Raw genomic sequence first — 56679 nt, 5'->3', positions numbered from 1 at the left:
CGCTGCGCGCCGTCGGCATGCACCTGATGAGTGGCATCGGTCCGCTGCGGCGGCTCGCGATGCGCGAGGGCCTGGCGCCGTCATGGAGAGCCACGCGCAGGGCCGGTTGAGCACCGTCAGGGAAACACCAGCCGGCCAGTCTGGATCAGCCACATCACGCTGGTCAGGGTGATCACCGAGGCGAAGGTGCCGATCAGCACCGCCGATGAGGCCGGCTCGATCCAGCTGTCATTCTGGCGCGCGATCACGAACACATTGAGCGCCGGCGGCAGCGCCGCCATCAGCACCGCAGTCGCCGCCCAAGGCTGTGCGAACGGCCCGAACAGCAGCATCAGCCCGAACGACAGCAGCGGGTGGACGACGAGCTTCACCACGGTCAGGATCGGCACCTCCCAGGGCAGCCGCTCGAACGGGCGCAGCGCCACGGTCACGCCGAGCGCGAACAGCGCCGTCGGCGCAGCGGCGTTCTGCAGGAACTGCAGGGTGCGGTCGAGCACGGTCGGCGGATGCAGCTGAAACGCCGCCGCCAGGATGCCGGCTGCCGTCGCCATGATCAGCGGGTTCTGCAGGATCTGGCGCAGCACCGTGCGCAGCGCATGCACCACCGAGGCGTGGTCGCGCTCGGTCAGCTCGACGAGCAGCGGCACGATCGAGAACAGGAAGATGCTGTCGCAGCAGAAGATCAGCGCGGTCGGCGCCGCCGCCTTGGTCCCGAGCACGGCCAGCGCCAGCCCAGGCCCCATATAGCCGATGTTGCCGTAGCCGCCGGCGAGCCCGGCCATGGTCGCCTCGCGTAGCGACAGCCGCCCGATGGCCTTGCCGAGCACGAGCGCCAGGGCGAAGGTGAGCATGGTGGCGAGCGTCGTTGCAACCAGGAAGGGAGGGTTGCTCAGCTCCGTGAACGGCGTGCGCGCGATGAGGTTGAACATCAAAGCGGGCAGCGAGACGTAGAGCAGGAAGAAGTTCATCCAGGCGAGCCCGGCTTCGGGCAGCCTCCTCCACTTACCGCAGGCGAAGCCTATGAAAACGACGCCGAAATAAGGCAGGGCCAGATTGAGAATGTCGAACATGGGCTCGGAAGATGACCCCCTGAGGGGGCCTGGGAAGGGCCTGGAATGCGGGGGCGTCGCGGCTTGACGCGAATCGGATTGGTCTAGATCAAATCCGCCAGCGGGGCACTAGCATCGCTCCCCATCCTGGTCTATTCGACTGGGATGATCAAAGCGCGAACTGCCAAGTTTCAGATCGGCCAGATCGTCCGGCATCGGGTGTTCTCGTTCCGGGGCGTGATTTTTGACATCGATCCGGAGTTCAACAACACCGAGGAATGGTGGTTGTCGATTCCCGAGGAGGTCCGTCCGCACAAGGACCAGCCATTCTATCACCTGCTGGCCGAGAACGCGGAATCCGAATACGTCGCCTATGTCTCCGAGCAGAACCTGGTTCCCGACGAGTCCGGCGAGCCGATCCGCCATTCCCAGGTTGCGGAGATCTTCATCAAGGACAAGTCGGGCGGCTATCGTCCGCGCAATCCGCTGATGAACTGACCTGTCGACCGGAGGGTTTCAACCCAGCGCCGTCGGCGCAGGCTTGATCTTTGGTTCCGGCGCGCAAGTTCCCCTCACATCATCAGTTCGCAGAACGAAAAAGGCGCTCCGAATGGAGCGCCCTTGATTTTGCGGTATGGACCCGACCGGCGTTACTGCTTCGCCTGCGGCTGGCCTGGCTGGGTCTGCTCGAGCTTCTTGCGCTGCTCCTCGGCGCGCTTCTGCAGCTCTTCCTGCAGCTTCTTCTGGGTCTCCTCGAACTGCTTCGGGTCGGTCGGCGGGCCATCATAGGCCTTGGCGAAGCTGCTGTTGCCTTCCTGCAGCGGCAGCGGCAGCGTCAGCGCGGTGCCGTTCGAGTTGATCGCCTGGACAAACAGGGTCTGGCCCTTCTTCAGGTTGTTCACGAACTCAGGCGTGGCTTCGTAGTCCGACATGCAGCCGTTCTGGAAGCAGATGACGTATTTGCCTTCCATGAACTGGTTGTTGTCGATGACGATGCGGGTTCCGGGCTGCAGCTGCATGCCGAGCGGCAGCGTCACGCGCAGGATCTTCTTCGGCTCTCCTTCAGGCTCGATGATGACGGCTGCAACCACAGGCTGACCGGATTCGATGCGGCCGTCCTTGCCGATGAAGCAGACCTGCTTGGCGTTGGCATCCTGCCCCTTCAGGCAGAACTTGGTCCACGGCGCGTAGATCAGCTGCGGCATCTCCTGCTGAGCCTGGGCCTGAGGCTGGCCGCCGGCGGGAGGAGTTGCAGGGGCCTGGGCGGCCGGAGCGGGAGCCTTGGGAGCGGCAGCCGGAGCCTTCGCCTTCGGCGCTTGAGTCTGCGCAACCGAAGGAGCGAAGGAAACGGCCAGCGCGGTGACCGCGAGCAGCGCGACAAGCCGCCCACGCGGCCCAACCGACGAGGCCAAGTCACGGAAATTCATTGCGGAAAACCCTTTCTGAACGGCAGCGCCCGAGACCGCCAAAGGCGCCACACCAAGCCGTTGAAGCGGCTGTCTCCTCAGGAAATGAGGCGGTTAAGTGACAGGCGTTGCCGCCTTCACTCAATCGCCCGCCTTCTTAACGCGGTGCGCGGAAGAATCAATGCCGCGAGACCATGTCGAAGCCGCGGTCTAGCGCTGGCGAGCCTGTGGTAAAAGCCCCTTGTGACCTGTTCCGAATCAAATGCTTGCGCCCCGATCCTGATGCTGCAACGCATGTTCAGCGCGGCCGTGCGATGTGTCGCCGTCATCCTGGCATTGTTGCCCGAGGTCTACACTCCCATGGCGAAAGCGGCAGAAACTGCGGCGATCGCCATGCATGGTCACCCGGCCTTGCCCGCCGACTTCGACCACATGGCGTACGCGAATCCCGACGCGCCCAAGGGCGGTCGTCTGGTCTGGGGACTGCTCGGCACCTTCGATAGCCTGAACCCGTTCATCGTCCGCGGCATCGCAGTGCAGCAAATCCGCAGCTATGTGGTCGAGAGCCTGCTCACCCGCGGCAATGACGAGCCGTTCACGCTGTATGGCCTGCTGGCGAAAACCGTCGAGACCGACGAGAACAGGACCTATGTCACCTTCCGGATCGACCCGCGCGCCCGCTTCTCCGACGGCAGCCGGGTGCGCGCCGAGGACGTGGCGTTCTCCTTTGCGCTGCTGCGTGATCACGGCCGCCCCAACCACCGGCAATACTACGGCAAGGTCGCCAGGGTCGACGTGCTTGATCCGCTGACCATCCGGTTCGATTTCGGCGGCGCCGAGGACCGCGAGTTGCCGCTGATCCTCGGCCTGATGCCGATTTTGGCGAAGCACGCGACCGACCTGGCGAGCTTCGAGGACACGACGATGACCGCGCCGCTCGGGTCGGGCCCGTATCGTGTCACCGCGGTGCAGCCGGGATCCAGTGTCACCCTCACCCGCAATCCGGACTATTGGGGACGCGACCTGCCGGTCAACCGCGGATTGTGGAACTTCGACGAGGTCCGGCTCGATTACTACCGCGAGTCCAATGGACAGTTCGAAGCCTTCAAGCGCGGGCTGTACGACTTCCGCGTCGAGACCGAACCGCTGCGCTGGCACGACGGCTACGACTTCCCGGCCGCGCGCAATGGCGAGGTCATCCGCGACAACTTCACCTCGGGGATGCCGCAGCCCTCGCAGTTCCTGGTGTTCAACACGCGGCGGCCGGTGTTCGCCGACGTGAAGGTGCGCCGTGCGCTGACGCTGCTGTTCGATTTCGAATGGATCAACCGCAACTACTTCTTCGGGCTGTACCGCCGCAGCGGCGGCTATTTCGCCGGATCCGAGCTTTCGGCCTATGGACGTCCAGCCGATGCGGCCGAGCTCGAGCTGTTGAAGCCGTACGCCGCGCAGATCCCCCCCGATATCATGGACGGCAGCTACCGCCTGCCGATCACCGACGGGTCCGGCCGCGACCGCGCAACGCTGAAGGCGGCGCTCGATCTGCTTGGCGAGGCCGGCTACGGCTTCGACGGGACGGTCTTGCGGTATCGGACGACGCGGGCCCCCCTCGCCTTCGAGATCCTGGTCACGACGCGCGATCAGGAGCGTATTGCGCTGGCTTACGCCGGCAGTCTCAAGCGGGCCGGCATCAATGCGTCCGTCAGGGTCGTCGATCCCGTGCAGTTCGACCAGCGCCGCCTGAGCTTCGAGTTCGACATGATCCAGAACCGCTGGGACCAGTCGCTGTCTCCCGGCAACGAGCAGGCGTTCTATTGGGGCAGCGAGGCCGCCGATCGGACCGGAACCCGCAACTACATGGGCGCCAAGGATCCGGCGATCGACGCCATGATCGCGGCGCTGTTGCGCGCCCGCGACAGGCCGGAATTTATCTCGACGGTTCGCGCATTGGACCGTACCCTGATGGCGGGGTTCTACGCTATTCCAGTGCTCAATGCCGCCGAGGAATGGATCGCGCGGTGGAATCGTATAGAACGGCCAGAGAGGACGGCTTTGACGGGAGCGCTCCCGGAGAGCTGGTGGCAGCGGCCGGAGCCGGCACGGAAGTGACCAATCGGGGCAATTGGTCGTGGCCGGGTCCGTGAAAGTACGGGGCAACAGGTGAATCAGGCCAATACGTCGCCGACGCTCGACGCGTTGTTTCAACGCATCCTGGCGCGCAAGCCGGATACGGTTGCGCTGGTCGATCCGATCAACAAGCAGCGCGTCACCGGGCGACCGCCGATGCGCCTGACCTATGCCGAAGCCGATCGCGTGATCTCGGCGCTGGCCGCGCACTTCATCGACGCCGGCCTGCCGGCTCATTCGGTGATCGCGGTGCAACTGCCCAACACGATCGAGTTCGTGCTGACAGTGCTGGCCGCGCATCGCGCCGGCCTCGTGGTCGCCGTGTTCCCGCTGCTGTGGCGTCAGTCGGAGCTCGTGGCGGCGCTGAACCGCACCAGCGCGCGCGCCATCGTCACGATGTCGAAGATCGACGGCGTGATTCACTCCGATCTCGCGATGAATGCGGCGGCGGAGGCGTTCTCGATCCGCCACGTCTGCGGCTTCGGCTCCGACCTGCCCGAGGGGATGTATTCGCTGGACCAGTCGATCGCAAAACCCTCGCGCTCGACGCGCGGGCTCATGCCGGACGGCCGCAAGGCCGCGATCGTCTCCTTCGACGTGACCGCCGACGGCTTCCGCGCCGTGCCGCGCACCCATTTGAGCCTGATCGCCGGTGGGCTCGCCGTCTCGCTCGAGAGCGATCTGCCGCAGGGCGTGAACATGATGTCGGCCTTCCTGCCGTCGTCATTCGCCGGCCTCGCCGCCTCGGTCGTGACATGGCTGTTGTCCGGCGGCACCCTTGCGCTGCACCACCCGTTCGACGCCGACGCGCTGGAACAGCAGCTCGCGGAGCTGGCCTGCGATACGCTGGTCGCCCCGGCTCAACTCGCCTTGCGTCTCGACGAGGGCAATCTGGCCGCGCGGCTGCCGAACCTGCGCTATGTGCTCGGCCTGTGGCGCGCGCCCGAGCAGGTGGCGTCGAGCGCATCGTGGAAGACGCGCGACATCGAGATGACCGACGTCTATCTGTTCGGCGAAGCCGGACTGTTCGCCGTGCGCCGCACCGCGGCCGATGGCAGTCCCGGTCCGGTCAAGCCGGGCCGCCAGGGCGCGCCGCGCGAACAGCCGGGCTCGTCGATCGCCGGCGAGATCCTGGTGACGCCGAAGGGCACGCTCGGGCTGCGTGGCCCCATGGTCGTGTTGGCCGCCTACGCGCCGCCGCAACCGCCGAGCGACTCGCTGATGCCGGCAGCGCCGCGCGACTACGTCGACACCGAATACGCCGTGCGCCTCGACCGCGCCCAGGACACGATCTCGATCACGGCGCCCCCGGCCGGCGTGATGGCCGTTGGCGGCTACCGCTTCCTCGCCCAGGATCTGCACGAATGGTCGAGGCGGCTGGGCCAGGGCGCGCTGCTGACCGCTCTGCCCGACCGTCTCAGCGGTCACCGCCTCGCGGGCCGCGCGATGGACAATGCGCGCGCGCGGGAAGCGCTCGCCGAGCTGGGACTCAATCCGCTGATGGTCGAGGCCTTCCGCGACCGCGCCGGCTCGGGCGGCTGATCCTGCCGTCCGGACAGCTACGGAACCGTCATGTTTGGAACAGTGTTGACGCTGCGTTAACGGGAGGGACCCTAGGATCGCGATGTAACGTCAGCGTATCCTGAGTTCCCTGGATGTCCCCACAAGGCCCGCTTCTCATCGTCTCCTCGTCCACGCGGCCTTCGCTGAGTGCGGCCCTCGCGGTGGCGCAAATTCTCCCCTCCGTCGAGACGCGCTGGGCTGATGCGATCAGCATGATGTCCAAGGTTCAGCCGGCGGCGGTCGTTGCCGTCGTCGAGGATGCTGATGCAACCGAGCTTGCGGCGTTCTCGCGTCATGTCGGCGCGCGCAAGCCGTACGTGCCGCTGATCGCCATCGCACCCGGTGGCGCTGTCCTGCCCGACCACGCCATTCCCTTGCATGGCAGCGACAATCACGAGCGGCTGCTGGCGCGGCTGCGCGCGGCGTTGCGCGTCCGCACGCTGCACACCACCGTGCTACGCCGTCTCGATGAGAAGAAAGCACCCGACGCCACATTGCCGGAAACAGATCCGCTCGATGACGCGACCGTGCTGCTGCTCGGCCGCGGCAGCTCCCTGCCCGGCCTGTCGGTCGCGCTCGGCGAACGCATGGCGGTCGTCGGCGCGCTGAGCATCGAAGCCGCCGCCAAACATCTGTCGAGCCGCGACATCGACGGCATCGTGCTCGGCGAAGGGTTTTCGCCGCGCGTGGTCGATGCGTTCCTCGCGGTGCTCGCCGAGGACACCCGCTTCCGCAACCTTGCCGTCGTCGTCACTGCCAACCAGCCGGCGCCGCTGCAGGAACTCGCCAATCTCGAGATCATCGCCGGCGCTCCCGCGCACATCGCGGCGAGCGCGCTGCCCTTGATCCGCCAGCACGCCTTCGAAGCCCGCCTCAACCGCACGCTGCGCGCCATCGAAGCCGGCGGCATGCTCGACCCGCAGACCGGCCTGCTCACCCGGAACGCCTTTGCGCGCGACTTTGCCACCGCCGTCAGCCAGACCCAGAAGAGCGGCGGCAGCCTGGCGGTGGCCCGCTTCGCCTTCGATCCGGTCAATCCGCGCGCCCAGTATGACGGCGCCCGCATCATCAGCCGCCTGATGCGGCGGATGGATTTCGGCACCCACGAGGACAACGGCTCCGTCGTCGTCGTGTTCGCCGAGACGGATCTGCGCTCGGCCCACGCCATCGCCCGCCGCCTCTCCAGCGTGATGCGCCACACCTCGCACGGCAAACGCGACACGCGCACGGAGCCTTCGGTCACCGTCGCCGCGCTGCAGCCGGGCGACACCGCGCGCACCTTGCTGGCCCGCGTCTACGGCGAGGCGCAACGCGCGGCTTCATAGAACGATGTTTCCTGCGTCACGGGCGTCATTGCGAGTGACCTGCCACCGAAGTTTCATCCAGTAGCATTTAGAGTCCTGTTGGGTTTTACGCCGAGTGGCGTGGGTGCAGCAACGGGCGATTGGCGGAGCTGGTGGGGGTTGCGCATCCGATCGCCCGTTGCGGTGAGATTGGCCGCATAGGCCGCAAACTCCTAGGGGCAGGTCACTACAACAAAGTATATAACGTCAGATCTGAGCCCTTCGTCTGGACCAAGAAAAAGGCCCGGCAACGCCGCTTCAAAGACCGCCGTATCACCGAGCTATGATTCCGGGTACCAGGTCCGCTTGCGCACGCCAGTTGAAACGGTCTCGTGTGCACGCACATGGGTGCAGATCGTGATAACGAGCGCAAGCCGGCTGCACTGCCAGTCAGCGCCGAGCGCGGCGCTAGTGGGTGACGTCACGTTGACCGACAATAATGCCGCTACGCTGGCAAACATCACGCACGCCGCGATCAGCACCGCTCCCTTGTGGGTCCTTGGGTGGGAAATCATGGCCTTGGCTCCTGTACGATGGCCGGAAGAAGAAAGGGCAGGCTCCACAGTCCTTGTGAACTAATTCACGACCTGACCCACAGTTTTCGCTGGTGGCCCGAAGGCGTGCGCGATTGCTGGCGCTGGATCAGCGCCGCAGCCGGACTCGCGCACCGGAGCAAACAGCATCTTTGTTCGGCCACCTCGTCGGCCCGAGGCGGGCGGCGTGGACGGAATGTCAACGCCGAGCGCCTTGGCTGTCTTGAGATTGACGACCAGCTCAAACCTGGTTGTCTGCTCGACGGGCTTCGCGTCCGGCTGCTGCCTCGGCTTGATCTTGATCAAGTTCAGCAGCGTCGCCGCCACGATCATCACCAGGACGCCGCCAACACTGAGCGCGATCTGCATCGTCAGCCCCTCCGAGATGCCGAGCAGCGCCAGGCGGCTGGCGAACGTCAGCAGAACGCCGAGGCAGTAGATTGGCAGCGAATTCTGCCCACAGAGAATGGCGCCGCGCATCACCGCCGTCGTCAGCCCTCGCCAATTGCGAGGCACTAACCATACCACCAAAACCGCAAGGGCCAAGAAATGCAGCAGTCGCAATGGATCGAGATTAGATTTGTCCATCGGGTAAAGCAGCGTCAGCAGCGTCTGCGGGACCAGCGCTTCCAGCGGTTTGATGCTCCAGCTCAATGCGATGATGAGGCTGAACACCAGATAGAGAGCGGCAGCCACAAGCGCGGTGCGTGAGGTCACCCATGGCCGGGCTCTCTTGTCTTCGATCATCCACCACACGCCAAGCACGACCAGCAGCTGCCAGGCCAGCGGATTGAAGGCCCAGTGGCCGTTCGGCCATGCCGGGATGGTCCATCCGAAGACGTGCACCAGTGCGTAAAGCAACAGCGACGCGCCGAGCGTTGCGTTCGGCGCTCGCAGCAGCAGCCACAGCAGCGGCGCGAACAAAAGGTGATAAAGCACGAAGAGCGGCAAGACGTCGGTGTTGACGGGGCAGTATTGCAGGATCGCCGCGTGCGCGAGCGTCACGCCCGGCTGTTCCAACAGAATGCGCGTATTGCTCTCGTCGGCAAGATGGCCGCCGCCTGCGAGGTGAACCATGATGGCGCAGGCGAGCGTGAGCAGCAGAAATGCCACATAAATATCCCAGCTTCGCCACAGCGTCCGGCCGATCACGCCGGTCCACCCCCCGCAGCGCCATGCCTTGCCGTAGGCCAACGTGCAGCTTACGCCCGACACGAACATGAACACTTCCGCGGCATCGCTGAAGCCGTAGTTCCGCAGTGTCAGCCAGCTCCCGATGTTGTTGGGGACATGATCAAGAAAGATGCACCAGAGCGCGATGCCGCGGCAGGCATCAATGCGCAAATCGCGGCCGTAGCCTTTCAGCTCCGGCAACGCGCCTACCGATGGCTTCAGGTCGGCAGTTCGATCATGCATCTGATTGCCCCGTCCGGCGTACGAGCACGCTTCAAGAGGGACCGAATTTGACAGAAAGTCACCGCCGCGCTGCCGGATCGTGACAACGCCGCAATCTAGATTTGCTTCACGCCGACCCCGGCCACGAAAGCTATTACGATAACGATCATATGGCGGCGCTTGGTAGAACCTGCTGGCGCGTGAGGCTGTCCGTTTGACGATCATCGTTCAAACGGCAGAGCGCGTAAATCAGCCGGAGGTCCACAGAGAGAGGTTCCTAGGTCCTATGATCAAGGTACCGTACAGATCTCGGCATCAATCACCTTTGCCTACAGGCGAAGGAGACTCTGAGTCCCACGACTTTCGTGGTCCGTACTCGCGCTCCGACCGTGCGGTGACTACAATTACACCACACAACGGCATTCGGCTCCTACCTTGAGTGCCCGGCGGCGAACCGCTGGTTGGGTCAAGGATGATGGCGGAAGACGGTATCGAGAGCCCGTCTTCCGCCAGCTTCTTCCTCGCCAAAGACCCGAAGGTGGGTGTATGTTTTTTTGAGTTGGATCTCCGTGCAATGGGATGACGGAGAGCTTTTATGAAAGTTCTTATTGTCGACGACCATGCATTAATCCGCGAGGCGTTGCACGCTGTCGTGAAACAACTGAAGCGAGACTCCGTCATTTTTGAAGCTTCGAACGGCCGTGAGGCAGTGCACATAGTCGAGGAACATCCTGACATCAGCCTCATTTTGCTTGATATCAATTTGCCTGATCGAGATGGCTTCTCTGTCCTCCGCGAACTGCGTGACCGCTATGCGACCATTGCTATCGTCATTCTCTCGTCCTCGGATGATCAAGATACAGTCAGGCGCGCTTTCAAACTTGGCGCTCTGGGTTTCATCCCGAAAACTACCGAACGTGAGGTCATGCTCAACGCCATCAAGTTAGTGTTCTCTGGCGGCATTTACATTCCCTCGGAGATACTTGAGGAACCAACGTCTCCGCGGCCTGCAAATAAGCTAGCGACGCGCGACTCTCCCAAGGGTCTCGGGTTGACCGATCGGCAGATTGAAGTGCTTGCGCTCCTGATGAAGGGAAAAAGCAACAAGATCATTGCCAAGACCCTCGATATGGCCGTGCCGACAGTGAAGAACCACATCACGGTCGTTCTCAAGGCACTCAATGTAACGAGTCGCACCGAGGCAGTAATAGAAGTAGGAAAAATGGGCTGGGAATTGTCGCCGAAATCTGATTCATAACGCCGCCCCGGTGTCTCTCCTATCGTCTTGATCCCTCAAGAACTCGTGCATGACAGCGCGGAGCCGCATTGGGTCGACAGGTTTGTGCAGCAAAATGTACCCTCTGTCCTTAGCGTCACGTAATGGTTCGGGTGCGGTATCGCCGCTGGTGAGGATAGCTGGAATTGACGAGCCAAACGCCGCACTAATTTGTTCAATTGCTCGGATCCCGGTCTTTCCGCTGGCAAGATGATAATCCGAGATTATAAGATCGAGGCGTTGTTGGCGCTCAGCCAGTCGGATGAGCGCAGCTTCGTCGGATCCGGCGGTAAGGACGGAGTATCCCCATTTGCCAAGCAATCCGCCCGTCTCCTCTCGCACAATTGGAGCATCGGCAATAACAAGAATTACCTTACCTTCGACCGCTGCGGGGCGAGGTGAGTCGACGGGCTCAGTGGACCTGACGCATTTATCGGCCATCGGAATCAGGATTGAGAATCGCGAACCTCGGCCCACAGTCGAAGCTAAGTCGACTTGATGGTTGAGAAGTACGCGAAGCCTGTCGACAATAGCCAGGCCGAGCCCCAGGCCGCCGTACCGGTTCCGTTCTGGGCCGGGTAGTTGAAAAAACTCGCCAAAGATATTCTGCTTCTGATCCTCAGGAATGCCGGGACCGCTATCCCATACTTCGATACGCAACATTTCACCGCGCCGACGACATCCGACGATGATCCCGCCCCGTGACGTATAGCGCACAGCATTGGATACCAGATTGAGCAGTATGCGTTCGAGCAGCATGGCGTCGCTCCGCACCCAGGCGTCACTTCGCCGAACGCGTAGACGCAAGCCTTTTTCTCGCGTTGCCTGATCAAACGTAGTCTCAATTGTTTGCAACAGGCGCGCGATCGGGAATTCGGTAATTTTGGGTGTAAGGATTCCAGCATCGAGCCTGGAAATATCCAGGAGCGAGTTGAACATTTCATCCATTTCTTTGCGCGTTGCATCGATCCGCTCGATCGTCTTTGTCCTTTCCCCCGATTTGAGCGGCGTGCGCAGCTGTGCAACGAACAGGCCTAGTGCATGTAATGGCTGCCGCAAATCATGGCTTGCCATGGCAAGAAAGCGCGATTTTGCTGCATTGGCGAGCTCCAGCTCTTGCGTACGCTCAGCGACCTTCCGTTCGAGTTCCATCTGCGCGTGGCGCAGACTTTCCTCCGCTTTCTTGCGCACCTCGACGTCGGCGCTCAGTAGCAAGCTTGGAACGGCAATACTGATCAAAAACATCAATACCAGCAGGAATGAAACGTTGAGATCCACGGTCGTGAAGGGGCCGCCGCCCGTGAGCGTCCCCCAAATCGTGATCCCCGCAAGCACCAGCGCAACCGTTGCGGTGTCACGTGGACCGCGGCGCAGCGCCGCCCACAACATTGGCAGGATCGCGAGAAAACCCAATGGATTTCGGCTCGGCGTTTGCTCGATCAGGGGGCTGAAAGCAATGAGTCCAACAGCCGCCGCTGTTGCGAGGACGCCGACCGTCTCCAAAAATTCCTTGCGGTTGAAAGCATGGTAGGGGCTTGATGCCCAAAGCACGATAACGGGGGCAATGACCAGCGCGCCGGTCACATCTCCCAGCCACCATGTGACCCAGGCGTTTGCGAAATTCGTCCGTTCGATGTACCCGGCGGTTGCCAGGCTGGACAGTCCAATGCTGGCGCTGATCGGTGTCGCGATCACGAGGCAAATCAAGGTAAACTTCGCGACAGAATATGGCGTCGAAAACGTATTACATCCGCTCGACCATCGATTGATTAGGTAAGCGCCAACAACCGCTTCAAGAGAGTTACCGGTCGCAATCGCAATCGCGGTGGCAACCGAGCCGGCGGTCGTCGCATTGGCGATCACCGCCGCCGTGAAAATTGCGGGCCAAGTCCGATATCCCCACAACAGCACCGCCGCCAGCGCGACACCTGTCGGTGGCCAAATTGGCGTTGCACTGGGATGAATAGAGGCGAGAGCAAGGCCACCTTTTGCCAGGGCGAAATAGATCAGTCCAATTGCGACCAGACCGCCGGCATAGCTAATGCCTCGGCGGAAATTTATCTCCGGCGATAGTGATCGTGGATCGGACATCGTCGATGCCTGAACTAGGCAGTTGGATCGCCCCCCACAACTGACCTTTGATCTTCTTGAAGATCTGCGAAACTGATCTCGTTGATAAAAATCTGTGAAACATTAATCCTCTTTAGGGACTCGTGCGACCATCTCAAGGTTGCACACGCGTTCGAGCCGGACTTAGCTAGCGCTCGCATGATGCCGATACCGGCGAGCATCGCAGGCCCGCCCTGTTCTGCAACTGACCTGCCACCGAAGTTTCATCCGGTAGGATTTAGAGTCCTGTTGGGTTTGACGCCGAGTGGCGCGGGTGCAGCAACGGGCGATTGGCGGAGCTGGTCGGGGTTGCGCAGCCGTTCGCCCGTTGCGGGGAGGTTGGCGGCTGAAGAATGGCGGCGGCCTTGCCGTCGCGCGCTTCGCCTTCGATCACGTCAACCCCCGCGCCCAATATGACGGCGCGCGCATCATCAGCCGGCTGATGCGCCGGATGGATTTCGGGACCCACGAGGACAACGGCTCGGTCGTGGTCGTGTTCGCCGAGACCGATCTGCGTTCGGCCATGCGATCGTGCGGCGGCTGTCGAGCCGTGATGCGCCATACCTCGCATGGCAAGCGCAACGCGCGCATGGAGACGGCGGTGACCGTCGCCGCGCTGTAGCAGGGCGACACCGCACGCACGCTGCTGGCCCGGGTCTATGGCGAGCCGCAGCGCGCGGCGTCGTGAAGCCCACTAGTAAGCCTGCCTCAGGCAAGCACTTCAATTCCGATGAGCCGCCCATCCGCATCGAGATCCAGGATTATGTCGGCGCCAACGTATGAAAGAAGGTCAGACAATGGTACTTGCCTGGCAGAGCACCCCTTTGTTCCTGACCCGGGATGCTCAGGCAACATCAGATACGCCACGTTCGGATCGTCTGCACTGATGCGAAGTGCGATGTTACGTTGCGTCATCGACATCTCCCAAGCAGGCGCATCAACGTCCGTAAGGTGGGTACACGCGCATGCACGATCTCGCCATATGTGAGCGCAAGACGGCGCCGTGCCCGCCATCGCAAGAAATTAGCCGAGCGTACCATAAATTGTAAGGGATCGCTTCCAGCAAGTCCAAGACACGGCGTGTGCGCGTGGCTCGCATATCCTGACTTCGGTCGTCAGATCTCATCGGCTTGGCCACGATCTCAACCGAACACTGGCATCTTCAGATCGCGCATTTGCCCCACTCGTCTGATGCTATCACCCTTAGTTCGGGGGCGTCTGACGAAGCGAAGGATGGCGCGATGCAAAACCGACAATCTCGCGATGAGACCGACTGGATCAGCGTGATCGCGATCGTCTCAGTCTTCACGATCGCCAGCCTTGCGTTGCATTTCGGCTGGATGCTTCGCTAACGCTCCATTGCGCTACGCCGCCTTCTTCTTCTCCGCGAGCTCCGCCAGGTCCTTCAGAATATCCGTGGTCCCGGCCAGCCGCTCTTCCAGCGTCTCCCAGACCTGCAGGAACACGACCTTCATGTCCGGGCGGACCTTGGCGGCCTGGCCGTGACGCTTGATGAAGGCGACGAGGCGGTCCGGATAGGCAAAACTGTTGTCGCGGAAGGCGATGACGGCGCCCTTCGGGCCGGCATCGACCTTCTCGACATTGGCGCGGCGGCAGTAGTTCTTGATCGCGGCGACCTTGAACAGATAGCGCGTCTCGTCCGGCAGCTTGCCGAAGCGATCGCGCAATTCGGCGGCGAAGTTCTCGATCTCGTCGTCGGTCTCGAGATCGGCGAGCCGGCGGTACAGCGACAGCCGCACGGAGAGGTCGGAGACGTAGTCCTCGGGGATCAGCACGGGCATGCCGATCGTGATCTGCGGCGACCAGCGGTCGACGGTCGGCTCGGTGATGCCCGCCTTGAGGTTCTCGATCGCCTCTTCCAGCATCGACTGATAGAGCTCGAAGCCGACCTCCCTGATGTGGCCGGACTGTTCGTCGCCCAGCAGATTGCCGGCGCCACGGATGTCGAGGTCGTGGCTGGCGAGCTGGAAGCCGGCCCCCAGCGTCTCCAGCGACTGCAGCACGCCCAGGCGCTTTTCGGCCAGTGGGCTGATCTTGTGCGTCGACGGCAGGGTGAACAGCGCATAAGCGCGCAGCTTGGAGCGGCCGACGCGGCCGCGCAGCTGATAGAGCTGGGCAAGGCCGAACATGTCGGCACGGTGCACGATCAGCGTGTTGGCGCGGGGAATGTCGAGGCCGGATTCGACGATCGTGGTCGACAGCAGGATGTCGAACTTGCCGTCGTAGAACGCCCCGATGATGTCCTCGATCACGGTCGGCGCCATCTGGCCGTGCGCGACGGCGACCTTCATCTCCGGCACGGTCTTGTCGAGGAACTCCTTGACCTCGGCGAGATCGTCGATACGCGGCACGACGTAGAACGCCTGACCGCCGCGATAGCGCTCACGCAGTAGGGCCTCGCGGATCATCACGGGGTCGTGCGGCGCGACGAAGGTGCGAACGGCGAGACGATCGACTGGCGGCGAGGCGATGATCGACAACTCGCGCACGCCGGTGAGAGCGAGCTGCAAGGTGCGCGGGATCGGCGTTGCCGACAGGGTCAGCACATGCACCTCGGCGCGCAGCTGCTTCAGCCGCTCCTTGTGGCTGACGCCGAAATGCTGCTCCTCGTCGACGATGACGAGGCCGAGATCGCGGAACTTGATCGCCTTGCCGAGCAGCGCGTGGGTGCCGACGACGATGTCGACCGAGCCATCGGCGAGGCCCTTCTTGACCTGATTGAGCTCCTTGGTCGAGACGAGGCGCGAGGCCTGCGCGACGTTGACCGGAAAGCCCTTGAAGCGCTCAGCAAAAGTCTTTGCATGCTGGCGCGCGAGCAGCGTGGTCGGCACGACGACGGCGACCTGCTTGCCGTCGAGCGCGACGGCAAAGGCGGCGCGTAGCGCCACCTCGGTCTTGCCGAAGCCGACGTCGCCGCAGACCAGCCGGTCCATCGGCCGGCCCGCTTCGAGATCGGCGAGCGTCGCCTGGATCGCAGCGAGCTGATCCTCGGTCTCGTCATAGGGGAAGCGCGCGCAGAACTCGTCATAGAGGCCGGCCTGCACCGGCAGCTTCGGCGCCTCATGCAGCATGCGTTCGGCGGCGATCTTGATCAGCTCGCCGGCCATCTCGCGGATTCGGTTCTTGAGCTTGGCCTTGCGTGTTTGCCAGCCGGAGCCGCCGAGCTTGTCGAGCTCGACATTGGTCTGGTCGGAGCCGTAGCGCGACAACAGCTCGATGTTCTCGACCGGCAGATATAGCTTCGTTTCGCCGGCGTAGCGCAGCTCGAGACAGTCATGCGGCGCGCCGGCAACTTCGAGCGTCTGCAGGCCGACGAAGCGGCCGATGCCGTGATCGACATGAACGACGATGTCGCCGATGGCGAGGCTCGTCACCTCCGAGATGAAATTATCGAGCTTGCGGCTCGCCCGGCGGGGCCGCACCAGGCGGTCGCCGAGAATATCCTGCTCCGAAATGACCGCGATCTGATCGGTCTCGAAGCCGGTCTCGAGACCAAGCACGGCGAGCATGGTCTCGTTGCGCGGCGTCGCCTGCACCACGCGCCAGGTGTTGACGCTGGTGACATGGATCAGCTTGTGATCCTTCAGCATGCTCGCCATGCGGTCGCGCGAGCCCTCGCTCCACAGCGCGATCACGACCTTCTTGCGCACCGATTGCAGCGCCTGCACATGCGCCACCACGGCCTCGAATACGTTGACGGCGGAATCGTTGCGCTCGGGCGCGAAGTTGCGGCCCTGTCGCGCGCCGATGTCGACGACGTCGGCGCTCTCCGGCACCGCGAACGGAGTGACACGCGCCAGCGGGACGGCGGCGAGCCGCTCGGCCCATTCGGAGGACGTCAGATAGAGGCGGTCGACCGTCAGCGGCTTGTAGATCGCCCCGCCGCCGGGATGCTCCATCGCCTCGCGGCGCGCGTCGTAATAATCGATGATCTGCTTGAAGCGCTCGCGCGCGGCATCCTCGCCCTGCGGCTCGATCACGATGGGCGTGTTCGGCAGATAGTCGAACAAGGTCTCCATCTTGTCGTGGAACAGCGGCAGCCAGTGCTCCATGCCCGGATAGCGGCGGCCTTCGCTGACGGCCTCGTACAGCGCATCGTCGCGCTCGGGCGCGCCGAACTCGGCGACATAGCCCATGCGGAAGCGGCGGATGGTGTCGGTGACGAGCTGGAATTCGGAAACGGGCACGAGGTCGAGCGAGCGCATGTCGAGCAGGGTGCGCTGGGTCTCGGCGTCGAAGGTGCGGATCGATTCCAGGCTATCGCCGAAAAAGTCGAAGCGCACGGGCTGGTCGAGGCCGGCCGGGAACAGGTCGAGGATGCCGCCACGCACGGCATATTCGCCGCTTTCGCGGACGGTCGACGAGCGGTGGTAGCCATTGTGCTCGAGCCAGGCGACGACCGAATCCATCGGCACGACATGCCCCGGCGCCACCGACAGCGCCTGCCCCGCCATGGTGTCGCGCGACGGCACGCGCTGGACGATGGCATTGACCGTGGTCAGCACGATCAGCGGCTTGTCGCTGCCCGCGAGGCGCGACAGCCGCGCCAGCGTCGTGACGCGCTGGGCCAGGATGCCGCCATGTGGCGAGACGCGGTCATAGGGCTGGCAGTCCCAGGCCGGGAACTGCATCACCGGCAGATCCGGCGCGAAGAAATCGAGCGCCCGCGCCAGCTGCTGCATCCGGTTGCCGTCGCGGCAGACCACGGCCAGGCTGACCGCCGGCGGCTTCGGCCGGGCGGCGATGGCGCGCGCCAGATCGGAGACGACGAGGCCTTCGGCGCCCTCGGCGACATTGGCGAGCGTCAGCGCGCGCCCCGGCGCGAGATGCTCGGCTGGCGACTTGACCGGGCTCTTCATCAATCGGCGCCCACCGCGCGGAACGCCTTGATGCGCTCGAACAATGCCGGGGTCTGCTCCGGCGGCAGCGGCCGGGCGCCGGTGACCGCGGCATAGAAGTCCGGGTCGGGGACTTCGAGCAGTTGCTCGAGCTCGGCCAGCTCGCTTTCGCTGAGGGCGCCGATCTCGGCGTCGGCAAAGCGGCCCAGGATCAGATCCATCTCGCGGGTGCCGCGATGCCAGCAGCGGAACAGGAGCCGCTTGCGGCGGTCGTCAAGGCCTTGGCTCGATCGGGTCGTTCCGGTCATCGCGACATCCTGCTGTTCAACGCCAAAAGCCCGGACGGTGCCGGGCGCGGTTGATATAGCGGTGCACAGCGCCCCTGTCAGCCCCTCTCGGGCTGCAGAACCGGCATGCCCGGCACCTCGAACCTGAGAAAAAGACGTGGATGTCTCGGCATTCGCGGCTATTCCGGCTCCCAAACGGCTTTAAGTGTTCGCTCCATGCGCCCCAGCATCCTCAATCCTCTGTTTGCGCCGGTCACGACCCTGTCGGGGGTCGGGCCGAAGCAGGACAAGCTGCTGCGCTACCTGCTCGGCTGCACCGAGACGCCGCGGCTGGTCGACCTGCTGCTGCATCTGCCGGCCAGCGTGATCGACCGCCGCAACCGGCCGAAGGTCCGCGACGTCGAGGCCGGAACCGTGGTGACGCTCGAAGTCACGGTCGACCGCCACCGTCCCTCGCGCAACGCGCGCGCGCCATACCTCGTTTACGCCAGCGACGAGACCGGCGACGTCGTGCTGACGTTCTTCCGGCCCAAGGGCGACTACATCGAGAAGATGCTTCCGGTCGGCGCCAAGCGCTACGTCTCCGGCACCGTACAGATGTATGACGGCGTGCCGCAGATCGTGCATCCCGACCGCATCCTGGACGAGGCCGGCTTCGCAAAGCTCTCGGGAATCGACCCGGTCTATCCGCTGACCGAGGGCCTCGCACTCGGCTCGCTGCGGCGGGCGATCGCTGCGGCGCTGACCAAGCTGCCTGAGCTGCCGGAATGGATCAGTCCGGAGGTGCTCCGACGCTGCAACTTCCCCTCGCTGAAGGAGGCGCTGACGCGGGTGCACGTCCCGCAGGAGCTGACCGACATCCTGCCGGAAAACCCGTTCTGGTCGCGGCTGGCCTTCGATGAGCTGCTCGCCGGCCAATTGGCACTGGCACTGGTGCGGGCGCAACTGCGCCGGCCCGCGGGCAACCGTCATGCCGGCGACGGCCATCTGCGCCGCAAGATCATCGACGCCCTGCCCTATGCGCTGACGAACTCGCAAGCCGAGGCGATGGCCGCGATTGCCGCCGATCTCGAAAAGCCGGTGCGGATGCTGCGGCTGCTGCAGGGCGACGTCGGCTCCGGCAAGACGGTGGTGGCGTTGCTGGCGGCGGCCGCCGTCGCCGAGGCCGGCAAGCAGGCCGCCCTGATGGCGCCGACCGAGATTCTGGCGCGCCAGCATGCCAAGACCATCGCGCCTCTCGCCGCGCGCGCCGGCATGAACGTGGTCATCCTGACCGGACGCGAGAAGGGCAAGGAACGCCGCGACATCCTCGCCCGGCTCGAAGCCGGTGAGATCGACATCCTCATCGGCACCCACGCGCTGATCCAGGACGACGTGGTCTTCAAGTCGCTGGCGCTCGCCATCGTCGACGAGCAGCATCGCTTCGGAGTGCGCGAGCGGCTGGCGCTGACCTCGAAGGGCGAGGCCGTCGACGTGCTGGTGCTGTCGGCGACGCCGATCCCGCGCACCCTGGTGCTGACCTATTTCGGCGACATGGACATTTCCGAGCTGCGCGAGAAGCCAGCCGGCCGGCAGCCGATCGACACCCGCGCGGTGGCCGACACCAGACTCGGCGAGGTCGTCGACGCCGTCGGCCGCGCGCTCGATGCCGGCAAGCTGGTCTACTGGATCTGCCCGCTGGTCGAGGAATCCGAGGCCGAGGGCATCGATCATCTCACCAACGCGACCGACCGCTACGAGAGCCTGCGCGAGCGCTTCGGCGACAAGGTCGGCCTCGTCCACGGCAAGATGAAGGGCAGCGAGAAGGACGAGGTCATGGGGCGGTTCGCGGCCCATGAGCTGCGCCTGCTGGTTGCGACCACCGTGGTCGAGGTCGGCGTCGACGTGCCGGCCGCCAGCATCATGGTGATCGAGAACGCCGAGCGCTTCGGCCTGGCGCAGTTGCACCAGCTGCGCGGCCGGATCGGCCGCGGCTCGGAAGCCTCGACCTGCATCCTGCTCTATCACGAACCGCTCGGGCCGATGTCGAAGGCCCGCCTCGCCGTGATCCGAGAGACCACAGACGGGTTTCGCATCGCCGAGGAGGATCTCAAGCTGCGTGGCGAAGGCGACGTGCTCGGCATCCGCCAGAGCGGCCTGCCCGGCTACCGCATCGCGCGGCCCGAGGTGCATGCCCAACTGATCACCCAGGCCCGCGACGAGGCGCTGCGGATACTCAAGGAAGACCCGAAGCTGAAGGGCCCGCGCAGCGATGCGCTGCGCTGCCTGCTGTATCTCTACGAGCGCGACGAGGCGATCCCGCTGCTGACGGCGGGTTGATCAGCAGAAGGTGCATCAACAAACTCACCTGTCGTCCCGGCCTTGAGCCTGGACCCATAACCCCAGGGAGCAGTTTGAGGCAGGGTGGCGATTGGCTTTTTCGCACCTCACAACCGCCGCGGAGTATGGGTCCGGGTCTGCGCCACGATGGGCTATCGCGCGTCGTGGCTCGCACGGGACGACGAGCTGAAATCGTCTACTTCGTTTTGCAACTCTCGGCGAACGCCACCAGCTGCGCCGCGTCGGTGCCCTCGCCCTGCACGTCCGCCGCAATGTGCTCGAACAACCGCGCAAAGCCCTCGTAGATCAGAGCAGCCGGATGATCCTCGCCGAGGAACCCCGCGATCTCGCGCATTTCGGCGACCCAGCGATAGGCCTTCGGCAGCATGTCCGGCAGTGCGTTGGCGAGACGGGCCTGGACGTGCGGCAGGCTCAGCGCCAGCTCGTCGCGCAGCGCGTCGGCGGCGCCGGCGCGGGTGGAGGCCAGCACCATCGCGGCGCCGAGCCCTGTCAGTCCCTTGTTGATGCCGGCATAGGCCATCTTCAGCGCCGAAGCCGCGCCGATCGGCCCTTCGATCCGGCGCAGATCGAGCCCGAGTTCGCCCAACGCGGCGACATCGGCTGCCGCCTCGCCGCTCACATAGAAGGCCGGTCCCTTCGTGCCGGGCTTCGGCGGCAGACCGATGATGGCGGCGTCGACCAGGCGCGCACCCGACGACAGCACGATGTCCTCGATTGTCCGGATGGTCTCGACGTTGACGGCATTGCAGTCGACGATGATGGGCTTCTTCGAATTCCGGTTGATGACCGTCGCGAGTTGCTCCGCCAGCGCCACGGCCTCGCCTGGCGGCACGATCGACAGGATGATGTCCGCATTGGCGATCTCGGCATCGCTGGCGCCGATCATGCCGGATGCGGCCGCTCTCGTCCGCGTCGCCGCGCTGCGCTCCTCGAGCGACGTCAGGACCTTGCAGCCGTGCTCCACGAGACGGGCGGCGATGGTGCTGCCCATGGCGCCGGGCGCGATGACGGCAATGCTGGGAGGCATGATGACGCTCCGATTCCAACGATTGTCTCGAAGACTATGCGCACCCCATGACAAAATTGAAGGCACGAAAACGAAGGGCAGCCCTTCCGGGCTGCCCTCGCCTTGGCCGCAACGTCAACGCTCCCCTCAGAGCCCCCGAGAACGCTGACCGCCGCGGCAGACCTCAGAACGCAATCTTCAAGCCTCCGCTGCCGAAGAAATCGTCGCCACCCGTGCGTCCGATCGTGCGCGACACGTTCACCGTCAGCGCCACATTGCTCCAGAACGGCGCCACGACGCCGGCGCTCACCCGGCCGTAGACGTTGTGCGAGGTGCCGTTCGGAACCGTCCAGTTATTGACGATGACGGGCGCCGAGGTCGCGTTGTACTGAATCAGGCGGCCGTTGCCGATGATGTCGTCATCGAGCGTCAGGTTCAGGTACGGATTGATGACGTTGCCCTGCACCTGGAACGGGGTGCGCAGCTGCACGCCGACGCTGCCGATCAGGGTCTCGGCGGTCTGCGAGCCGACCGCGAGCGTGAGCGCAGGATCGCCGGTCTCAGTGAAGCCGTCGACGCGGGCGCGGGCATAGGTCAGCCCGCCGATCGGGCCGAGCTTCGCCCCGCCTGCATCGAACAGGTAACCGGCTTTGCCGGCCGCGACGAAGGTGGTGCCGCCGGGATTGGAGGTGATGGTGTCGACCACGCCCGGCCGCGTGTTGCGATAGTCCTGATGGCCGATCGTCGCCAGGCCCTCGGCAAACAGGCTGCTGCTGGCCCAGGCCCCGTAGAGGCCGAACTGATAGGAGTTGGCATCCGTGGTGCCGGCGCTGTTGAACAGCCTCGCCTTTGGATTGGAATAGTCGAAGGCGGTACCGATCATGGTGTTCGCCGACAGCCGGTACTCGACGCCGATGGTGCCGCCGATGCTGTCGAGATTGAAGCCGTTCGAGGCGGCGCTGCCCTGGCGGTCGCTGACGCCACCATTGCCCTGCATGTAGAACGACCATGGACTGACCGGCGCGAGCGGCGGCGCCTTGGTGTAGGGCGGGCGGCCCATTGCCCCATAGGCGTTCATCGTCGACGGAGCAAAGCCCGCGGTCTCGCGGAACATGTCGAGCTTGCCGAACAGGGTCGAGGCGAAGCCCATCGCGGTGATCGACCCCACCTCGCCTTGCGGCGCGAAGGTCAGCGGCGCGTTGAGGCGGTTGACGATGTACTGCCCCAGCACCTCGAAGCCGTGTGACGTCAGGTGCACGCCATCGACGTAGAACAGATACTGGTTCTGCAGCGCAGGATTGCCGATGCAGGCGATCGGACAGGCGCCGACATTGGTGAAGCCATAGCGCGACGGATTGGCCTGGATCAGCGTGCCGATCAGTCCGGTGTCGACGTACTCGACACGCACGCCCGAACGCGCGACGCCAGCGAGCGACTGCTGCATCAGGCTGTTATAGGTCGTGCTGTAGGCCTTGCCGGCCGGAGCATTGGCGTTGCCAACGGCCTCCGGCAAGGTGCTGACATCGCCGGCCGTGAACACGATACTGCGCGCGCCGTCGCCGACCAGCGCGTTGATGCCGGCCATGGCCTGCTGGGCCGTGACGGCCGCGGCCGTCGGCGCGTCAGCGAGCGAGCCGCCGGCGCGGTAATAGGCCCGCGCATCGTTGCCGCCGACCGAGATCTCGACCAGGTCGGTCGACGAGATCCTGCCGGAGAAGCCCGTCAGTCCGCTCCATTCCTGGAAGAAGCCGGGAATGCCCGGCGCCACCACGTTGGTATCGCCCGCCATGGCGCCGCCGATCGCGTAGTTGAGCTGGGGAATGCCGAGCAGCGCCGAGGTCGTGTCGACGAAATTCGTGCCGCCGCTGAAGCGACCGGTGGGATAGAGCGGCAGCTTGCCGGCGCCGCCGGTGAAGGTCCAGAGATTGCCCGTGTCGGCGTAGCTGTCGCCAAAAGCCTGAATGCGCGTATAGGTGGTCTGGGCCGCCGCCGGCGCGGTCAGTTGCAGGGACGCCGCGGACAGCGCGACCGCACACAACGATGTCGTCCTACTCACAGGCATCCTACGCGCCTCCCCAACGCCCTACTTTTGTTTGCCCGATGTTTCCATGGTGACCATTCGAAACACCACCGCCCATTGGTTGTAGGAACGATGACATCCGTGGCTGTGCTTTCCCCGCATCATCATGCAGTGCAAAGCGCCGCGATGCGCACGTTCGCCCGCTGGGCGGACCGGACCGCCACCGACCATGCTCACGAAGGCTGCTGACAGAATCTGGCAGAGGGCTCGGCTAGTCGTGTGGCTGAAGCGCCGCAGCCGGCGCCGCCACCGGAGAGACGACGATGCCCGACTTCAATTTCCTGATCCTCTATGTCGACAACCCGCCGAGGAGCGCGGCCTTCTATGCGGATCTGCTCGGCCGGCCCGTGATCGAACAATCGCCGACGTTCGCCATGCTGCCGCTGCGCGAGGGCGTCATGCTGGGCTTGTGGTCGCGGCACACGGTCGAGCCGCCAGCGACGGGCGCCGCAGGCTTCGGCGAGGTCGCGTTCGCGGTCGGCGATGCCGGCGAGGTCCAGCGGCTGCACGACGACTGGAAGGCGCGCGGACTTTCGATCGCGCAGGCGCCGACACGGATGGATTTCGGAACCACGTTCGTCGCGCTCGATCCGGACGGGCATCGCCTGCGCGTGTTCGTTCCGCAGGATGCGGCCTAGCTCTTCCGCAGTGGCTGGCCTTTCGCGCCAGTCGGCCTTTCAGCCTAGTCCGCCTTGGCCGGCTCGGGCTCACGGTGCGGCGATGGCTGCGCGGGTGCGTTGGCGAGGCGCGCGGCGTTGGCCATGTTGGCCAGCGCCGCGACTTTTTTCTGCTGGTCCGATCCCGGCTGCACCACGCCGCAGGACATGATCAGCGTCGCCGCGTCCTCGGCGCTCATGTCGACCTCGATGATCTTGCTCCGCGGCAGATAGAAGAAAAAGCCGGTGGTGGGGTTCGGTGCGCACGGCAAGAACACCGAGATCTGCTCGTCGTCACCGGGCAGCCGGCTCGAAATCTCCGCGCTCGGCGGCTGCGAGATCAGGACGATCGACCACATGCCGGGCGAGGGAAACTCGACCAGCCCGACACGGCGCAGGCTCGAGCCCTTGCCCGAGAACAGCGTTTCGAACACCTGCTTGAGGCCGCGATAGATCGCGCGCACCGCCGGGATGCGGCCGAGCAGCCGCTCGCCGAGGTCGACCAGGGTGCGGCCGATCAGGTTGGCCGTCAGGAAGCCGAGCAGCGTCAGTCCGATCACGGCCACGATCAGGCCGGAGCCGGGCACGCCGAACGGCAGATAGGTCTCCGGACGATAGACCAGCGGCACGAACGGCCGGACCAGCCCGTCCACCCAGGTCACGAACCACCAGGTGATGTAGAGCGTGATGGCGACGGGACCGGCGACGACGAGGCCGGTCAGGAAATAGTTGCGAAACCGGAACATCAGCCCATGATGGGGCGTCTCGGCCGGAGCATCGGCCAAGGGATCGGTCTCAGGCGGCAGGTCGTCGCGGGAACTCATGCGAACTTCCGGGTCGGATCAAATCTCACCTAGGGGTCTTAGCAGATTTTTGAAGGGCGAAGGCCCTCTTTCCGACACATGCGCGCTTTGCCGCTGACCTGTGGCCCGGCAGCCGGGCACCAAGTCAACGCGCAAGGCGTCGATTTCAATCCCTACTGCGGCGAGGAGCCACTCAAAAGGGCAAACGCGCTGCCCTAGGCGCTACGCAGCGGCAGGGCCAGGCCGACCGCCACGAAGATGCCGCCGCCGACCTGGTTGAAGCGGCGCCCGACCCGGGCGAGCCATGGACGAACCTGGGCCGCCGCGCTGGCGATGGCGACCTCGGTCAGGAACTCGGTCGCCGTATAGGTGACGGCTACGATGCCGAACTGTACCGCAAGGCTGCGCTCGGGGTCGATGAACTGCGGCAACAGGGCGCTGAAGAACAGCAGGCATTTGGGATTGGTGGCCGCGGTCAGGAAACCCTGGCGAAACAGCACCTGCCCGCTCGCAACGGCGGGCTCACTGCCGGCATCGACCGCCACCGGCGGCGATCGCCACAGCTTGATGCCGAGCCAGGCGAGATACAGCCCGCCCACCCACTTCAGGACGACCAGCCAGGTGATGGAGGATTGCACCAGCGCGCCGATGCCGAACATGCAGAGCGCGATGATGAGGACGAAGCCGATCAGGCCGCCGGCGATCGTGAACAGCGTCCTGCGCCCGCCATGCAGCGCCCCATGGGTGAGAGCCAGCAGGCCGCTCGGGCCGGGCGTGAGCGAGATACCGATGCTCATGAGCAGGAACAGCAGCCAAGTGTCGAAAGCCATCGTGATCCCCGTGATGGAGCGGACCGCCGAGCTCCGTCGGGGACATCGCCTGAAACTGATGTCGGATTGCGGATCAGATGGCAAGCACGGCCGAGTTTGCACGCTCGTGCCCCCCGTGAGGTGTGGGCGCGAAAAAAACGGTGTCGTCCCGGACAAGCCCGGCAACGCGATAGCGTTGGCGGGCGCAGATCCGGGACCCATAATCCCGAGAGGTCGTTTGAGACAGGCTGGAGCCGCCGGCGCTGCGAACCATTAAGCACTGTGGCTATGGATCCCGGCGTTCGCCGGGATGACAGCGAATGTGAAGATGCCGCGTCGCAACTTACGCCGAACTGGTTCTCAAGGCGATGCGAGAGCATCAGCCAAGAGAAACCCGCTGCTACTCCACCGTGACCGACTTGGCGAGATTGCGCGGCTGGTCGACGTCCGTCCCCATCACCACGGCGGTGTGATAGGCCAGGAGCTGGACCGGGATGGCGTAGACGATCGGCGTGAACGTCGCGGCCATGTCCGGCATGATGATCGTGACCAGCGAGTCCACGGTCGCCTCCTCGGCGCCCTTGGCATCGGTCATCAGGATGATCTTGCCGCCGCGCGCGGCGACCTCCTGCATGTTCGACACCGTCTTCTCGAACACGCGATCATAGGGCGCAATGACGACGACCGGCATGGTCTCGTCGATCAGCGCGATCGGGCCATGCTTGAGCTCACCGGCGGCATAGCCCTCGGCATGGATGTAGGAGATCTCCTTCAGCTTCAGCGCGCCTTCCAGCGCCAGCGGATAGGAGGTGCCGCGGCCGAGATACAGCACGTCCTTCGACTTGGCGATCTCGCGCGCGAGCTTCTCGATCTGCGGCTCGACCGTCAGCGCCGCCGCAATCAGCCGCGGCACCTCGACGAGGCCGTGCACCAGCTTGGCCTCGTCGGCCTCAGAGAGCTCGCCGCGGCCGCGGCCGGCGGCAATCGCCAGCGCCGCCAGCACCATCAACTGGCAGGTGAAGGCCTTGGTCGAGGCGACGCCGATCTCGGGGCCGGCAAGCGTCGGCATCACGATCTCGCTCTCGCGCGCGATCGTCGAGGTCGGGACGTTGACGACGGAGAGCGTATGGACGCCCTGCGACTTCGCGTAGCGCAGCGCCGCCAGGGTGTCGGCGGTCTCGCCGGATTGCGAGATGAAGATGGCGAGATCGCCCTGGCGCAGCGGCGCCTCGCGGTAGCGGAACTCCGAGGCGACGTCGAGCTCGACCGGCACCCGCGCGAAGCGCTCGAACCAGTATTTGGCGACGAAGCCGGCGTAGCTTGCGGTGCCGCAGGCGGTGATCGAGATGCGCTGGATATCTTTGAAGTCGAACGGCAGCCGCGCCGGCAGCATCACGCGCTCGGTGCCCATGTCGACGTAGCGTGCCAAGGTGTGGCCGACGACCTCCGGCTGCTCGTGGATTTCCTTGGCCATGAAATGGCGATAGTTGGCCTTGTCGACCAGGAACGACGACGCGCCGGATTTCAGCACCTCGCGCTTCACCACCGCGCCCGTTGCATCGTGGATGATGCCGGCGTCGCGGGTGATCTCGACCCAGTCGCCGTCATCGAGATAGCTGATCGTATCGGTGAACGGCGCCAGCGCGATCGCGTCCGAGCCCAGGAACATCTCGCCGTCGCCATAGCCCATCGCCAGCGGCGAGCCCTTGCGGGCGCCGATCAGGAGATTGCCGTGGCCCTTGAACAGGAACGCCAGCGCGAACGCGCCCTTCAACTGCGGCAGCGACGCAGCCACGGCCTGTTGCGGGGTGTGGCCCTTCAGCAGATAGGAATTGACCAGATGGACGACGGTCTCGGTGTCGGTCTCGGATGCGAATTTGGCGCCCTGCTTTTCGAGCTCGGCCCGTAGTTCGCGAAAATTCTCGATGATGCCGTTATGCACCACGGCAACGTTGTCAGTCGCATGCGGATGCGCGTTGCTCTCGGTCGGTTTGCCGTGGGTGGCCCAGCGGGTGTGACCGATGCCGGCGTGTCCCTTCAGCGGCTGCTGCTCGAGCCGCTTCTCGAGGTTCTTCAGCTTGCCCTCGGCGCGCCGCCGGTCCAGATGATCGCCCTCGAGCGTGGCGACGCCCGCGGAATCGTAGCCGCGATATTCGAGACGTTTCAGGGAATCGACGAGATGCTCGGCAACCGGCCCGCGTCCCAGGATCCCGATGATTCCGCACATCAGCGCCAGTCCCCAAATCGTCGAGAGAGATTCAAAAGCGTGGCATTGTCTTAACGAAAACGGCGCGCTTTCAGGATTCAATAATTATTGCGGATTGCGACAGGGTTAAGTGAGAGCCCTAACCGAGGGCCTGCAGGCAACTCCGGTTCGATGCGGAGGTCCAGTTCGGAGCGCACTTAACGCCAGGTCAACGCTTTTGCGCAGAGACTGTCGCGTCGGAGAGGACGCCATGACCTATAGCCGCCGCCCAACTGATCCCAAGGGCACCAGCCCGCTGAGCCTGTCGCATCCGACGTCCGGGAGCCATCTGGCGCACTGGCCGCCGCCGACCTTGAGCAACGAGCTCAAGCCGATGCCTATCAAGCACCGTACGAACGAGCCGGTCAAGCACGCCACCCGCCGCGGCTGGCGCCTGACGCGTGCGATGTTCGCCGAGTTCCAAGACGACGAAAGCTGATGTCTCAGCTCACTTCTTGTGGCGTTGCTTGGCATTCCGAAAGCGCGCCGCGGCGCCTTCGCGCGTCGTCTGAGGACTGCGCTCCAGCGCCAGCGCATCGTCGGGCACGTCGCGCGTGATCACCGAGCCTGAGCCGATATAGGCGCGGGCGCCGATGTTGATCGGCGCCACCAGCGAGGTGTTGGTGCCGATGAAGGCGCCCTCGCCGATGTTCGTCTTGTGCTTGTTGAAGCCGTCATAGTTGCAGGTGATGGTGCCGGCACCGATGTTGGAATTGGCGCCGACATGGGCGTCGCCGATATAGGACAGGTGATTGACCTTCACGCCCGCCTCCAGCACTGCGGCCTTGGCCTCGACGAAATTGCCGATCTTGGCGCCTTCGCCGAGCGACGTACCGGGCCGCAGCCGCGCGAACGGCCCGAGCAGGCTGTTGCGGCCGAGCTTGGATTGCACGATGTGCGAGAACGAATGCACCACCGCGCCGTCGCCGATCGACACGCCGGGGCCGATCACGACGAACGGCTCGATGGTCACGTCCTTGCCGAACGTCGTATCCGCGGCGAGATAGACGGTCTCCGGCGCGATCAGCGTCACGCCCGCATCCATGGCCGCGCGGCGCAACCGGGTCTGCATCACGGCCTCGGCCTCGGCGAGCTGCGCCTTGGTGTTGATGCCGCGCACTTCGTCTTCAGACGTCTCGATCACGACCGCGTCGAGCCCCTGCTCGCGCGCGATCGCAACCGCGTCAACGAGATAATACTCGCCCTTGCTGTTGGCGTTGCCGATCCGGTCGAGGATCGCGAGCGCGCAACGGCCGTCCATCGCCATCACCCCGGCATTGCACAGCGTGATCGCCCGCTCCGCTTCGCTCGCATCGGCCTGTTCGCGGATCGCGACCAGCTTCGATCCGTCGAGCAGCAGGCGACCGTAGCCGGTCGGATCGGCGGCGCGAAAGCCGAGCACGGCGAGCGCTGCGCCCTGCGCCAGCGCCGCCCGCAGCCGCGCGAACGTCTCGGCCGTGATCAGCGGCGTGTCGCCGAATGCGACCAGCAGATCGTCTGCGCCGCGCGCGATCGCCTGCCGCGCCGCCAGCACCGCATGCGCCGTCCCCAGCCGGTCGTGCTGGACGAAGATATCCGCATCCGGGCGCAGGCGCCTGGCTTCCTTCTCGACCGCGTCGTGCCCCGGCCCCACCACCACCGCGATGCTGGCGCCATCCCCGTGCGGCGCCGCCGCCAGGACGTGCGCGAGCAGTGATTCGCCGGCGATGGGATGCAACACCTTGGGCACGCTCGTGCGCATCCGGGTGCCCTCGCCTGCCGCAAGCACGATGGTCAGACTGGATCGAGCGGTCATGAAACACCTGGGATGAAGGGAGCGCATAGGTCGCGCTGTCATAATGCGTTTTCTGCGCGGGGCAAACCGCACCGGCTAAAGCCCCTGGTGGTTTTCCTGTTAATGTTCGCTTCGTGATTCGATTAAGGCAGGTTCATGGCTAAGGACTCCCGCAAATCCGCCGGCGCAAATGCAGCTGAGAAGACGGGCACCACTTTGTCTGGACTGTTTGCCGACGAGAACGAGTTCGATCGCCGCGCGCTGTGGCGGCTCGGCTGGTGGGGGGCTGGCGCCGTCGGCGCCGTCGGCCTGGCCGTTTTCACCAATCAGGCTGCACAGGGATGGCGGCAGGACCGTGTTTCCGCGGCCGATCTGTCGCGCCAGGCGCAACTGCTGCAGTCGCTGGCCCGTGAGACCCAGGGCGAGGCGCGCCAGCTCGGCGCGGCCATCGAGACGCTCAACACCGATCGCGACCGGCTGTACGCGCGCGTGACGGTGCTCGAGCAGGGATTGGACTCGGTGACCGGCGCGCTGGCCAAGCAGAGCGCCCAGGCGACCGCGAATCCCGCCCCCGGCAGCAAGGCGCCCCCCGCGCCACAGATCGCTGCCGTCGAGTCCCAGGCCCCGGTGGCGGCCCCGTCGGGTTCCCCGCCACCCGGCCCCTTGCCCGCATATGCGAACGCGTCGCCGTTCATGCCGGTTCCCAACGGGGCGGCCGGAACCAGTCCGGCTCAGCCGAGTACCCCGCCGGCTGCCGCGAGCGCCGACAAGACGAAACAGGAGCAGGCCAAGCCGATGTCGGCCGGGCTATCGGGGGCTTCGTCACCGCCCGTCTCTTCCGCCCCTTCGCCGACACCGTCAGCCTCGTCCGCATCGCCGGCTGCGACCGGTTCCAAGCCGACTGGTGGTGCCTCGGACCCGGCCGGCAAGCCGGCCGAGACCGACAAGCTCGCAAGAGCCGAACCCGCAGAGGCCGCCGGCGCCAAGGGCAGTGACAGCACCGACGCCGCGGTCACGGCGGTCCAGAAGACCGAATTCGCCGTCGATCTCGGCGGAGCCAACTCGCTCGGCGGCCTGCGGGCGCTGTGGCGGGATCTCGTGAAGACCCATGCCGACCTCGCCCTGCTCAGGCCGATCATCATCCTGAAGGAAGGCCGGGGCGGTCCAGGTATGCAACTGCGGCTCGGCGCCGGCCCATTGGGCGACGCGGCGACGGCGGCGAAGATCTGCGCGGTCCTCGCCGAGAGCCAGCGCGCTTGCGAGACCACCGTCTATGACGGCCAACGCCTCGCGGTCCGCGAGGAGCCGGAGGCGGCCAAGCCGGCCGCGCCCGCGGCTGCCGCCCAGAAGCCGGTGCAGCGCCGGCGCACGTATCAGCCACAGGCCCAGCAGCAGCGTCACGGCAAGCGCGAGGAGCCGCCGGCCGCGGCCGCGCCGGCACCGCCGCCGGCAGAGGCGCCCAAGCCCGAACAGCCGTCGGCGCTGTCGTCGTTCTTCCGCCGCTCCTGAGGCTCGAATCGACGTGCGGCCAAAGCCGGTTGGGACGGATTGTGAAAGCAGTCCGCGAACCGGCTTTGCGGCTTGTCCGCACGTCCTTTCCGCAGCATAGTCCCGCGCATGAAAAAGACCCCGTTCCGCCTCTCGCCCTATCAGGTGCAATGGCTCCTGATCATAGGCTTCGTCACCGTCGGCTATGCCCTCTATCTGCGCTATCTGGCGATCGAGCTGTCGAGCGTCGCGCTCGCCTGCGACGCCGGCCTGCAGACGCTGGCCTGCAAGAGCCGGGCGGTTGCGACCACGCTGTTCAAGAATTCGGTGTTCGGCGCCACGGCGCTGGTGATCGCAGTGCTGCACGTGATGCGGCCGTCGATCGTGCTGCTGACCGGCGGGCTGATCGCCGCCGGCCTCGGCATCGTGCTCTACAACATCGTGCTGTCGGGGCTGGCGATCGGCCTGCTCATCCTCGGCTTTGCGCGGCCCGCGCCCGCCACAGCGTGAACGCCAGCAGCAGATACATCGCGCAGGTCCACATCGCCTGCCAGTTGTCGCGGCCCTCGTTGTAGATCACGTAGACCGAGGAGATCGCGAGCAGGCCGGCGAAGCTGGCCTCGGCGATCGGCCGGGGACCCTGCGCCGGACGATTGCCGAGCAGCATCGCGAACGGCACCACCGCCATGGTCAGGCTGGCGAACGGGAAATCGCGGTAGCGCGGGTCGAACACGAAGCCGAGCGCCGTCTCGGCCGCAATCAGCACCGTCACGACGAGGACCAGGCCCAGCAGGTAGGTGATCTTCAACTGCTTGCGGCCGTCATTCGGTCCGAGCAGGTCGAGGAAGGTCGGCAACGGCCGCCCGGCCATCGTCGCATTGGCGCTGAGGATCGGCGCCAGGACGCCGGCCGCGAGCAGCGCCCCCCAATGCAGCCAGCCGCCGGCACCGAGACTCTCATAGAACATCTTGTCCGCGGCCATGCCGAACAGCACGCCCGCCGTCGTCGCGGAGATCCCGACCCCGACCCAGGCCGAGAGGTGCGGCGGCCAGGGCCGGCGCCGCACCGTCAGCCAGCCGGCCAGGAACACCACGAAAGACAGGATCATGCCGCCGCCCATCTGCAGCTTCCAGAGCGGATAATTGCTGACCGGCTCGCCCGGCGGATATTTCAGCGCCCGCGTATCGTCGCTGATCAGGCCCCAATAGCCGCCGACCGTGCCTTCGAGCTTGCGCTTCCACGGCTGGTCATAGGCCTCGATCAGGTTGACGCGGAAGTTCTCGCGCTTGGCGAGGCTGAGGATCTCCGACACCACGCGGGCCTGGTTGGCCCGCGACGGCAGCGCGCCCTCGCGCATGCGCCCCTCGCTCGGCCAGCCGGTCTCGCCGATCAGGATCTCCTTCCCCGGAAAGGCGACGCCGACCTGCTGGCGGATGGCGTCGACATGGGAGGCGGCGAATTTCGCGCGCACCGGGATGTCCTCCCAGTACGGCAGGATATGAACCGTGACGAAGTCGACGATGTCGTAGAGCTCGCGGTTGCGCAGCCAGAACTCCCAGACGTCGGCATAGGTGACGGGAATCGTGACCTGCGCCTTGACGCCGCGGATGGTCGCGGCCAGATCGGCTGATGTCATCTCGCCGCGCAGCAGCACCTCGTTGCCGACCACGACGGCCGTGATTACCTTCGGATAGCGCTTGATCAGGTCGACCGCGATGCCGATCTGCTGCTGGTTCTTCAGCTTGTTGGAGCCGAGCCAGATGCCCTGGATCACCTTGATGCCGACGCGGGCGGCGATTCCCGGCACCTGGTCGAGACCGTTCTCGATCGAATAGGTGCGCACGCATTCGGAGATCTTGGCGAGCTGCACCAGGTCCAGCTCGATCTGCTCGGCGTCGATACGGGTGGTCGGATCCAGCGGGCTCTGCTGGCCGCGGAACGGCGCATAGGACACGCACTGCAGCTTCGAAGCTGGCTCGATCGGCGCGCGCGCGAGCATGATCGGCTGGGCCAGCCACCACCACGCGGCGGCGATGACACCCAAGGATATGAGCAGAAGCGCCAGCGGCGTAGGAAGGGATTTCAGTTCCGTGTCTCCAGGCAGGGTGGTGTCGATTACCCGGTCGGCGGCGATCTGCCAAGTAGGCGATCGGGCCCTCCGGCGCTCCCGGCGTACCCGCTCCACATCGCCCTTTTACGATGACGCGAGAAAGTTGGTACGTTGCTGGACAAAATCCGAGATTCCGGTCATTGGGAATCCCGGTTGGCCCCGGCCGTCGCAACGTCGCAACCCAGATTGGGCCCCTGCGCAAGCGCCCGTTAGGAACGCTCTGCGACAGTCGGAATCAATCTCCCGCCGCAATCGGGGCTGATTTGATCGGCATCAACACTGCGTCCGTCAGGGGACGGCACGAAGGCAACAATCGGGGAATTTATGGGTCGACGCGTGCTCCACTCCAAGTTTTCGGTTTCGCGCCTGTCGGCGGCTCTGGGCCTCGTGCTCCTCATCGGCGCGCCCGGCGCGCTCGCCCAGAGCGGCAGCGACCATCCCCAGGACCAAAAGCCGCAGGCGGCCAATCCGGCCGACGTGTCGAAGGAGAACCAGCGCAAGGCCGACGAATTCACCGAAGCGTCCCAGGCGCTCAGTGGCGGCCCGGCCGGCAATCCCGAATGCGTCTGGCTCGGCCGCCGCGTCGTCCAGTTGATGTACAACGACGACCTCGATACCGCCTTCCGCCACCTCGATCTCTACGACCGGTTCGGCTGCCCCGGCGGCCACGTTCAGGCCGCTTTCCGCTGCCTGACGCGTTTCATCCCGCAGATCGATCCGAAGGTGCCGAACTCGCTGAACAACCACGTCCACGGCTGCTGGATCAATCCGGACGCCAAGCCGCAGGTGGCTGCGGCGCCTGCGCCAGGCCCGGCCTCGACCCCGGCCGCGCAGGCTTCGCCAGCACCGACGCAGCAGCCCGCTCCCCAGGCATCGCCCTCGCCCGCGCAGCCTCCGGCGAAGTGACCGGCGCCTGAAGGCAGGCGGGACGCACGATCCCGACGACCAGGCGCCATGCGCGGCTGCGGCATGACAGCGCTCCGATCACGTGGCAGGATACGGCCGAGATACGATCGAGGTCCTCGACGCGTGCCTGAGCCTCGCCCCGGTTCAGGCACCGTTCAGCAGGATTGGGCTCTGTTGGGATGACATATGATGTCGCGGCCTTCGGCTGTGACGGCGTGAGAATGATCGCCTTCGCCGCTCGTCGTCGGACGTCGCCCGCGAACGTGATCCCGGTAGCATCGGATACCCGAGATGGAACGGCGATCGACCGCTCCGCTTCACCGCTGACTTGATCCTAGGAATGGTTGCCCCTCCAATGCGTGCCGTTGTCGCCGTCCTGCTCCTCGTCACCGCTGTGCACGCCGCCCTCTGGGGACTGCTGCAGGACAAACAGGAGGCCCCCAGTTTTACCGGCCTGCTGCAGAGCGTCTCCTACGATCCGCATGAAGGAACCGGGGCTCCCGGCGCCAACACCGTGGCCTCGCCGGAACGCATCCGCGCCGACATGAAGAAGCTCGCCACGATGACGCGGGCCATCCGGCTCTACTCGTCTACCGGCGGCCTCGAGATCGTGCCGCCGCTGGCGGCGGAGGCGGGGCTGAAGGTGATGCTCGGCGCCTGGATCGACAAGGATCCGGACCGCAACGAGCGCGAGATCCAGTCGGCCATCACCCTCGCCCGCCGCAACAGCAACGTCATCGGCATCGTGGTCGGCAACGAGACCATCCTCACGGCGACCCAGAAGGTCGATGAGCTGATCGAGAAGATCAAGCGCGTGAAGAAGTCGGTCAACGTGCCCGTCACCACCGGCGACGTCTGGAACACCTGGCGCGACAACCCCGAGCTCGCGGCCAATGTCGACTTCATCGCCGCGCACGTCCTGCCCTATTGGGAATTCTTCACCGACGACCAGGCCGTCGATCAGGCGGTGGATCGCTATCAGCTCCTGAAGAAGCAGTTCCCCGGCAAGCGCATCATGATCGCCGAGTTCGGCTGGCCGAGCCAGGGCTACAGCCGCAGCGGCGACAACCGCGGGCCCGCCGTGCCGGGCCCACTCCGGCAGGCGAAGGTGCTGCGCAATTTTCTGGCCCAGGCCGCCTCGATCGGCATGGAATACAACATCGTCGAGGCGATCGATCAGCCCTGGAAATATTTCGAAGGCGGCGTCGGCCCGTACTGGGGCGTCCTCAATGCCGCGCGCGAGGCGAAATTCGCCTGGACCGGCCCGATCGTGAATCCCGACTATTGGCAGCTCGCGGCCATCGCGCTGCTGGTCGGCGTGCTCTTGTCGCTGCCGATCGTGCGGCTGCGCCAGCCGACCGTGCTGCAGGCCATGATGCTCGCCATCACGGCACATGGCGTCGGTGCCTGGGTCTCCAACGTCTTCGCCTATTGGAACGTGCACTATTTCGTCTGGGGCTCGACCTTCGCGCTGACGCTGGGCCTGATCCTCCTGGTTCCCCTGATCCTCATCGCGATGGCCCGCATCGAGGAGATCGCCGCGATCGCCTTCGGCCGCGAGCCGCGGCGCCTCTTGACCCGCGACAAGGCCGCGCGTGACCGCGCCGCCGCGCCGGACTACTGCCCCAAGGTGTCGATCCACGTGCCGGCCTATTTCGAGCCGGTCGACATGATGAAGCAAACGCTCGATGCGCTGGCCCGCCTCGACTACCCGAACTACGAGGTCGTCTGCATCATCAATAACACGCCCGACCCGGCGTTCTGGCAGCCGATCCAGGATCACTGCCGCATGCTCGGCGAGCGCTTCAAGTTCATCAACGCCGAGAAGGTCAAGGGCTTCAAGGCCGGCGCGCTGCGCATCGCGATGGAGCGCACCGCTGTCGATGCCGAGATCATCGGCATCATCGACGCCGACTATGTCGTGACGCCGGACTGGCTCTCCGACCTCGTGCCGGCCTTCGCCGACCCCGCCGTCGGCCTGGTGCAGGCGCCGCAGGAGCATCGCGACGAGCACCTGTCGCTGATGCACTACATCATGAACGGCGAGTACGCCGGCTTCTTCGACATCGGCATGGTTCAGCGCAACGAGGAGAACGCGATCATCGTGCACGGCACGATGTGCCTGATCCGGCGCGCGGCGATGGACATGGCCGGCGGCTGGTCGAGCGACACGATCTGCGAGGACACCGATCTCGGCCTCGCGATCCAGGAGCTCGGCTGGCAGACCCACTACACCAACACCCGCTACGGCCAGGGCCTCCTGCCCGACACCTACGAGGCGTTCAAGAAGCAGCGCCATCGCTGGGCCTATGGCGGCTTCCAGATCGTCAAGAAGCACTGGCGCCGCTTCCTGCCCGGCCACAGCCGGCTGACCTCGGACCAGAAGCGCGAGTTCTCGCTCGGCTGGCTCAACTGGCTCGGCGCCGAGAGCCTCGGCGTCGTGGTGGCGATCCTCAACCTGATCTGGACGCCGATCGTTGCCTTCGCCGGCATCGCCATTCCCGACAAGATCCTGACCATCCCGATCCTCGCCGCCTTCGTGGTCTCGCTCGCCCACTTCCTGATTCTCTACCGGCTGCGGGTGGCGGTGAAGCCGTGGCAGATGCTGGGCGCGATGGTCGCGGCGATGAGCGTGCAGTGGACGGTCAGCCGCGCCGTGGCGCAGGGCCTGATCACCGAGCACCTGGCGTTCGCCCGCACGTCCAAGGGCGGCCTGTCGCGGATGTCGATCGAGTTCCAGGCGTTCTGGGAGGCCGTGATCGGCGCCCTGCTCCTGATCGGCGCCACGATTCTGATCGTGACCAACACGCTTGCCATCACCGAGCTCTACATCTTCGCCGCCGTCCTGATCCTGGAGAGCCTGCCGTTCCTCTCAGCGGTCGCCATCGCGCTGCTGGAGATGTCCCGCATCAACTCCTTCGAGTTCTGGCGCCACGCCACCGTCCGCACCGCCGAGCTGATCGGCCTGCGCCCGGTATGGGTGCCCGAGCTGGCCGGGCCCGGAATGCAACCGGCGCCGCTGAGCGCGGCGGCAACGAAGGCGGCGGACAAGGTGTAACGCGAAGCGAAGCGTAGCCCGGATGAGCGGACGCATGGGCCCGACGGGCGCAGGCGGCAGCGACATCCGGGGTCATTGCGACGGCCCGTGAGCCCCCGCAGGTCGCCTCCGCCGCCGCTCTCTCGAGCGCCGACGGCGGCTCATGATGGCGGCTCATGGCGGGCTACGGCACCGTCATCGCCGCGCCCCCGAAACGATCGTCGATCTCCCGTGGTTTCCCCCGCCCGCCCTATTGACCGGAACGGACCCACCCCCTACACAGCGCCCACGACAGCATGCGGCCCAAGGTCGGGGTTTTTTGCCGCCCCGATCTCATGCCGCAGTGAACCACGGCCACGCCTAAAGCGTTCCGATGGGGACCTGCCGACGATCCGGACAGTGACGGCCCTGCCGTCGCACCGCTTCTTGGAAGCGAGCGCGTAGCTCAGCCGGTAGAGCACGTGACTTTTAATCATGGGGTCCCGGGTTCGAGTCCCGGCGCGCTCACCAAGATCCCGAACGATCGAATAGTCAGCCTGGCAGACGCCTCCCTTGGCCACGTCGGAACATCGGTAAGACGATGCGTGGCCTCGATCGCCCGTAAGCGGCGGGCTGGATGGGTCTCGATCGGAACCTCGATTTCATACTCGATGAGTCGAACGCGCTCGATCCTCACGCGGCTTTACATCCTCAGTCATTTCCTTGGCTACGATGCTCGTGCGAAGCTGGCGGGACGTCTCCATGATCTCTTCCACCAAGGCGATGTCACGAAGAAGCTGCCCGATCACCGCGCGTCAGCTCGATCATGTCGGCACCTCCACGTCTGCCGGAATTGCAGTCTGCGCAAGCAGGGTGCTAAGGTCGACAACCAAAGGTATCGCAAGTCATTTTTATCGAATTCCGGTAAGGCCTTTTTGGCAAGGCGTTCGCGCCAGTGGAGCCAGCATGTCTGCAAGCTATGGCGCCGTGATCAACCGGCTGCTCAACGGCGTCGGCTTCCAACTCATTCGCCAATCGACGCTCCATCAGCTGGTCTCGTCGGCCCGCAATGGATATGCAAGCGAGCAGGACGACGAAGGTGAGGATCAAGTCCGAACGGATTCGCAAGCCAGCGAACCGACGGAGACGGTATCGGCCAGCTATCTCCAGAACCTGCAGCGCGAGAGTTTGGCGCTTCGTGAGATGTCGACCGAGCTCATTAAGCTCAAGCTGCAGCTGGCCGGAGCGAACGACGGTACCAACACGAGCGAGCCCTCGACTCCGGACGTTGCCGGCCCCCGGCTCTACACGCCCGTATACGACTACGCGGGATTGCGAACCGATCCCGCGATCGTGCACAACCATGACTTCATGCGGGATCCCCGCTTTGTCGCCGCCTACGAACGTGGCGCCGCCGCCGAGGGCTATGAGCCTCGCTATTTCTGGCGGACGCATGTTGCGCTCTGGTGCGCCAGCATCGGCGTCAGCCTTGGCGGCGATTTCGTCGAATGCGGCGTCTGTCGCGGCATGCTCAGCTCTTCGATCATGCACTATCTCGACTGGAACAACCTCCAACGTCGATTTTTTCTGTTTGATACGTTTACCGGGGTCGACGAGCGCCTCGTCACCGATGAGGAGGCCGCAAGCGGCAACCTCGGCTACTTCAGAGAGATGTACAAGACCGACATCTATGAGGATGCCGTTCGCAACTTCTCCGAATACAACAACGTCGAAATCATTCGTGGCAGTGTCCCATCCAGCCTGTCGACCGTCGACATCAATGCCGTCGCTTATCTGTCGATCGACATGAACAACGTCACGCCCGAGATCGCGGCCATCGACCACTTCTGGAGCAAGCTGCAGCCCGGCGCCCCGGTTCTGCTCGACGATTATGGTTTCGTCCGCTACGAGGCCCAGAAGCGTGCGTTCGACGCTTGGGCCTCTCAGCATGGCGTCGCTATTCTCGCGCTTCCCACAGGGCAAGGCCTGATCATCAAGCCACCATCGGCGTCAGGGGCTGTGCGTCGGACGTGGCGCCGCATAGCTCCATTTTTGTGCACCGCCACCGTGAAGCGGTTTTTTGGGATGACGACGGCGTAAGGTTGTCCACATGCCGACTGGCTTGTTCGGCCAATCCAAGGCACAATCGAGCGTTGCAGTCTTTGATTTATTGCCGGGGCGTTTCGATGAATTGGGTAGGAACGGTCGTCGCGATTCCATTGGCTGCCATTTCCTTGTCGGGCTGCATCACGACATCGATGCAGGGATATGCCGACCGACAATTGCCGGCGAAGCCGATCGGCCGCATGGTCGCTTACGTCTCTGGACCCGGTCCGCTCGTCACGAGCATTCAAACGAACATCGCCGAGGAGGCGCGGAAACGCGGCGTCGTCGCTGACGACGCGCTGATGCTGTTCCCACCGACACGGACCTACACCAATGCCGAGGTTCAACAGGGACTCGCGCGTGACGCGATTGAAGGCGTCCTCGTCATCAGCGTGGGCGATAGCGGTGTGCAGCAACAATACGCCGGGACGATCTTGTCGGGCCAATACACCGGAACATCGAGCTCGATCGGTACCGTCAACACCTTCGGCAACACGTCGACCATATCCATGAATGGGACGTCATCAGGCATGGTGGTTGCCACCGCGACGCCGACCTACCGCTACAAGCGTCAGACCACGTTCACGGCGCGGCTTCTTGAGGCAAGCACCGGACGAAATCTCTGGGTCGGTAACGGTCAGGTCAACGCCGGCGGCCTCCTGTTCGTCGGCGACGGCGCAAACGCGTCAAGTTCCGTCGCGGCCATTTTTGACGACTTGCAGCGCAAGGGACTCATCGGGTCATCAAGTTGATCAGGAGCGGCTTCATGCGTCTCCCGTAACCCACCCCATCGGAATTATTAAGTGCACTGTCACCGCAATCACCGAGATTGTTATATGAGGCTCTTAATCAATTTCACGAACCACCTTAAAGCACGAGAGCTAGTGGGTCTAATGATAATGGCCTACGGCGAATTCGAGTTCGAAGTTGCCGGAATCATGAGCTACGCAATTGACGGCGGGCCAGATACCGCGGCGCGCATTTTCTTTCGTGTGAATGGCGAGGCCGCCAGACTAGATGTGGCGGATGCAATCCTGAGACCGTTCTTCGACAAACTAACCTTGGGTGGCCGATGGGGCAATGCGCTAGGCGCTCTAAGGTTCTGCAAGAATGTTCGCAATCAATACGCCCATTGCCAATGGCACCCGGACGCACATAACTTGTATTTTATTAACCTGGATCGAGACGGCCGAGACTCACTGGAAGGGGAACTAATCGTAAATCCCTACCCAACCAATCTCGAGCTGCTCCAAAAACAGTACGAATACTTTGAGCATACCCTCGATTGGTTGTATTATCTGAGCTGCGAATGTCGCAGGCATAAGGGCGAAGAATCCGCCCGTCCACCAGTTCCGAAATCAATTCCACAGCCGCAGCTTCATATTCGGCCAAAGAAGCCTCTTCAATCGCCAGAAACCGAAACGAATTACGGTGACAGCGCACAATATTAGCCGTCGCCTTCACCCAGTTAGTTAAGAGCGCGTACTCATAAAGCTCGATCAGGTCCACTTTGGAGGTAAGGCCAGGCGCGATAGTATTTCGAAGCTGAAGGGCCTCGTGGTATCAAGAGCTGGCCGACTTCGCAGTGGTCATTGGGTTGCCGGCCTACATGTTTTGCGCGTCTAGGATCGGACAGCTGATGAAATTTCTGGCCCTGTTGCTGGCCCTTCTCGCAGCGCCAAACGGTGCTTGCGCACAAGGAGCAGTCTTTAGGGTCGGTGTAACCAAGCGTGATTTTGTTCCTGCTGAGCCTTACGATTGGCGCGGCGCCCAGACACATGCGCTCCGCGCAACGATATGGTATCCGGCCGCAGCGGATGCGCCCGAGAGACCGCAATGGATCGGGCCGCGCATCATCCCGTTCTTCAGCGCCGGCAGCGCTGCGCCCGATGCGGAGCCGGCATCAGGACCCCGGCGTGCGTTCGTCGTCCTGTCCCACGGTAACGGCGGCGCAGCGCTCCAAATCGCATGGCTCGGCACAGCACTCGCGGGGGCTGGCTTTATCGTCGTCGCAGTCAATCACCCCGGCAATAGCGCTCTCGAGGACTATACCGTCGAGGGTATGTCATTGTGGTGGCTGCGAGCTGTGGATGTTAGCGCCGTCATCGATGCGATGCTCGTCGACAAGACCTTTGGCAGCCGAGTCGACCCCGCGCGCATCGGTGCCGCCGGTCATTCGCTCGGTGGCTACACTGTCCTCGCGGCCGCTGGTGGCATCAGCAATCCGGAACTGCTGCAGGTGTTTTGCCGCTCGCCTGCGGCCGACGCGTCATGCAAACCGCCGCCGCCCGCTGCCGTCATGCGCCGGGAGACCCTAGCACGTCTGAGCGTCGATCCCGATTTCCGGCAACGCTACAGCGAGGCCGGCAAGTCCTATCGGGACGAACGCATCCGCGCGGCCTTCGCCATGGCGCCCGGGCCAGGCCCGATCTTCGCACCGAACAGCCTTGAGAAAATCTCGATTCCCGTTGCGATTGTCGCCGGAAGCGCCGACGAAATTGTCCCGACACCCGCCGCTGCCGAGACATTCGCTAGGTTGATCCCGCATTCGACTCTGAAGATATTTCCGAAGGCCGGCCACTTCGTATTTCTGGACACGTGCACTCTGGTCGGAAGCGTATTCTTTCGGAGCACGTGCCGCGATCCCGATGGCGCCGACCGTGAGGCAGTTCATGCCGAGACGATCAGACTTGCGGTCGATTTCTTCACCACATATCTGCGCTGAGCGCTTTCATCGTTGGTCTTCTCGACTGCAATTTACCTGCCGGTTTGTGTTTAGTCCTAATAGCGATCCGTTGTCGTGCTAGGCTGTGGCGCTACGCGCCGACTAGGAGGTTACGGTGACAGTGCACTAAACTTCCATCGACCTCAGGTAACGCGGCCGCACTGCCTTAGCCCTTCACCCGCTCACTGCAAACCCAAGCACCAGCTGCTTCGGGCTCTGCTTGAATTCCTTGATCACCGCGGCCCGGACCTTCTCCGACAGCTCCGGCAGCGGCTTGGCGGTGTAGAGCTTGGGGAAGGTCACCATGACCGACGTCAGCGTGCCGTTGTTCCAGTTGAAGCCGACTGCGGGACGCACGCCGGTTTCGGCGAGGAGGTCGGCTTCGACAGCCCGGCTGTAGGCAAGTCCGTTTTGAACGGCGTCGACCATCCCGCAGCCGGCGAGGCATGCGATCAGGGGGATCAGCGCGAGGGCTCTCATGGTCGTCCACTCCAGGATTCAGCGTCCGGCGACGCGCCGTCGCCACGCATGGCGCCTGCCGAGGTTGCAGCGGCCGGCCAGCATGAAATGCGGCCACGGCCGGATCATGGCGCGACGGCGCAACGTTTTCCAGCGTGACGCGCCGGGACAGGTTAGACTGGCATGAGCCATCCATGAAGGCGGACAATCGTCAGGCATTGGCGTGCATGGTGCTGATCGCTGTCCTGATGGTCGCGCTCCTGTCGGCCAAGTATCAAGTATGACGACTGCCGGTGGCGCGGACAGTCCGAGACCGAGTGCTTGCGGCAGGCCCGGGGACTGCCTCCGGTCGGGCGGCCTTGAGCGAGAATTCCGGTGCGCTGAATTGACCTCGCTACTTGGCGCGGCAGTTTCATTCACTGTCACTGCAACCGTAACCGCCAATGACGAAAGATCCGTCCCTTACCTGCCGGAGGGATCGGCCTCCAGCACGACCTTCGCGACGGGATATCGCCAATCGTTCTTCGTGTTGTCGGCGGCGGCGTCGATGCCGGCCACGATCACCGCACCAAGGATCCCGCCGTTCATGCCGCTGGCCAGACGCGCCTGGCGCGTCGAATCGAAGGGCGCGACCGTGATCATCCGCTTTTGATAGCCGGGCTTCTGGCAGGTCACGGCAAGCGTGCTCGACTGTCCGCGATAGAGCGGCACGCGCACCTTGGCGGGGCTCGTCATGGTTGCGCTGAAGCCGGAGGCTTCCAGTGAGCAGGACGCTCCGGCCATCTCGACCTCGCCTCCCCCGCCGGGATTGTGAAACGTCCGCACCTCCAAAAGCTGGTCACCCGCGAACTCGGGCACGCTTGCGTCGGTTCGGCGCTTCGGCTCGTAGACGTCGATCCCTCGGCTGCCCGTGCTCGACCTGATGTCGGTCACGTTGTTGACTGCGAGCGGCGCAGCACACCCGCCAAGACACGCCCCTCCAAGGATGGCCAGCCAGGTGGCCATCCAACGCAAATAGTCCATTTGAGCCCCCACAGCACCCCTACTGTTGTTGACTAGCGGTAGCAGGGGCCGATCTGGGGAACAATAGCCGCAACCTCAGGGGGAATAGAGCAACTATCAAAAACCGACTACGTTGCGGGCAGGACACAGTCGCTGTCACCTCCAGCATCAATGAGGTCGGTGGTGCTGGATGTGTCAGACGATCGCCAGCGGCGGGAATTCAGGGTCATCAACATGACGCGGTTGCTCAGCCACAACCTTACTCGCGATCAATGGGCGACACGTTTGGCACCCGCGCAGGTTGCAGTGACCGGTGGGCATTCCCGGATCATGGCGCGACGGCGCTGCGCTTTCCAGCAACATGTGCCGTGAGGATGCGCGGACAAACTCATTTCATCAGGCCGCTCAACACGATCACCCCTGTCCAGTCGTCAGAGCACAAATATCTGCCTTCCCTTTTTCCGAATTTTATGATTGACTGTCCCCATCCCGTGCTTCTCGAGAGGGGCGCTTCGCGATCGTCACGGACGTTGGGCGCGGGATGCGGTGGCCGCAGGTGGGTCGCAGCGTGCTTGATGTACGCGGACGAACGGCTCCTTGCGGACGTGAAATCGCGTGGTCCTGGCGCCCCGAAGCTGGCGCCAAGTCCTGGGGGATGATGACCCCCGCGGGCGACGGTGGCTATCAAGCCGGACACCGGGGAGATCGCGTATAAGCGTGAAGACCATCGCGCGGGGAATGCCGGGTGGCGGGCTCAATCGGTGGTCGCAACACCAAGTGTTTTCATTCGTGACAGCAGCTCGTCAAGCGCTTCTGCTGGAGTTTTCCATCCTAGCGTCTTTCTCGGTCGGGAATTGAGCGCTGCGGCCACGGCGGCGATCTCGTCAGCATCGTAGACGCTCAGATCGGTACCTTTCGGGAAGTACTGCCGCAGCAGGCCATTCGTGTTCTCGTTCGTGCCACGTTGCCAGGGGCTTCTTGGATCGCAGAAGTAGATCTGAAGGTCTGTATCGATCTTGAGGTCACTGTGTTGAGCCATTTCGGTCCCCTGATCCCAGGTTAGCGAGCGGCGGAGTTCTTTGGGCAAGGTGACGATGGTGCGCGTGATCGCATCGCGTACCGCTTCAGCTCCGTGTCCGGAGAGCGCAGGCCCATCCTTCGTACGTGGGCCATCGTCAAACCCCGGCAGCCGTGGAAGGTGCAGGAGCATTGTAAACCGCGTGCTGCGTTCGACCAGCGTGCCGATTGCCGAGCTGGCGGAGCCGACGATCAGATCTCCTTCCCAATGTCCCGGCACAGCTCGATCCGCGACTTCGGCCGGACGCTCACTGATCATGATCTCTGGCGATATGAAGCCTTTGCTGCGCTTCCGCGTACGCGCTCGGGGCACGCGCAGCGCACGTCCCGTTCGCAAACAGGACGACAACTCGCGTTTCAGCGCTCCTCGGCCCTGAACAAAAAGCGCCTGGTAAATGGCTTCGTGGCTGATGCGCATCGCCTCGTCATCCGGGAAGTCGATCGGTAAGCGCCGGGCAATCTGCTCGGGACTCCACGCTTTCGTCCACCCCTGATCCTGGCTAGAGCCCGCACGACCGGCCTTCCGCCGAACGCCGCCTGGAGGTGCGACAAACCCTGCAAGCCGCTCTTCAACATAAGCGCGCAAGGCGGCGTTGCTTGCAAGCTTGCTCGGCTTAGGACGCCGGGCCGATCGATCTGCATGCCACTGGGCGGCCGTCGCCCGATAGGCCATCTTGCCGCCGTGCGTGGCCGCATTGCGATCGAGTTCACGGGAGATGGTCGAGGGAGATCGATTGAGACGCCGCGCTATCTCTCGTACAGAATGGCGCTGCGCATTCAGCAGCGCAATCTCTTCGCGCTCAGAAAAAGAGAGGTGCCGTCCGGAGAGCGGCTTCGCTGAAGGTCGGAACATTGCCGGTGCCACGCCGCCCGCTTTTCGAAATAATCGGGGGCCGACAGCATCCGATAATCCAGCAGCCAGCGCAGCATTCTCGCTGTTCAACCCAGCGGCAATCCCACGCCAAAATTTCTGCTGTTCCGCACGCCCCGCAACTGGTGGGCGCCCCAATGATCCCAGCTTGCCCCGCGTTGACCGTTTCTTTCGAATGCCCATCGCAACCTCCTCATCGAGTGTTGCGACGACCAATTGAATCCGCCGGTTGATCCGGCTGAACCTGTGGTGACTGCCGCCTGCTTTTTCTTCTGCAGGCGGGCCATGGGTTGCGGCCAGCAGCCCGGCATTCCCCGCGCCCTCTGTTTGCTGGAGGGCGAGACGACCGGCACAGCTCGGGCGCGCAAGGCGTCGCGATGACGGTCGAACGCGTCCCCTGCCCCGCCCCCCCCTCCTGCATCGTGATGAGGTTCAGATGATCATGCCGATCGATCGTCCTACGACGGGACTGAGCGCCGGCGCCCGTTGCGTCCCTGCGGTGCGGACGCACGCGGCTTGCAATCACCGGCTGCCGGGAGTGCGCGCACGAACAGCAACAAGATCTTACATGGCGACATCCGACCTGCGCAAAAGCGCCGCGTCCGCGGCGTGTGTTCGCATCTGTGGCCGCACGCGATCGAACCGATGGCGATCGTCGCGGTGCAGCCGCGATCGCGTCAACCGTATCGTGAGGAAGTCCCGATGTCGTCACCCACGCCAACAGGACGGCGGGCCACGCTCGTCCTGCTCGCCGTTCTCCTTCTCGGCAACATCGCCGCCATCATCGCCTGGCCTTCGCATTGCGGCACGAGCCCACGGCTCACGATCGGCGCGGTCATGCTCGCCGGCTGCGGCGAGGCGGACGCCGCCGGTCCTCACCTCGAGGCGATGCAGCGGCCGCATCGGGCGCCCGAGCCGGTTGAAATGGTGAGGGCGCCCTGACATCGTGGCCGTCACCCGTGGTCAGCGATCGGCAGCCCGACGAGATCGAGCGCGGCGACGCGCTGAGGCTGCTGCCGCGCCTTGCGGGCTGATGCGCCTCGTCTCGCCCAAGGAGCTTCCCCGATGTCCTACGCCTTCCTCTTGACCTCGCTGATCGTGGTGGCCTCGCCCGGCACCGGCGTGCTCTACACGCTCGCGGTGGCGCTGACGAAGGGGTCGCGGATGAGCGTCGCCGCGGCGTTCGGCTGCACGCTCGGCATCATCCCGGCGATGCTCGCCGCGATCGTCGGGCTTGCCGCCGTGCTGCACACCAGCGCGCTGGCCTTCGCCGCGCTGAAATGGTGTGGCGTTGCGTATCTCTTGTACATGGCCTGGCAGACGCTCGGTGAGCGTGGCGCGCTCTCGGTGGAGGCCAAGGATGACGCGAAGGACGCGGCGCGCTCGGCTGGGCGCGTGGTGCTGACCGGCTTTTTGATCAACATTCTCAATCCCAAGCTGTCGATCTTCTTCCTCGCCTTCCTGCCGCAGTTCATCGCCGCGGACGAAGTGCATCCGCTCGCCGCCATGCTCGAGCTGTCGGCCACGTTCATGGCGATGACGTTCGCGGTGTTCGTTGTCTACGGACTGTTCGCCTCAGCGGTGCGCGATCGCGTCGTCAGCCGCCCCAAGGTGATGGCGTGGCTGCGCCGGGCGTTCGCCGGCGGCTTCGCCCTGCTCGGCGCGCGGCTGGCGCTGAGCGAGCGCTGAGGTGGTCGCGCTGGGGCGAAGCGGTCGCGGATGACGAGACAATCCTCAGCCACACGAGTTGGTCAATTTGTTACTCGTCATGCCCGGGCTTGTCCCGCCTGCGCGGCCGAAGCCGCTTCGGCGCGGCGAAGGCCCGGGCATCCATGGCGTTCCAAGGACGCCGATCGACGTGGATGGCCGGGACAAGCCCGGCCATGACGGTGTGGAGCGAGTGCGCCACAAACCTTAAGCCGCGTACGCGACCGCACTCCGCCGTTAGGCGTACCATCAAAAAGCGAGACCCGCCTGAAGCCATTGGCTCCAGACGGGTCTCATCAGTTCAGCAGTTCACCCGGCAGAGATCAGCCGAACTGGTTCATCGTGTTGTGCGCGCCGCCGGCCTTCAGGGCCTTCTCGCCAGCAAAGTACTCCTTGTGGTCGTCGCCGATGTCGGAGCCGGCCATGTTCTGGTGCTTGACGCAGGCGATGCCCTGGCGGATCTCGGCGCGCTGGACGTTCTTGACGTAGCCCAGCATGCCCTGCTCGCCGAAGTACTCGCGGGCGAGGTTGTCGGTCGAGAGCGCGGCCGTGTGGTAGGTCGGCAGCGTGATCAGGTGGTGGAAGATGCCGGCGCGCTTGGCCGAATCCGCCTGGAAGGTGCGGATGCGCTCGTCGGCTTCCTTCGCCAGCGGGGTGTCGTCGTACTCCGCCTTCATCAGCTCGGCGCGGTTGTACTTGCTGACGTCCTGGCCCGCCTCCTTCATCGCGTCATAGACCTGCCAACGGAAGTTGAGGGTCCAGTTGAACGACGGCGAGTTGTTGTAGGCCAGCTTGGCGTTCGGGATCACCTTGCGGATGCGGTCGACCATCTTGGCGATCTGCTCGATATGCGGCTTCTCGGTCTCGATCCACAACAGGTCGGCGCCGTTCTGCAGCGAGGTGATGCAGTCGAGCACGCAACGGTCCTCACCGGTGCCGGGACGGAACTGGTAGAGGTTGGAGGGCAGCCGCTTCGGACGCAGCATCTTGCCATCGCGGCTGATGATGACGTCACCGTTGCGGGCGTTCTCGGGCGTGACCTCCTCGCAGTCGAGGAAGCTGTTGTACTGGTCGCCGAGATCGCCGGGCTGGCTCGAGAAGGCGATCTGCTGCGTCAGGCCGGCGCCGAGCGAGTCGGTGCGGGTGACGATGATGCCGTCCTCGACGCCGAGCTCCAGGAAGGCGTGGCGGCAGGCGCGGATCTTGGCCAGGAAGACGTCATGCGGCACGGTGACCTTGCCGTCCTGATGGCCGCACTGCTTCTCGTCCGAGACCTGGTTCTCGATCTGCAGCGCGCAGGCGCCCGCCTCGATCATCTTCTTGGCGAGCAGATAGGTCGCCTCGGCATTGCCGAAGCCGGCATCGATGTCGGCGATCACAGGGACGACGTGGGTCTGGAAGCCGTCGATCTTGGCGATGATCTCGGTCTCCTTCGCCTTGTCGCCGGCCTTGCGGGCCGCGTCGAGGCTGCGGAACAGGTCATTGAGCTCGCGCGAGTCGGCCTGGCGCAGGAAGGTGTAGAGCTCCTCGATCAGCGCGGGCACCGAGGTCTTCTCGTGCATCGACTGGTCCGGCAGCGGGCCGAACTCGGAGCGCAGCGCCGCGATCATCCAGCCCGAGAGATAGAGGTAGCGGCGGTCGGTCTTGCCGAAATGCTTCTTGATCGAGATCAGCTTCTGCTGCGCGATGAAGCCGTGCCAGCAGCCCAGCGACTGGGTGTACTTGGTGCTATCATTGTCATAGGCGGCCATGTCGGCGCGCATCACGGCCGCGGTGTAGCGGGCGACGTCGAGACCGGTCCTGAAGCGGTTCTGCAGGCGCATGCGCGCCACGGCTTCGGCGGTGACGCCGTTCCAGGTCGGGTTGGTCTCGAGCAGCGCACGCGCCGCCTCGACCTCGGCCTGGTAGGACGAGGGGCCCTGGAGAGCCTGGTCGTTCAGTCCACGCGGTTGAAAGTTCATGTCCGTGATCCCTTGGTTAAGGACAACCTGGGACCTGTTGTAAGCACCCAGCGCCGGCGGACCAGACATTGCGCGGAAAACTTGTCACACTTTACAAACTTCTCGTGTATAGCTGTAAGGAGATTACAAGACCGGGATTTGACCATGACCACCGCCACGGCACGATCGATCTTCATGGGCCCGCGCCTGCGCCGGCTGCGGCGCGAGCTCGGCCTGACCCAGGCCGACATGGCCGCGGACCTCGAAATCTCAGCGCCTTACGTGGCGCTCCTGGAGCGGAACCAGAGGCCGGTGACGGCCGACATGCTGCTGCGGCTGGCGCGGACCTACAAGATCGACCTCGCCGATCTCGCCGGCGACGGCGGCGCCGACCACACCGCGCGGATGCAGTCGGTCCTCAAGGACCCAATGTTCTCCGACATCGACATCCCCGCGCTGGAGATCTCCGATCTCGCCGTCAGCTATCCCGGCATGACCGAGGCCTTCCTGCGCCTCTACACGGCGTATCGCGAGGAGCAGCTCGCGCTGGCCGAGCAGCGCGCTCCGGTGCCGGCCGGCAGCGCGCCGCGCGTTGGCAATGACGGCTTCGACGCCAACGATCCCGTCGCCGATGTCCGCCGCTTCCTCGCCGCCCGCCGCAACAACTTTGCCCAGCTCGACGATGCCGCCGAGCGGCTGGCGCAGGCCATCTTCCAGGGGGCGCCGACGGGGGCTCCGCAGGTCTCCGCCGGGCCGGCCGGCTTCATCGAGCGCTTTCGCGTCCGGCATAATCTCCAGGTCCGCTACATGCCGCCGAACGTGATGCTTGGCTCGCTCAGGCGGCTCGACCTGCACCGCCGGCAATTGCTGATCGAGGACTCGCTGGACAGCGCGAGCCTGAAATTCGAGCTCGCCCGGCAGCTCGCTTATCTCGAGCTCGACACCGAAATCGGCGCGGCACTCGAGGATGGCAAGTTCGCCAGCAAGACCGCCGAGCTGCTGGCGCGCCGCGCGCTCGCGGCCTACGCGGCGGCTGCGATCATCATGCCCTATTCGATCTTCGCCAAAGCCGTCGATGCCAGGGCCTACGATCTCGAGGCGCTGGCGCGGCAGTTCGGCACCAGCTTCGAGCAGACGGCGCATCGCGTCACCACCCTGCAGAAGCCGGGCGCGGAACGGATCCCGTTCTTCCTGATCCGCGTCGATCCCGCCGGCAACGTGTCGAAGCTGCTCGACGGCGCCGGCTTCCCGTTCGCCCGGCATGGCGGCGCCTGCCCGCTGTGGTCGGTGCACGGCATCTTCAAGACGCCGCGCCAGATCGTGACCCAATGGCTGGAGCTGCCCGACGGCCGCCGGTTCTTCTCGATCGCCCGCACCGTGACCGCCGGCGGTGGCTCCTACGGCGCCGTCCGCGTCGAGCGGGCGATTGCGGTCGGCTGCGCCGCCGAGCATGCGGGGCAGCTGATCTATACCCGCGACGGCCACGGGCCTGATGCCGACGCGCCGACCCCGATCGGCGTCGCCTGCCGGGTCTGCCACCGGCCGAAATGCGCGGCACGCTCCGCGCCGCCGATCGGGCGCGAGATCCTGCCGGACGATTTCCGGACGTCGTCGGTTCCGTTCGGGTTTTCGGCGGATTGAGCAGGGGATGGTCGTGGAACCAGGAACTGGTCGGTATGCCTGGCCGCGGGCGATAATCCATCGAATCGGGCTGCAAATCGTCCCGGGACGCCTGGGCCCTTGACGGAACAGCCATAAACCGGACAAAGATTGCGCCAAAATGTCGCGGCGGAGGTTGGCCATGAGATACGTCGACGGCGTTGTGATGTTCCTCAGCCTGTGGCTGCTGGCATCGATGGTTCTGGACGCCGTGACGCCGCCCGAGCTGAACTTCTACATGATCGGCCCGATCATTGCGCCGGCCGCGATCATCACCGGCTTCCTGTACTGGCTCCGCATCCCCTCCCGCGACTTCGTGCTGGCGTCCGCAGCCATCTGGATGGTCTGCGAGATGACGATGGAGATGGTCACCCCCAAGCCGCTGTCGCCGCTGCTGGCGGTGGCCGCCGTCGCGCCGCTGCTGGTGGCCGGCATCCTCCTGCACGTCCAGCACTGGCGCCAATCGCGCGGCCGCTTGCCACCGCCCGCTTCGACGCCGACGACCAATCTGCCAGGCTCCTCCAACGCGATGTCGAGCCGGCGGCCGTTCTGAGCCGCGCGACGCCGCGGCAATGGCGGATAGCGTGCAGATTTTCCGTTGTTCTACGGGATCGAATGTTTACGAGGAAATCAGAAACCCCCTCTTAAGTTCCGCGGGTCCATCTGTAGCCGACACACCAGCCGCGCGGGGACCATGCTGAACGAACTTCTCGTGATCGAAGATGCCGACGTTCATCTGTCGATCCTGCGCAAGATCGCCGTGCAGGCAGGCTTTGCGACGACCGGCGTGAACTCGGTCGACGGCGCGATGAGCGTGCTTCGCCGGCGCAATTTCGAATGCATCACGCTCGACCTGAATCTCGGCGAGCGCTCCGGCACCGAGGTGTTGCAGCTGTTGGCGGACATCAAATCCCGCACCCCGGTGCTGATCATCAGCGGCTCCGACGATCAGACCCGCGACGTCACGGTCCGCGCCGGCAAGATCCTCGGCCTGAATGTCTATCCGCCGTTCTCCAAGCCGGTCGACCTCGCTTTGCTCCGACAGACGCTGCGCCAGATCGCCGCCGACACCGACCGGCAGCGCCTCGTCAAAGCCAGCATCCGCTAGCCCGAACGCACGCTCGTTTTCCCGCTTGATCCAGATCAAGGCGCCATACCTCTGCCGCTTGTTGGCTGCAGAGGGGCGAGCGGAAATGAGATGCGATGACGGCAGCGAATTCGGCCAGCGAAGCAGAAGCAGTGGTGAACGAGGCGACGCCCTATGAGCTCGTCGGCGGCGAAGCCGGCGTGCGCCGTCTGGCGGAGCGCTTTTACACCATCATGGACCAGGAGCCCGGCGCCAGCCGCATCCGCGCGATGCACGACGCCGATCTCGGTCCGATCAAGCAGTTACTGTTCGAATTTCTCAGTGGATGGCTGGGCGGGCCAGCGCTTTATTTCGAGCGGGCCGAACATCGCTGCATCATGTCCGCGCATCGTCCGTATCCGATCGGCGACGCCGAGCGCGACGAGTGGATGACATGCATGCGCCGCGCGATGTTCGATTGCGACATCACCGGCGACATGTATGCGTTGCTGGATCAAGCGTTCCTGCGGATGGCGAACGCGTTCCGGAGCCGCAAGGCGAGCTGACAGGAACGCCCGTCAGCCCGACTTGGTGGCGGCCTCCCGCGCCAGACGCTCGGCCCTGAGCCGCTCGCGGTTGGCGTAAAAGGCCCGCTGGGCCGCCTCGTGATCGCGCATGGCCTGCTCGGCATCAGCCCTGCGGGTGGCGTCACGCGCCCGACGCTCTTCCGGCGTGAGGACGCGAGGCTGTCTGTCTGTGCTATCGTAAGGCATGGGCAGATAACGCCCAAGCGGCCGGGATGTTCCAGCATACGATGGTTCAGTCCGACTTTCGTGGAAACAGCTGGTCGCGGATGTAGCGCGACGTCGGCGTCAGGCTGAGTCCGTAGGGCTTTTGCCACACCGCGCGGTCGATCTCCTTCTTGTCTCCGATCTCCAGGCGCCCTTTGGCATGCTTGGCGATGAAGATGGCGTCGCTCATCTTGCGACCCGAGCGCTTGTTTTTGGCGGTGACTTCCTTCCATAGCCGCAGCCGGCCGAGCTTGAGCTTGGGAAGCTCCTCCTTGATTTCGCGCTTCAGGCAGTCCTTCGCCGTCTCCTGCGCGCGTTTGCGGCCACCCGGAAACATCCAGCGCCCGTCGGCCCGGCGCCGGACCAGGAGAACCCTTCCGCCCTTGGCGGCAACCAGCTTGGACGCCTTGGTCATGGCCCCGGAGCTCTCACCTCTCGAACAGTGACGAACAATGAAGTGGAGTCTATCAAGATTCGCTCCAACTCCCGCTCCGGAGCTTTGCGGAGATTCGGCCAGAGCTCCGCAGCGGCCAACCAAGCTCACTGCAGCGCTCCGACCGTCGGCAGCGCTCAGTAGCAGGAGCGCGGATCGACCGCCACATACTCTCCCGACGGATATCGATAGTAGCAATTGCCCTGCGACAGATAGTAGCCTGGTCGCGCCGCAGCCGTAGCGCCGGCGATCGCGCCGGTGGCACCACCAAGCACGGCGCCCGCCGCGGCACCGCCCGCCTTGCCGGTGAGGATACCGCCGAGCACCCCGCCGATGATCGCGCCCCCGAGCGCGCTGGCGCCCGGATCGACTTCGGCCGGAGGCGGCGCCGGCTCGTAGGCAACCGGCGGGGGCGCCTCGTAGGCCGCCGACGGCGCATAGACCACATCGTCAGCATAGTCCTCCGACACGTAGGTCGGCGGCCCTTCCATGGGCTCGGGATAATAGTACCAGACGCCGCCGACGTCCCACCACCAGCCCGGGCGGCCGTTGTGAACCTCGTGCCGCCATCGGCCACCCTCCCAGCCGACGCGGCCGCGATAAGACTGCCCACCATAGTCGCGCACCGCGACCCGGCCGTGCGCATAACGCGCATCCGGTCCCCGCCCGGCCATCGCCGGACCAGGGCCCGGGCCGTGGCCCGCTGCGAAGCCCTGACCGGCTCCCGGCGGACGTCCCTGAGGGCCAACGGCAGCCCGCGGCGGTGCGCCCGGCTGTGCTCCCTGCGGCTGGCCGGCCATGGGGCCGGCTTGCCGCGGGATCTGGACATGGGGCTGGCCGGCCGGTTGCCCACCCTGGGTCGGCGCTTGGCGAATGACACCCGGCGGGCGGGCCTGGGGCGAATGCCCGGGGCCAGGACCAGCCTGGTCCGGGGTTTGCGCCCAGGCTTGGGCGGGGATCACGACCGCGGTCAGGATCACGATCGCGGACAGCCACCGTGTGCTCTGGTTGGACAACGTCATTCTCCCCTACCCTTGATCGCCCGCCGTCTGCGCTGGTTGCCGCGCACGCGGGGTGTGATGCGGATTGATGATCCCGGATCGCCGGCTTCGGCGTGGATGGTCCGGACACACCATAGTTTGCGCGACAAACGGGTAAAATCCCGACGATTTTGCGGCCAAGTCAACCTGCTGCCGTCAACCTGCTGCCGTCAGGTTAACCGAGACGCCGGCTGATTCGCCGCTCCGATCATGCAAACTCGCCGGCGCGGCCTTGCCGATCCGGTACGGGCAGATCGGCGGTCACCGGTCGGGCACGATCACATTGCAGTTGGTTCGTCCCGACATCAGGCAGTCCTGCATCCGGCTTGCGGAGGTCAGGCTGCGGGCCAGCCACAAGCCGAAGGCCGCGAACACGAGTGCCGCCACGGCGCCACGTCTATCCGGCCCCTGCGTACTCATCGCCGGTGCGCCTAGGCGGCACGCAGGCCAGCGGCCTCACCGTGCGGTTGCTGCTGCTGGCGCGATGCCGGCGAGATCGATTCGATCCGGGTACAGCTCGTCACCCAGAACAGCTGCCCGCATTCCCATTCGGAACCCAGCACACCGGCCGAAACGGGCCTCGGGCGGGCGAGGACCGCCGTCATCACGCATGCGCTGACCACGAGAGCGACGAGCGCGAGGCCGAGCGCCATGCGCCCGCGGCGAACAGAGGTCATGCCGGTCAACTCCGTTGGATGTCGCACCCGGGCGGTGCGCTGGTGCCCGCGAGGCGTGAAGCGACTCACGGCCGGCCGACCTGCGTCAGCGACGGGGATGGTTACATAGCCTCCGGCGAGCGCCATGCAAGCGCCAGGCAGGACGGATGTGGAGGAGCGGCGATAAAGCATTTGTCATCGACGCATGCGATCCTATACACACGGGCTCGCGTCGGCCTCCGCTCGTGTTCACGATCTCGTGGAAGAATTGCCTGGCGGCGCGTGCAGCCCCTGACCGACCACACCCTGATCGAACACCCAAATAGCGAAGTGACGACGTCTCCATGAGAGGATTCAAGGAACCTGGATTTGCCGATCGGCAGAAGGCCGCGCAGCAGGCCCGCCAGAGCATCGTGCAGAAGTTCAAATCGCAGCCGGGACCGGACGATCCCGAAGTCGTGAAGCGACGGCAGGAGCGCGAGGCCGCCGCCGCCCGCCGCGAGCAGCAGCGATTGGAGCGCGAGGCCGCCAAGGCTGAGCAGCAGCGTCTCGAGGAAGAGGCCAAGGCCGCCGAGAGTGCCCGGCTTGCGCGCGAGGCGGAAGAAGAAGCCGCCCGCTTGGCCGAGATGGAAGCCGAGCAGAAGGCGAAGCGTGATGCGCGCTACGCCGCGCGCAAGGCCCGTGGAAAGAAGAAGTAAGCAGCGACGCCGCCGCCACCAGACCTGCGCGTCGTCGCGTCCGGCATCGCGCGACTCCTCAATTCATCGGCGATGGGACTGATACGGTCGTCCCATCGCACGATGCCGTGCGAGACGAGCTAGTTCTTCTTCATCATGCCGTCGTCCTTCTTCATCCCGTCCTTGGACATGGCATCGTCCTTCTTCATGGCGTCTTTCGCCATCGAGTCCCTCTTCATGCCGTCGTGGGACATCGCGCCCTTTTTCATCCCATCGTCCTTGCTCATCTTGTCTTCCGCGAAGGCCGCCGGCGCGACGGCCACGTTGAACGCGAGGGCGGCAGCGGAGATACCGAGGATGAGGCGGCTACGATTGGTCATGATGATCGCTCCTTCGTATGACGGGGTTCGACGGCGACGGACGCGCCGTTCTTGGATATCGACGTTCCGATGAAGGCGATTGTTACGAGCGCGGGCGAGAATTTTGTTCGATCAAATTTGACTCGAATGCGTCCCGTTCCGGAATCGAGGACACAATTTTGCCCGGCAAGATCATGTTAGTACAACCGCGCAAGGGATTCACAGGCCGGTACGTGCGCCGCAGCAATATGTCGCTTCCCATGCATTTGGCCTCGAACGAACTGTCTAGTTCGGCTAGAGGTAAGCTCGACAGATTGGCTGGTATAAGTCACGCCAACGAACCGGGTCGGGAACCCAACCAGAAGTTGTTCAGGGGAAATCTCATGCTCACACGCCGTCATGTCATCGCATCCGCGCTCGCTGCGCCGGCCATGCTGCGTTTTGGAACCGGTACGGCCCACGCAGCAACGACGCTGAAGATCTCTCACCAGTTTCCCGGCGGCACCATCGACAAGGGCGATTTCCGCGACCGGCTCTGCCGGGTGTTCTCCGAGGAGGTTGCGAAGCGCTCCGGCGGCGAGATCGCGACCGAGATCTATCCCAACTCCTCGCTCATCAAGACCGTCGCGCAGTTCTCGGCCATGCGGAAGGGCGCGCTCGACATCAGCCTCTATCCGATGCCTTACGCCGGCGGCGAAGTGCCTGAGACCAACATCGCGCTGATGCCGGGTCTGGTCACGACCTACGACCAGGGCATGCGCTGGAAGAATGAGCCGGTCGGCAAGACGCTGAGCGATTTTCTGGCCGACAAGGGCATCATCCTGCTGACCTGGGTCTGGCAGGCGGGCGGCGTTGCCAGCCGATCTCGGCCGCTGGTGACGCCGGAGGACGCCAAGGGCATGAAGGTGCGCGGCGGCTCGCGCGAGATGGA

52 protein-coding genes, 1 tRNA gene and 1 pseudogene (2 of these 54 running past the window's edge) are annotated in these 56679 nt (G+C 64.7%); 28 read left to right on the top strand and 26 right to left on the bottom strand.

Annotation, left to right across the window (positions count from 1 at the left end; translation table 11 throughout):
* On the top strand, positions 1-110 hold the final stretch of the coding sequence (locus QW863_RS02485) for a UbiH/UbiF family hydroxylase (RefSeq protein ID WP_315711996.1). The gene continues 1090 nt to the left of window position 1, outside the view; only the last 110 of its 1200 coding nucleotides appear in the window; its start codon lies beyond the left edge, outside the window; its stop codon occupies positions 108-110.
* Between the two features lie 6 nt (positions 111-116).
* Here QW863_RS02485 and QW863_RS02480 read toward each other — a convergent pair whose 3' ends face one another.
* Complete coding sequence (locus tag QW863_RS02480; RefSeq protein WP_315711997.1) at positions 117-1070, bottom strand: AEC family transporter; 954 nt, start codon at positions 1068-1070, stop codon at positions 117-119.
* A gap of 144 nt (positions 1071-1214) precedes the next feature.
* On the opposite strand from QW863_RS02480, the gene hspQ reads away from it, so the two are divergent.
* Complete coding sequence (gene hspQ, locus QW863_RS02475) at positions 1215-1547, top strand: heat shock protein HspQ (RefSeq protein WP_315711998.1); 333 nt, start codon at positions 1215-1217, stop codon at positions 1545-1547.
* 152 nt (positions 1548-1699) lie between these two features.
* Here the strand turns inward: hspQ and QW863_RS02470 are convergent, their stop codons facing one another.
* Positions 1700-2476, bottom strand: a complete 777-nt coding sequence (locus QW863_RS02470) for an invasion associated locus B family protein (RefSeq protein ID WP_315711999.1) — start codon at positions 2474-2476, stop codon at positions 1700-1702.
* A gap of 261 nt (positions 2477-2737) precedes the next feature.
* Between QW863_RS02470 and QW863_RS02465 the strand changes: the two genes are divergently transcribed.
* From QW863_RS02465 to QW863_RS02455, 3 genes are all read left to right on the top strand, one after another.
* Entirely contained in the window at positions 2738-4564 is a 1827-nt protein-coding gene (locus QW863_RS02465; RefSeq protein WP_315712001.1) for an extracellular solute-binding protein, read from the top strand.
* A gap of 51 nt (positions 4565-4615) precedes the next feature.
* The gene (locus tag QW863_RS02460) at positions 4616-6124 is read left to right on the top strand and encodes a class I adenylate-forming enzyme family protein (protein ID WP_315712002.1); all 1509 of its coding nucleotides are present in this window, start codon (positions 4616-4618) and stop codon (positions 6122-6124) included.
* Positions 6125-6237: 113 nt separating this feature from the next.
* Complete coding sequence (locus QW863_RS02455; protein WP_315712003.1) at positions 6238-7470, top strand: GGDEF domain-containing protein; 1233 nt, start codon at positions 6238-6240, stop codon at positions 7468-7470.
* Between the two features lie 53 nt (positions 7471-7523).
* Here QW863_RS02455 and QW863_RS02450 read toward each other — a convergent pair.
* The 3 genes and pseudogenes from QW863_RS02450 to opgC all read right to left on the bottom strand — a co-directional run.
* Positions 7524-7655 (bottom strand): annotated as a pseudogene (locus QW863_RS02450) (IS3 family transposase); the annotation flags it as partial.
* A gap of 114 nt (positions 7656-7769) precedes the next feature.
* Positions 7770-8003 (bottom strand): hypothetical protein, encoded by a 234-nt coding sequence (locus QW863_RS02445; RefSeq protein WP_315712004.1) that lies wholly within the window; start codon positions 8001-8003, stop codon positions 7770-7772.
* 60 nt (positions 8004-8063) lie between these two features.
* Entirely contained in the window at positions 8064-9437 is a 1374-nt protein-coding gene (gene opgC / locus QW863_RS02440) for an OpgC domain-containing protein (protein WP_315712005.1), read from the bottom strand.
* A 574-nt stretch (positions 9438-10011) separates the two neighbouring features.
* On the opposite strand from opgC, the gene QW863_RS02435 reads away from it, so the two are divergent.
* A complete protein-coding gene (locus tag QW863_RS02435; RefSeq protein WP_315712007.1) occupies positions 10012-10674 on the top strand; it encodes a response regulator transcription factor in 663 nt (220 codons plus the stop codon).
* Here the strand turns inward: QW863_RS02435 and QW863_RS02430 are convergent.
* Positions 10669-12783 (bottom strand): MASE1 domain-containing protein, encoded by a 2115-nt coding sequence (locus QW863_RS02430; RefSeq protein ID WP_315712008.1) that lies wholly within the window; start codon positions 12781-12783, stop codon positions 10669-10671. The two genes, QW863_RS02435 and QW863_RS02430, sit on opposite strands and share 6 nt — an antisense overlap.
* A 346-nt stretch (positions 12784-13129) precedes the next feature.
* Between QW863_RS02430 and QW863_RS02420 the strand changes: the two genes are divergently transcribed.
* The gene (locus tag QW863_RS02420) at positions 13130-13423 is read left to right on the top strand and encodes a hypothetical protein (protein WP_315712009.1); all 294 of its coding nucleotides are present in this window, start codon (positions 13130-13132) and stop codon (positions 13421-13423) included.
* A gap of 86 nt (positions 13424-13509) precedes the next feature.
* Here the strand turns inward: QW863_RS02420 and QW863_RS02415 are convergent, their stop codons facing one another.
* Positions 13510-13716 carry a DUF2283 domain-containing protein gene (locus tag QW863_RS02415; RefSeq protein WP_315712010.1) on the bottom strand — a complete coding sequence of 69 codons (207 nt, stop codon included), beginning with the start codon at positions 13714-13716 and terminating at the stop codon, positions 13510-13512.
* A gap of 215 nt (positions 13717-13931) precedes the next feature.
* Between QW863_RS02415 and QW863_RS02410 the strand changes: the two genes are divergently transcribed.
* Positions 13932-14153, top strand: coding sequence for a hypothetical protein (locus QW863_RS02410; RefSeq protein ID WP_315712011.1), 222 nt, complete (start codon positions 13932-13934; stop codon positions 14151-14153).
* Between the two features lie 12 nt (positions 14154-14165).
* Here the strand turns inward: QW863_RS02410 and mfd are convergent, their stop codons facing one another.
* Positions 14166-17681, bottom strand: a complete 3516-nt coding sequence (mfd, locus tag QW863_RS02405) for a transcription-repair coupling factor (protein ID WP_315712012.1) — start codon at positions 17679-17681, stop codon at positions 14166-14168.
* Positions 17681-17968 carry a succinate dehydrogenase assembly factor 2 gene (locus QW863_RS02400; protein WP_315712013.1) on the bottom strand — a complete coding sequence of 96 codons (288 nt, stop codon included), beginning with the start codon at positions 17966-17968 and terminating at the stop codon, positions 17681-17683. Before QW863_RS02400 ends, mfd begins: the two co-directional genes overlap by 1 nt.
* 195 nt (positions 17969-18163) lie before the next feature.
* Between QW863_RS02400 and recG the strand changes: the two genes are divergently transcribed.
* Positions 18164-20266, top strand: coding sequence for an ATP-dependent DNA helicase RecG (gene recG / locus QW863_RS02395; protein WP_315712014.1), 2103 nt, complete (start codon positions 18164-18166; stop codon positions 20264-20266).
* A 196-nt stretch (positions 20267-20462) separates the two neighbouring features.
* Here the strand turns inward: recG and QW863_RS02390 are convergent, their stop codons facing one another.
* Positions 20463-21314 carry an NAD(P)-dependent oxidoreductase gene (locus QW863_RS02390; protein WP_315712015.1) on the bottom strand — a complete coding sequence of 284 codons (852 nt, stop codon included), beginning with the start codon at positions 21312-21314 and terminating at the stop codon, positions 20463-20465.
* Positions 21315-21477: 163 nt separating this feature from the next.
* Positions 21478-23355 carry an autotransporter domain-containing protein gene (locus QW863_RS02385; protein WP_315712016.1) on the bottom strand — a complete coding sequence of 626 codons (1878 nt, stop codon included), beginning with the start codon at positions 23353-23355 and terminating at the stop codon, positions 21478-21480.
* A 281-nt stretch (positions 23356-23636) separates the two neighbouring features.
* Here QW863_RS02385 and QW863_RS02380 point away from each other — a divergent pair, with 281 nt between their 5' ends.
* Positions 23637-24011 carry a VOC family protein gene (locus tag QW863_RS02380; RefSeq protein ID WP_315712017.1) on the top strand — a complete coding sequence of 125 codons (375 nt, stop codon included), beginning with the start codon at positions 23637-23639 and terminating at the stop codon, positions 24009-24011.
* 44 nt (positions 24012-24055) lie between these two features.
* Here QW863_RS02380 and QW863_RS02375 read toward each other — a convergent pair whose 3' ends face one another.
* The 3 genes from QW863_RS02375 to glmS all read right to left on the bottom strand — a co-directional run bounded on the left by QW863_RS02375 (position 24056) and on the right by glmS (position 27868).
* Entirely contained in the window at positions 24056-24853 is a 798-nt protein-coding gene (locus QW863_RS02375) for a DUF502 domain-containing protein (protein WP_315712018.1), read from the bottom strand.
* Positions 24854-25047: 194 nt separating this feature from the next.
* Positions 25048-25662 carry a LysE family translocator gene (locus tag QW863_RS02370; protein ID WP_315712019.1) on the bottom strand — a complete coding sequence of 205 codons (615 nt, stop codon included), beginning with the start codon at positions 25660-25662 and terminating at the stop codon, positions 25048-25050.
* Between the two features lie 379 nt (positions 25663-26041).
* Positions 26042-27868, bottom strand: a complete 1827-nt coding sequence (gene glmS / locus QW863_RS02365) for a glutamine--fructose-6-phosphate transaminase (isomerizing) (protein WP_315712021.1) — start codon at positions 27866-27868, stop codon at positions 26042-26044.
* A 229-nt stretch (positions 27869-28097) separates the two neighbouring features.
* Here glmS and QW863_RS02360 point away from each other — a divergent pair, with 229 nt between their 5' ends.
* On the top strand, positions 28098-28325 hold the full coding sequence (locus QW863_RS02360; protein ID WP_315712023.1) for a hypothetical protein: 228 nt from the start codon (positions 28098-28100) through the stop codon (positions 28323-28325).
* Between the two features lie 9 nt (positions 28326-28334).
* Here QW863_RS02360 and glmU read toward each other — a convergent pair whose 3' ends face one another.
* Positions 28335-29681, bottom strand: coding sequence for a bifunctional UDP-N-acetylglucosamine diphosphorylase/glucosamine-1-phosphate N-acetyltransferase GlmU (glmU, locus tag QW863_RS02355; protein ID WP_315712025.1), 1347 nt, complete (start codon positions 29679-29681; stop codon positions 28335-28337).
* Positions 29682-29816: 135 nt separating this feature from the next.
* On the opposite strand from glmU, the gene QW863_RS02350 reads away from it, so the two are divergent.
* Positions 29817-31169 (top strand): hypothetical protein, encoded by a 1353-nt coding sequence (locus QW863_RS02350; RefSeq protein WP_315712026.1) that lies wholly within the window; start codon positions 29817-29819, stop codon positions 31167-31169.
* 108 nt (positions 31170-31277) lie between these two features.
* Entirely contained in the window at positions 31278-31658 is a 381-nt protein-coding gene (locus QW863_RS02345) for a hypothetical protein (RefSeq protein ID WP_284416120.1), read from the top strand.
* Here QW863_RS02345 and QW863_RS02340 read toward each other — a convergent pair.
* Positions 31618-33147, bottom strand: coding sequence for a beta-(1-6) glucans synthase (locus QW863_RS02340; RefSeq protein ID WP_315712624.1), 1530 nt, complete (start codon positions 33145-33147; stop codon positions 31618-31620). The genes QW863_RS02345 and QW863_RS02340 overlap by 41 nt on opposite strands.
* A 435-nt stretch (positions 33148-33582) precedes the next feature.
* Between QW863_RS02340 and QW863_RS02335 the strand changes: the two genes are divergently transcribed.
* The 7 genes from QW863_RS02335 (at position 33583) to QW863_RS02305 (ending at position 42011) form a co-directional block, all read left to right on the top strand.
* Complete coding sequence (locus tag QW863_RS02335; RefSeq protein WP_315712028.1) at positions 33583-34164, top strand: beta-1-3, beta-1-6-glucan biosynthesis protein; 582 nt, start codon at positions 33583-33585, stop codon at positions 34162-34164.
* A 355-nt stretch (positions 34165-34519) separates the two neighbouring features.
* Entirely contained in the window at positions 34520-37222 is a 2703-nt protein-coding gene (locus QW863_RS02330) for a glycosyltransferase (RefSeq protein ID WP_315712029.1), read from the top strand.
* Between the two features lie 413 nt (positions 37223-37635).
* Positions 37636-37711, top strand: a tRNA-Lys gene (locus QW863_RS02325).
* A 231-nt stretch (positions 37712-37942) separates the two neighbouring features.
* On the top strand, positions 37943-39280 hold the full coding sequence (locus tag QW863_RS02320; protein ID WP_315729329.1) for a TylF/MycF/NovP-related O-methyltransferase: 1338 nt from the start codon (positions 37943-37945) through the stop codon (positions 39278-39280).
* An 86-nt stretch (positions 39281-39366) separates the two neighbouring features.
* Complete coding sequence (locus tag QW863_RS02315; RefSeq protein WP_315712032.1) at positions 39367-40038, top strand: hypothetical protein; 672 nt, start codon at positions 39367-39369, stop codon at positions 40036-40038.
* Positions 40039-40185: 147 nt separating this feature from the next.
* A complete protein-coding gene (locus QW863_RS02310; protein WP_315712033.1) occupies positions 40186-40737 on the top strand; it encodes a hypothetical protein in 552 nt (183 codons plus the stop codon).
* 188 nt (positions 40738-40925) lie between these two features.
* On the top strand, positions 40926-42011 hold the full coding sequence (locus QW863_RS02305; protein WP_315729330.1) for an alpha/beta hydrolase family protein: 1086 nt from the start codon (positions 40926-40928) through the stop codon (positions 42009-42011).
* Between the two features lie 174 nt (positions 42012-42185).
* Here QW863_RS02305 and QW863_RS02300 read toward each other — a convergent pair whose 3' ends face one another.
* The 3 genes from QW863_RS02300 to QW863_RS02290 all read right to left on the bottom strand — a co-directional run bounded on the left by QW863_RS02300 (position 42186) and on the right by QW863_RS02290 (position 45603).
* The gene (locus QW863_RS02300) at positions 42186-42491 is read right to left on the bottom strand and encodes a hypothetical protein (protein ID WP_315712035.1); all 306 of its coding nucleotides are present in this window, start codon (positions 42489-42491) and stop codon (positions 42186-42188) included.
* A gap of 441 nt (positions 42492-42932) precedes the next feature.
* Positions 42933-43493, bottom strand: coding sequence for a hypothetical protein (locus tag QW863_RS02295; protein WP_315712036.1), 561 nt, complete (start codon positions 43491-43493; stop codon positions 42933-42935).
* A gap of 733 nt (positions 43494-44226) precedes the next feature.
* Positions 44227-45603, bottom strand: a complete 1377-nt coding sequence (locus QW863_RS02290; protein ID WP_315712037.1) for an IS30 family transposase — start codon at positions 45601-45603, stop codon at positions 44227-44229.
* A gap of 462 nt (positions 45604-46065) precedes the next feature.
* On the opposite strand from QW863_RS02290, the gene QW863_RS02285 reads away from it, so the two are divergent.
* On the top strand, positions 46066-46362 hold the full coding sequence (locus QW863_RS02285; RefSeq protein ID WP_315712039.1) for a hypothetical protein: 297 nt from the start codon (positions 46066-46068) through the stop codon (positions 46360-46362).
* Between the two features lie 123 nt (positions 46363-46485).
* Positions 46486-47109: a LysE family translocator gene (locus tag QW863_RS02280; protein WP_315712040.1), complete on the top strand. Its 624-nt coding sequence runs from the start codon at positions 46486-46488 to the stop codon at positions 47107-47109.
* 341 nt (positions 47110-47450) lie between these two features.
* Here QW863_RS02280 and QW863_RS02275 read toward each other — a convergent pair whose 3' ends face one another.
* The gene (locus QW863_RS02275) at positions 47451-49088 is read right to left on the bottom strand and encodes an isocitrate lyase (protein ID WP_315712041.1); all 1638 of its coding nucleotides are present in this window, start codon (positions 49086-49088) and stop codon (positions 47451-47453) included.
* 144 nt (positions 49089-49232) lie between these two features.
* On the opposite strand from QW863_RS02275, the gene QW863_RS02270 reads away from it, so the two are divergent.
* The 4 genes from QW863_RS02270 to QW863_RS02255 all read left to right on the top strand — a co-directional run bounded on the left by QW863_RS02270 (position 49233) and on the right by QW863_RS02255 (position 52358).
* Positions 49233-50708: a short-chain fatty acyl-CoA regulator family protein gene (locus QW863_RS02270; protein WP_315712042.1), complete on the top strand. Its 1476-nt coding sequence runs from the start codon at positions 49233-49235 to the stop codon at positions 50706-50708.
* A gap of 160 nt (positions 50709-50868) precedes the next feature.
* Positions 50869-51279: a hypothetical protein gene (locus QW863_RS02265; protein WP_315712044.1), complete on the top strand. Its 411-nt coding sequence runs from the start codon at positions 50869-50871 to the stop codon at positions 51277-51279.
* Between the two features lie 141 nt (positions 51280-51420).
* Entirely contained in the window at positions 51421-51834 is a 414-nt protein-coding gene (locus tag QW863_RS02260; protein ID WP_315712626.1) for a response regulator, read from the top strand.
* 95 nt (positions 51835-51929) lie between these two features.
* Positions 51930-52358, top strand: a complete 429-nt coding sequence (locus tag QW863_RS02255; RefSeq protein WP_315712045.1) for a group II truncated hemoglobin — start codon at positions 51930-51932, stop codon at positions 52356-52358.
* A 12-nt stretch (positions 52359-52370) separates the two neighbouring features.
* On the opposite strand, the gene QW863_RS02250 is transcribed toward QW863_RS02255, so the two are convergent.
* From QW863_RS02250 to QW863_RS02230, 5 genes are all read right to left on the bottom strand, one after another.
* Positions 52371-52565 carry a hypothetical protein gene (locus QW863_RS02250; RefSeq protein WP_315712046.1) on the bottom strand — a complete coding sequence of 65 codons (195 nt, stop codon included), beginning with the start codon at positions 52563-52565 and terminating at the stop codon, positions 52371-52373.
* Positions 52566-52611: 46 nt separating this feature from the next.
* The gene (locus tag QW863_RS02245; protein WP_315712048.1) at positions 52612-52998 is read right to left on the bottom strand and encodes an NUDIX hydrolase; all 387 of its coding nucleotides are present in this window, start codon (positions 52996-52998) and stop codon (positions 52612-52614) included.
* A gap of 155 nt (positions 52999-53153) precedes the next feature.
* The gene (locus QW863_RS02240) at positions 53154-54038 is read right to left on the bottom strand and encodes a hypothetical protein (protein ID WP_409977877.1); all 885 of its coding nucleotides are present in this window, start codon (positions 54036-54038) and stop codon (positions 53154-53156) included.
* 279 nt (positions 54039-54317) lie between these two features.
* Positions 54318-54476: a hypothetical protein gene (locus tag QW863_RS02235; RefSeq protein WP_315712049.1), complete on the bottom strand. Its 159-nt coding sequence runs from the start codon at positions 54474-54476 to the stop codon at positions 54318-54320.
* Positions 54477-54487: 11 nt separating this feature from the next.
* Positions 54488-54733, bottom strand: coding sequence for a hypothetical protein (locus tag QW863_RS02230; protein ID WP_315712050.1), 246 nt, complete (start codon positions 54731-54733; stop codon positions 54488-54490).
* Positions 54734-55056: 323 nt separating this feature from the next.
* Between QW863_RS02230 and QW863_RS02225 the strand changes: the two genes are divergently transcribed.
* Positions 55057-55410, top strand: a complete 354-nt coding sequence (locus tag QW863_RS02225) for a DUF6481 family protein (RefSeq protein WP_315712052.1) — start codon at positions 55057-55059, stop codon at positions 55408-55410.
* 119 nt (positions 55411-55529) lie between these two features.
* Here the strand turns inward: QW863_RS02225 and QW863_RS02220 are convergent, their stop codons facing one another.
* The gene (locus QW863_RS02220; protein WP_315712053.1) at positions 55530-55769 is read right to left on the bottom strand and encodes a pentapeptide MXKDX repeat protein; all 240 of its coding nucleotides are present in this window, start codon (positions 55767-55769) and stop codon (positions 55530-55532) included.
* 362 nt (positions 55770-56131) lie between these two features.
* Here QW863_RS02220 and dctP point away from each other — a divergent pair, with 362 nt between their 5' ends.
* On the top strand, positions 56132-56679 hold the 5' portion of the coding sequence (gene dctP / locus QW863_RS02215; protein ID WP_315712055.1) for a TRAP transporter substrate-binding protein DctP. The gene runs 475 nt beyond the window's last position; the window shows 548 of its 1023 coding nt (coding positions 1-548); the start codon lies at positions 56132-56134; the stop codon falls past the right edge of the window.

This window comes from Bradyrhizobium sp. SZCCHNR1017, assembly GCF_032381375.1.
Lineage (GTDB): Bacteria > Pseudomonadota > Alphaproteobacteria > Rhizobiales > Xanthobacteraceae > Bradyrhizobium.
Note: the sequence above shows the minus strand (reverse complement) of the source record. Positions and strands in the feature narration are given on the sequence as shown.

Excerpts from the sequence above, each read along its gene's own strand:
- QW863_RS02480 (WP_315711997.1), bottom strand. The coding sequence starts at position 1,070 with ATGTTCGACATTCTCAATCTGGCCCTGCCTTATTTCGGCGTCGTTTTC.
- hspQ (WP_315711998.1), top strand. The coding sequence starts at position 1,215 with ATGATCAAAGCGCGAACTGCCAAGTTTCAGATCGGCCAGATCGTCCGG.
- QW863_RS02470 (WP_315711999.1), bottom strand. The coding sequence starts at position 2,476 with ATGAATTTCCGTGACTTGGCCTCGTCGGTTGGGCCGCGTGGGCGGCTT.
- QW863_RS02465 (WP_315712001.1), top strand. The coding sequence starts at position 2,738 with ATGCTGCAACGCATGTTCAGCGCGGCCGTGCGATGTGTCGCCGTCATC.
- QW863_RS02455 (WP_315712003.1), top strand. The coding sequence starts at position 6,238 with ATGTCCCCACAAGGCCCGCTTCTCATCGTCTCCTCGTCCACGCGGCCT.
- QW863_RS02445 (WP_315712004.1), bottom strand. The coding sequence starts at position 8,003 with ATGATTTCCCACCCAAGGACCCACAAGGGAGCGGTGCTGATCGCGGCG.
- opgC (WP_315712005.1), bottom strand. The coding sequence starts at position 9,437 with ATGCATGATCGAACTGCCGACCTGAAGCCATCGGTAGGCGCGTTGCCG.
- QW863_RS02435 (WP_315712007.1), top strand. The coding sequence starts at position 10,012 with ATGAAAGTTCTTATTGTCGACGACCATGCATTAATCCGCGAGGCGTTG.
- QW863_RS02430 (WP_315712008.1), bottom strand. The coding sequence starts at position 12,783 with ATGTCCGATCCACGATCACTATCGCCGGAGATAAATTTCCGCCGAGGC.
- QW863_RS02415 (WP_315712010.1), bottom strand. The coding sequence starts at position 13,716 with ATGACGCAACGTAACATCGCACTTCGCATCAGTGCAGACGATCCGAAC.
- mfd (WP_315712012.1), bottom strand. The coding sequence starts at position 17,681 with ATGAAGAGCCCGGTCAAGTCGCCAGCCGAGCATCTCGCGCCGGGGCGC.
- QW863_RS02400 (WP_315712013.1), bottom strand. The coding sequence starts at position 17,968 with ATGACCGGAACGACCCGATCGAGCCAAGGCCTTGACGACCGCCGCAAG.
- recG (WP_315712014.1), top strand. The coding sequence starts at position 18,164 with ATGCGCCCCAGCATCCTCAATCCTCTGTTTGCGCCGGTCACGACCCTG.
- QW863_RS02390 (WP_315712015.1), bottom strand. The coding sequence starts at position 21,314 with ATGCCTCCCAGCATTGCCGTCATCGCGCCCGGCGCCATGGGCAGCACC.
- QW863_RS02385 (WP_315712016.1), bottom strand. The coding sequence starts at position 23,355 with ATGCCTGTGAGTAGGACGACATCGTTGTGTGCGGTCGCGCTGTCCGCG.
- QW863_RS02380 (WP_315712017.1), top strand. The coding sequence starts at position 23,637 with ATGCCCGACTTCAATTTCCTGATCCTCTATGTCGACAACCCGCCGAGG.
- QW863_RS02375 (WP_315712018.1), bottom strand. The coding sequence starts at position 24,853 with ATGAGTTCCCGCGACGACCTGCCGCCTGAGACCGATCCCTTGGCCGAT.
- QW863_RS02370 (WP_315712019.1), bottom strand. The coding sequence starts at position 25,662 with ATGGCTTTCGACACTTGGCTGCTGTTCCTGCTCATGAGCATCGGTATC.
- glmS (WP_315712021.1), bottom strand. The coding sequence starts at position 27,868 with ATGTGCGGAATCATCGGGATCCTGGGACGCGGGCCGGTTGCCGAGCAT.
- QW863_RS02360 (WP_315712023.1), top strand. The coding sequence starts at position 28,098 with ATGACCTATAGCCGCCGCCCAACTGATCCCAAGGGCACCAGCCCGCTG.
- glmU (WP_315712025.1), bottom strand. The coding sequence starts at position 29,681 with ATGACCGCTCGATCCAGTCTGACCATCGTGCTTGCGGCAGGCGAGGGC.
- QW863_RS02350 (WP_315712026.1), top strand. The coding sequence starts at position 29,817 with ATGGCTAAGGACTCCCGCAAATCCGCCGGCGCAAATGCAGCTGAGAAG.
- QW863_RS02345 (WP_284416120.1), top strand. The coding sequence starts at position 31,278 with ATGAAAAAGACCCCGTTCCGCCTCTCGCCCTATCAGGTGCAATGGCTC.
- QW863_RS02340 (WP_315712624.1), bottom strand. The coding sequence starts at position 33,147 with ATGCTCGCGCGCGCGCCGATCGAGCCAGCTTCGAAGCTGCAGTGCGTG.
- QW863_RS02335 (WP_315712028.1), top strand. The coding sequence starts at position 33,583 with ATGGGTCGACGCGTGCTCCACTCCAAGTTTTCGGTTTCGCGCCTGTCG.
- QW863_RS02330 (WP_315712029.1), top strand. The coding sequence starts at position 34,520 with ATGCGTGCCGTTGTCGCCGTCCTGCTCCTCGTCACCGCTGTGCACGCC.
- QW863_RS02320 (WP_315729329.1), top strand. The coding sequence starts at position 37,943 with ATGATCTCTTCCACCAAGGCGATGTCACGAAGAAGCTGCCCGATCACC.
- QW863_RS02315 (WP_315712032.1), top strand. The coding sequence starts at position 39,367 with ATGAATTGGGTAGGAACGGTCGTCGCGATTCCATTGGCTGCCATTTCC.
- QW863_RS02310 (WP_315712033.1), top strand. The coding sequence starts at position 40,186 with ATGGCCTACGGCGAATTCGAGTTCGAAGTTGCCGGAATCATGAGCTAC.
- QW863_RS02305 (WP_315729330.1), top strand. The coding sequence starts at position 40,926 with ATGAAATTTCTGGCCCTGTTGCTGGCCCTTCTCGCAGCGCCAAACGGT.
- QW863_RS02300 (WP_315712035.1), bottom strand. The coding sequence starts at position 42,491 with ATGAGAGCCCTCGCGCTGATCCCCCTGATCGCATGCCTCGCCGGCTGC.
- QW863_RS02295 (WP_315712036.1), bottom strand. The coding sequence starts at position 43,493 with ATGGACTATTTGCGTTGGATGGCCACCTGGCTGGCCATCCTTGGAGGG.
- QW863_RS02290 (WP_315712037.1), bottom strand. The coding sequence starts at position 45,603 with ATGGGCATTCGAAAGAAACGGTCAACGCGGGGCAAGCTGGGATCATTG.
- QW863_RS02285 (WP_315712039.1), top strand. The coding sequence starts at position 46,066 with ATGGCGATCGTCGCGGTGCAGCCGCGATCGCGTCAACCGTATCGTGAG.
- QW863_RS02280 (WP_315712040.1), top strand. The coding sequence starts at position 46,486 with ATGTCCTACGCCTTCCTCTTGACCTCGCTGATCGTGGTGGCCTCGCCC.
- QW863_RS02275 (WP_315712041.1), bottom strand. The coding sequence starts at position 49,088 with ATGAACTTTCAACCGCGTGGACTGAACGACCAGGCTCTCCAGGGCCCC.
- QW863_RS02270 (WP_315712042.1), top strand. The coding sequence starts at position 49,233 with ATGACCACCGCCACGGCACGATCGATCTTCATGGGCCCGCGCCTGCGC.
- QW863_RS02265 (WP_315712044.1), top strand. The coding sequence starts at position 50,869 with ATGAGATACGTCGACGGCGTTGTGATGTTCCTCAGCCTGTGGCTGCTG.
- QW863_RS02260 (WP_315712626.1), top strand. The coding sequence starts at position 51,421 with ATGCTGAACGAACTTCTCGTGATCGAAGATGCCGACGTTCATCTGTCG.
- QW863_RS02255 (WP_315712045.1), top strand. The coding sequence starts at position 51,930 with ATGACGGCAGCGAATTCGGCCAGCGAAGCAGAAGCAGTGGTGAACGAG.
- QW863_RS02250 (WP_315712046.1), bottom strand. The coding sequence starts at position 52,565 with ATGCCTTACGATAGCACAGACAGACAGCCTCGCGTCCTCACGCCGGAA.
- QW863_RS02245 (WP_315712048.1), bottom strand. The coding sequence starts at position 52,998 with ATGACCAAGGCGTCCAAGCTGGTTGCCGCCAAGGGCGGAAGGGTTCTC.
- QW863_RS02240 (WP_409977877.1), bottom strand. The coding sequence starts at position 54,038 with ATGACGTTGTCCAACCAGAGCACACGGTGGCTGTCCGCGATCGTGATC.
- QW863_RS02235 (WP_315712049.1), bottom strand. The coding sequence starts at position 54,476 with ATGAGTACGCAGGGGCCGGATAGACGTGGCGCCGTGGCGGCACTCGTG.
- QW863_RS02230 (WP_315712050.1), bottom strand. The coding sequence starts at position 54,733 with ATGACCTCTGTTCGCCGCGGGCGCATGGCGCTCGGCCTCGCGCTCGTC.
- QW863_RS02225 (WP_315712052.1), top strand. The coding sequence starts at position 55,057 with ATGAGAGGATTCAAGGAACCTGGATTTGCCGATCGGCAGAAGGCCGCG.
- QW863_RS02220 (WP_315712053.1), bottom strand. The coding sequence starts at position 55,769 with ATGACCAATCGTAGCCGCCTCATCCTCGGTATCTCCGCTGCCGCCCTC.